General features: G+C 58.3%; 50 protein-coding genes, 1 tRNA gene and 1 pseudogene (1 of these 52 running past the window's edge). 19 read left to right on the top strand and 33 right to left on the bottom strand.

Annotated elements, in window-relative coordinates; all coding sequences use genetic code 11:
- Nucleotides 1–356 precede the first annotated feature (356 nt).
- Nucleotides 357–1022, top strand: coding sequence for an RES family NAD+ phosphorylase (locus tag BOP96_RS22445; protein ID WP_060766699.1), 666 nt, complete (start codon nt 357–359; stop codon nt 1020–1022).
- Between the two features lie 32 nt (nt 1023–1054).
- On the opposite strand, the gene BOP96_RS22450 is transcribed toward BOP96_RS22445, so the two are convergent.
- The 3 genes from BOP96_RS22450 to BOP96_RS22465 form a co-directional block, all read right to left on the bottom strand.
- Nucleotides 1055–1690: a DnaB-like helicase C-terminal domain-containing protein gene (locus BOP96_RS22450; RefSeq protein WP_060766700.1), complete on the bottom strand. Its 636-nt coding sequence runs from the start codon at nt 1688–1690 to the stop codon at nt 1055–1057.
- A 1869-nt stretch (nt 1691–3559) separates the two neighbouring features.
- The gene (locus tag BOP96_RS22460) at nt 3560–4300 is read right to left on the bottom strand and encodes an HNH endonuclease (RefSeq protein ID WP_060766702.1); all 741 of its coding nucleotides are present in this window, start codon (nt 4298–4300) and stop codon (nt 3560–3562) included.
- Nucleotides 4301–4607: 307 nt separating this feature from the next.
- On the bottom strand, nt 4608–5462 hold the full coding sequence (locus tag BOP96_RS22465) for a DNA cytosine methyltransferase (RefSeq protein WP_060766703.1): 855 nt from the start codon (nt 5460–5462) through the stop codon (nt 4608–4610).
- Between the two features lie 90 nt (nt 5463–5552).
- On the opposite strand from BOP96_RS22465, the pseudogene BOP96_RS22470 reads away from it, so the two are divergent.
- Nucleotides 5553–5828: pseudogene (locus BOP96_RS22470) on the top strand (tyrosine-type recombinase/integrase); the annotation flags it as partial.
- Nucleotides 5829–5989: 161 nt separating this feature from the next.
- Here BOP96_RS22470 and BOP96_RS22475 read toward each other — a convergent pair.
- From BOP96_RS22475 to rpsU, 5 genes are all read right to left on the bottom strand, one after another.
- Nucleotides 5990–6066 (bottom strand) — tRNA-Ile (locus BOP96_RS22475).
- A gap of 15 nt (nt 6067–6081) precedes the next feature.
- On the bottom strand, nt 6082–9825 hold the full coding sequence (locus tag BOP96_RS22480) for a bifunctional diguanylate cyclase/phosphodiesterase (protein WP_073454076.1): 3744 nt from the start codon (nt 9823–9825) through the stop codon (nt 6082–6084).
- Between the two features lie 134 nt (nt 9826–9959).
- Nucleotides 9960–11807 carry an RNA polymerase sigma factor RpoD gene (gene rpoD, locus BOP96_RS22485; protein WP_034128833.1) on the bottom strand — a complete coding sequence of 616 codons (1848 nt, stop codon included), beginning with the start codon at nt 11805–11807 and terminating at the stop codon, nt 9960–9962.
- 67 nt (nt 11808–11874) lie between these two features.
- Entirely contained in the window at nt 11875–13845 is a 1971-nt protein-coding gene (gene dnaG / locus BOP96_RS22490; RefSeq protein ID WP_038451740.1) for a DNA primase, read from the bottom strand.
- Nucleotides 13846–14287: 442 nt separating this feature from the next.
- Complete coding sequence (rpsU, locus tag BOP96_RS22495) at nt 14288–14503, bottom strand: 30S ribosomal protein S21 (protein WP_002551877.1); 216 nt, start codon at nt 14501–14503, stop codon at nt 14288–14290.
- Nucleotides 14504–14706: 203 nt separating this feature from the next.
- On the opposite strand from rpsU, the gene tsaD reads away from it, so the two are divergent.
- Complete coding sequence (gene tsaD, locus BOP96_RS22500; protein ID WP_003194748.1) at nt 14707–15732, top strand: tRNA (adenosine(37)-N6)-threonylcarbamoyltransferase complex transferase subunit TsaD; 1026 nt, start codon at nt 14707–14709, stop codon at nt 15730–15732.
- A gap of 31 nt (nt 15733–15763) precedes the next feature.
- On the opposite strand, the gene plsY is transcribed toward tsaD, so the two are convergent.
- Complete coding sequence (plsY, locus tag BOP96_RS22505; RefSeq protein WP_014720187.1) at nt 15764–16333, bottom strand: glycerol-3-phosphate 1-O-acyltransferase PlsY; 570 nt, start codon at nt 16331–16333, stop codon at nt 15764–15766.
- A 74-nt stretch (nt 16334–16407) separates the two neighbouring features.
- Between plsY and folB the strand changes: the two genes are divergently transcribed.
- Together folB and folK are read left to right on the top strand one after the other, a co-directional pair.
- Complete coding sequence (folB, locus tag BOP96_RS22510) at nt 16408–16761, top strand: dihydroneopterin aldolase (protein WP_073454079.1); 354 nt, start codon at nt 16408–16410, stop codon at nt 16759–16761.
- Entirely contained in the window at nt 16752–17270 is a 519-nt protein-coding gene (folK, locus tag BOP96_RS22515) for a 2-amino-4-hydroxy-6-hydroxymethyldihydropteridine diphosphokinase (protein ID WP_073454081.1), read from the top strand. The genes folB and folK overlap by 10 nt, the downstream gene beginning before the upstream one ends.
- A 72-nt stretch (nt 17271–17342) precedes the next feature.
- Here folK and BOP96_RS22520 read toward each other — a convergent pair whose 3' ends face one another.
- From BOP96_RS22520 to BOP96_RS30175, 13 genes are all read right to left on the bottom strand, one after another.
- A complete protein-coding gene (locus tag BOP96_RS22520; RefSeq protein WP_020302174.1) occupies nt 17343–18575 on the bottom strand; it encodes a multifunctional CCA addition/repair protein in 1233 nt (410 codons plus the stop codon).
- 63 nt (nt 18576–18638) lie between these two features.
- On the bottom strand, nt 18639–20204 hold the full coding sequence (locus BOP96_RS22525; RefSeq protein WP_003194736.1) for a SpoVR family protein: 1566 nt from the start codon (nt 20202–20204) through the stop codon (nt 18639–18641).
- On the bottom strand, nt 20201–21472 hold the full coding sequence (locus BOP96_RS22530) for a YeaH/YhbH family protein (protein ID WP_003194735.1): 1272 nt from the start codon (nt 21470–21472) through the stop codon (nt 20201–20203). The genes BOP96_RS22525 and BOP96_RS22530 overlap by 4 nt, the downstream gene beginning before the upstream one ends.
- 113 nt (nt 21473–21585) lie before the next feature.
- Complete coding sequence (locus BOP96_RS22535) at nt 21586–23508, bottom strand: PrkA family serine protein kinase (RefSeq protein WP_003194732.1); 1923 nt, start codon at nt 23506–23508, stop codon at nt 21586–21588.
- 285 nt (nt 23509–23793) lie between these two features.
- Nucleotides 23794–24123, bottom strand: coding sequence for a thiosulfate sulfurtransferase GlpE (gene glpE / locus BOP96_RS22540; RefSeq protein ID WP_014720183.1), 330 nt, complete (start codon nt 24121–24123; stop codon nt 23794–23796).
- Between the two features lie 9 nt (nt 24124–24132).
- On the bottom strand, nt 24133–24984 hold the full coding sequence (locus tag BOP96_RS22545; RefSeq protein ID WP_014720182.1) for a symmetrical bis(5'-nucleosyl)-tetraphosphatase: 852 nt from the start codon (nt 24982–24984) through the stop codon (nt 24133–24135).
- The gene (apaG, locus tag BOP96_RS22550; RefSeq protein ID WP_003194726.1) at nt 24984–25364 is read right to left on the bottom strand and encodes a Co2+/Mg2+ efflux protein ApaG; all 381 of its coding nucleotides are present in this window, start codon (nt 25362–25364) and stop codon (nt 24984–24986) included. Before apaG ends, BOP96_RS22545 begins: the two co-directional genes overlap by 1 nt.
- A 237-nt stretch (nt 25365–25601) precedes the next feature.
- Nucleotides 25602–26414: a 16S rRNA (adenine(1518)-N(6)/adenine(1519)-N(6))-dimethyltransferase RsmA gene (gene rsmA / locus BOP96_RS22555; RefSeq protein WP_020302176.1), complete on the bottom strand. Its 813-nt coding sequence runs from the start codon at nt 26412–26414 to the stop codon at nt 25602–25604.
- Nucleotides 26411–27400, bottom strand: coding sequence for a 4-hydroxythreonine-4-phosphate dehydrogenase PdxA (pdxA, locus tag BOP96_RS22560; RefSeq protein WP_014720180.1), 990 nt, complete (start codon nt 27398–27400; stop codon nt 26411–26413). Before pdxA ends, rsmA begins: the two co-directional genes overlap by 4 nt.
- The gene (locus tag BOP96_RS22565) at nt 27397–28731 is read right to left on the bottom strand and encodes a peptidylprolyl isomerase (RefSeq protein WP_137271085.1); all 1335 of its coding nucleotides are present in this window, start codon (nt 28729–28731) and stop codon (nt 27397–27399) included. Before BOP96_RS22565 ends, pdxA begins: the two co-directional genes overlap by 4 nt.
- Nucleotides 28712–31489, bottom strand: a complete 2778-nt coding sequence (locus tag BOP96_RS22570; RefSeq protein ID WP_073454083.1) for an LPS-assembly protein LptD — start codon at nt 31487–31489, stop codon at nt 28712–28714. The genes BOP96_RS22565 and BOP96_RS22570 overlap by 20 nt, the downstream gene beginning before the upstream one ends.
- A gap of 151 nt (nt 31490–31640) precedes the next feature.
- The gene (gene ltrA, locus BOP96_RS22575; RefSeq protein ID WP_047542625.1) at nt 31641–33341 is read right to left on the bottom strand and encodes a group II intron reverse transcriptase/maturase; all 1701 of its coding nucleotides are present in this window, start codon (nt 33339–33341) and stop codon (nt 31641–31643) included.
- Between the two features lie 839 nt (nt 33342–34180).
- Complete coding sequence (locus BOP96_RS30175; RefSeq protein WP_159440257.1) at nt 34181–34339, bottom strand: hypothetical protein; 159 nt, start codon at nt 34337–34339, stop codon at nt 34181–34183.
- A 305-nt stretch (nt 34340–34644) separates the two neighbouring features.
- On the opposite strand from BOP96_RS30175, the gene BOP96_RS22580 reads away from it, so the two are divergent.
- Genes BOP96_RS22580 through BOP96_RS22590 form a run of 3 tightly spaced genes read left to right on the top strand, consistent with a single transcriptional unit; the run spans nt 34645 to nt 37110 of the window.
- The gene (locus tag BOP96_RS22580; protein WP_019817796.1) at nt 34645–35670 is read left to right on the top strand and encodes an aminoglycoside phosphotransferase family protein; all 1026 of its coding nucleotides are present in this window, start codon (nt 34645–34647) and stop codon (nt 35668–35670) included.
- Entirely contained in the window at nt 35667–36341 is a 675-nt protein-coding gene (gene murU, locus BOP96_RS22585) for an N-acetylmuramate alpha-1-phosphate uridylyltransferase MurU (RefSeq protein ID WP_014720176.1), read from the top strand. Before BOP96_RS22580 ends, murU begins: the two co-directional genes overlap by 4 nt.
- A 1-nt stretch (nt 36342) precedes the next feature.
- Complete coding sequence (locus BOP96_RS22590) at nt 36343–37110, top strand: TerB family tellurite resistance protein (protein WP_014720175.1); 768 nt, start codon at nt 36343–36345, stop codon at nt 37108–37110.
- Between the two features lie 76 nt (nt 37111–37186).
- On the opposite strand, the gene BOP96_RS22595 is transcribed toward BOP96_RS22590, so the two are convergent.
- On the bottom strand, nt 37187–38161 hold the full coding sequence (locus BOP96_RS22595; RefSeq protein ID WP_073454085.1) for an alpha/beta hydrolase family protein: 975 nt from the start codon (nt 38159–38161) through the stop codon (nt 37187–37189).
- 213 nt (nt 38162–38374) lie between these two features.
- Between BOP96_RS22595 and BOP96_RS22600 the strand changes: the two genes are divergently transcribed.
- From BOP96_RS22600 to trpE, 4 genes are all read left to right on the top strand, one after another.
- Entirely contained in the window at nt 38375–39523 is a 1149-nt protein-coding gene (locus BOP96_RS22600) for an iron-containing alcohol dehydrogenase (RefSeq protein WP_014720173.1), read from the top strand.
- A gap of 84 nt (nt 39524–39607) precedes the next feature.
- Entirely contained in the window at nt 39608–40282 is a 675-nt protein-coding gene (gene rpe / locus BOP96_RS22605) for a ribulose-phosphate 3-epimerase (protein ID WP_003194703.1), read from the top strand.
- A complete protein-coding gene (locus BOP96_RS22610) occupies nt 40279–41097 on the top strand; it encodes a phosphoglycolate phosphatase (RefSeq protein WP_014720172.1) in 819 nt (272 codons plus the stop codon). Before rpe ends, BOP96_RS22610 begins: the two co-directional genes overlap by 4 nt.
- Before the next feature lie 66 nt (nt 41098–41163).
- Nucleotides 41164–42645 (top strand): anthranilate synthase component I, encoded by a 1482-nt coding sequence (gene trpE / locus BOP96_RS22615; RefSeq protein WP_019817793.1) that lies wholly within the window; start codon nt 41164–41166, stop codon nt 42643–42645.
- 122 nt (nt 42646–42767) lie between these two features.
- On the opposite strand, the gene estP is transcribed toward trpE, so the two are convergent.
- On the bottom strand, nt 42768–44690 hold the full coding sequence (estP, locus tag BOP96_RS22620; protein WP_073454086.1) for an esterase EstP: 1923 nt from the start codon (nt 44688–44690) through the stop codon (nt 42768–42770).
- A gap of 412 nt (nt 44691–45102) precedes the next feature.
- Here estP and BOP96_RS22625 point away from each other — a divergent pair, with 412 nt between their 5' ends.
- From BOP96_RS22625 to BOP96_RS22640, 4 genes are all read left to right on the top strand, one after another.
- On the top strand, nt 45103–45696 hold the full coding sequence (locus BOP96_RS22625; protein WP_014720169.1) for an aminodeoxychorismate/anthranilate synthase component II: 594 nt from the start codon (nt 45103–45105) through the stop codon (nt 45694–45696).
- Between the two features lie 9 nt (nt 45697–45705).
- Complete coding sequence (trpD, locus tag BOP96_RS22630) at nt 45706–46755, top strand: anthranilate phosphoribosyltransferase (RefSeq protein ID WP_003194694.1); 1050 nt, start codon at nt 45706–45708, stop codon at nt 46753–46755.
- A complete protein-coding gene (gene trpC, locus BOP96_RS22635; protein ID WP_014720168.1) occupies nt 46752–47588 on the top strand; it encodes an indole-3-glycerol phosphate synthase TrpC in 837 nt (278 codons plus the stop codon). The genes trpD and trpC overlap by 4 nt, the downstream gene beginning before the upstream one ends.
- A gap of 143 nt (nt 47589–47731) precedes the next feature.
- On the top strand, nt 47732–48427 hold the full coding sequence (locus BOP96_RS22640; RefSeq protein ID WP_014720167.1) for a lipoate--protein ligase family protein: 696 nt from the start codon (nt 47732–47734) through the stop codon (nt 48425–48427).
- On the opposite strand, the gene crp is transcribed toward BOP96_RS22640, so the two are convergent.
- Complete coding sequence (gene crp, locus BOP96_RS22645; RefSeq protein ID WP_014720166.1) at nt 48424–49068, bottom strand: cAMP-activated global transcriptional regulator CRP; 645 nt, start codon at nt 49066–49068, stop codon at nt 48424–48426. The two genes, BOP96_RS22640 and crp, sit on opposite strands and share 4 nt — an antisense overlap.
- A gap of 245 nt (nt 49069–49313) precedes the next feature.
- Here crp and BOP96_RS22650 point away from each other — a divergent pair, with 245 nt between their 5' ends.
- Nucleotides 49314–49736, top strand: a complete 423-nt coding sequence (locus BOP96_RS22650; RefSeq protein ID WP_003194686.1) for an OsmC family protein — start codon at nt 49314–49316, stop codon at nt 49734–49736.
- A gap of 48 nt (nt 49737–49784) precedes the next feature.
- Here the strand turns inward: BOP96_RS22650 and coq7 are convergent, their stop codons facing one another.
- From coq7 to hemJ, 6 genes are all read right to left on the bottom strand, one after another.
- Entirely contained in the window at nt 49785–50432 is a 648-nt protein-coding gene (coq7, locus tag BOP96_RS22655) for a 2-polyprenyl-3-methyl-6-methoxy-1,4-benzoquinone monooxygenase (RefSeq protein WP_014720165.1), read from the bottom strand.
- A gap of 85 nt (nt 50433–50517) precedes the next feature.
- Nucleotides 50518–50856, bottom strand: coding sequence for a histidine triad nucleotide-binding protein (locus tag BOP96_RS22660; RefSeq protein WP_003194682.1), 339 nt, complete (start codon nt 50854–50856; stop codon nt 50518–50520).
- A 45-nt stretch (nt 50857–50901) separates the two neighbouring features.
- Nucleotides 50902–51690, bottom strand: coding sequence for an SDR family NAD(P)-dependent oxidoreductase (locus tag BOP96_RS22665; RefSeq protein ID WP_003194680.1), 789 nt, complete (start codon nt 51688–51690; stop codon nt 50902–50904).
- 61 nt (nt 51691–51751) lie between these two features.
- Nucleotides 51752–52708 carry a DUF805 domain-containing protein gene (locus tag BOP96_RS22670; protein ID WP_032903899.1) on the bottom strand — a complete coding sequence of 319 codons (957 nt, stop codon included), beginning with the start codon at nt 52706–52708 and terminating at the stop codon, nt 51752–51754.
- A gap of 67 nt (nt 52709–52775) precedes the next feature.
- Nucleotides 52776–53738 (bottom strand): NAD(P)H-dependent flavin oxidoreductase, encoded by a 963-nt coding sequence (locus BOP96_RS22675; RefSeq protein WP_014720163.1) that lies wholly within the window; start codon nt 53736–53738, stop codon nt 52776–52778.
- Nucleotides 53739–53762: 24 nt separating this feature from the next.
- Nucleotides 53763–54191 (bottom strand): protoporphyrinogen oxidase HemJ, encoded by a 429-nt coding sequence (gene hemJ, locus BOP96_RS22680; protein WP_003194674.1) that lies wholly within the window; start codon nt 54189–54191, stop codon nt 53763–53765.
- Nucleotides 54192–54325: 134 nt separating this feature from the next.
- Here hemJ and argC point away from each other — a divergent pair, with 134 nt between their 5' ends.
- Both argC and erpA read left to right on the top strand, forming a co-directional pair.
- A complete protein-coding gene (gene argC / locus BOP96_RS22685) occupies nt 54326–55360 on the top strand; it encodes an N-acetyl-gamma-glutamyl-phosphate reductase (RefSeq protein WP_014720162.1) in 1035 nt (344 codons plus the stop codon).
- A 165-nt stretch (nt 55361–55525) separates the two neighbouring features.
- The gene (gene erpA / locus BOP96_RS22690) at nt 55526–55876 is read left to right on the top strand and encodes an iron-sulfur cluster insertion protein ErpA (RefSeq protein ID WP_003176443.1); all 351 of its coding nucleotides are present in this window, start codon (nt 55526–55528) and stop codon (nt 55874–55876) included.
- A 65-nt stretch (nt 55877–55941) separates the two neighbouring features.
- Here the strand turns inward: erpA and BOP96_RS22695 are convergent, their stop codons facing one another.
- Together BOP96_RS22695 and BOP96_RS22700 are read right to left on the bottom strand one after the other, a co-directional pair.
- Nucleotides 55942–57033: an anhydro-N-acetylmuramic acid kinase gene (locus tag BOP96_RS22695; protein ID WP_038451714.1), complete on the bottom strand. Its 1092-nt coding sequence runs from the start codon at nt 57031–57033 to the stop codon at nt 55942–55944.
- A 3-nt stretch (nt 57034–57036) separates the two neighbouring features.
- A protein-coding gene (locus BOP96_RS22700) for a peptidoglycan DD-metalloendopeptidase family protein (RefSeq protein WP_014720159.1) crosses the window boundary here: on the bottom strand, nt 57037–57164 show its 3' portion. It continues 1285 nt past the right edge of the window; only the last 128 of its 1413 coding nucleotides appear in the window; its start codon lies off the right edge, out of view; its stop codon occupies nt 57037–57039.

Raw genomic sequence — 57164 nt, forward strand, 5'->3', positions numbered from 1 at the left:
TTTAACGCTTTAACGCTTTAACGCTTTAACGCTTTAACGCTTTAACGCTTTAACGCTTTAACGCTTTAACGCTTTAACGCTTTAACGCTTTAACGCTTTAACGCTTTAACGCTTTAACGCTTTAACGCTTTAACGCTTTGGCTACGTAACTACGTAACTACGTAACTACGTAACTACGGTGCCCTGGTGTCCTGTCAAAAAAGTTTAAAAAATAGTGGTGTTTTTATCAGAAGTCGGTTGTAATTCTCTGGCAAGCAGGTGCTTGCACTGGCGCCCGTCGGATGTCGACGGGCATTTAAAACGCAAATGGGATTCGCTCATGAGCAAGTTGTTTGATTTTTATAGGAGTACGCGGTTTGGTAGACGAGGAAAAGAAACAAAGTCAAGATGTTGAGCAGAAAATTCAGTCGGCGCTTCTGAAACATCCGGAAGTAATTGTCGATTTTAAGAAGGGAACGCCGTTTTTTCGCGTTCAACCAACCCGGCATAAGGATCCTGTCTTCTACAACAAAAACTCTGATAGTAGATATGGGGATTTGAATAAGGAGATCGGGGTTTGTTATGTGGCTGCCAACACTGCGGTTGCTATTGCTGAGACGCTTCAGCATGGCGGTGAGGGGCCAGGCTCGCCTGTCTTGATGTCAGAGATTCAGGGGATGTCGGTGCACGAGTTAGCTGCGGATAGGGATCTCCGCTTGGTAGACGTGGCGAGGATGAGCGCTTACGTAGGGGGCCACAAGCTCAGGCATCTTGTCGAGGCGAAGGGTCAAGGTAGTGAGGGGTATTCACTTACCCAGACTGTAAGTGCCGCATGCATGAGGCATAGCAAGGAAATCGACGGTTTCCTCTATACCTCCACGGTATTCCCTGCGGCCTCAAACGACGGTTGCAACGTCGTGTTGTTTGAGGGAAGAAAAAAACAGTTAGTACCAGTGAGCTCTAAACCTTTGACAGAGGTCGAGCTTGAGAACGGTCAGACAGCGATTGAATTCTTAGCGGATTTAGACGTGACCGTAGAGTGAAAGGCTGAGCTTCCCTTACGGGAAGCTCAGCTTTACTTGCCCATTTTCAAGCGGTTCTTGAAGTCTCGCACAATTATCTGGAATGCAGGATCGACGTCCAGAAGCTTATAGCGAGGCTGCACATTTTCGGGGTCGCCAGGATTGGAATAATCCATAGTGTTGGCGAGAAGCCCAATCAAAAGATTTACCTTAGGCTCATCTTCTGGATCAATTTCCACTGCCTTAAACAGCTTTATTATTGACGTTGCAGCTTTATTGTTCTCGAACTGAAAGTCAGGGTAGTACTTGCGTCGGTTATGGGTGTAAGCAATGACTTGCCCCGATTTGGTTTTCTTACTCAAAGCCTGCTTTGAGATTCCAAGTATCTGGCATGCATCGCCCGCATCTAGAAGATCGTAAGACGATTTAACCGCCTCAAACGCTTTCGACTTCATCTGAGCGAAGGCAATTTCGTTGCGAGCTTTAATGCTTAACGGCTTCTCATTACTTTTTCCCGTCTTTTTAATAATGACGGCCAAAGCCTTGTCGTCATCGAGATTCGCAGCATTGATAACCTCGGATTCGGACACTTTGTTCATCCGGGCTATGAATTTTTGCACGAGCGAGGCTTTAGCTTCGTCAAGTGACTTGACGGCGCTTTGGGGTCTCTCAATCGCTGCGGTGTTCATAGGGTCTCCTTTCGTTGCTCGTATTTGAGCAAGTAACCAAAGCGTACGCCTCGGTTGGCTTTCTTGTCAACCTGTCAACCTGTCCACTCGTCAACAAAATGTTGCTTCCACTCTCCCGTGCAGGCATAAGTGGGTAATGCAGCTCGTTACCGTCGTTCTCACTGAGTTTTGGAGTTTTCGTATGCCCATGCCTTCAACCCCTACCTATATAGCGCGCCTTGGCGAGCTTCGGCACAAATCTCCGCGTGTCGCAAAACTAACTGCCAGGATTGCTGCGGCCATAAAGCCTGAGTGTCAATCACTTGAGTCCGAGGACCTGGAGCGAGTGCTATTTGATCACGCAAATGCTATCGCCTATCAGATCCCATCTTGCACCATACGCCTTAGCGTTTGGCTCAACCTCTTGGCCAGGGATGAAGTGAAGGTCCTAGAGCACCGGGACGTCGCTATCTTTGTCAACGAAGCGGCTACCTTGGGCGGAGCATCCGGCATGCTGACGGGGAATCCTGAGAAACCTGGCTCGTTAGACTGATTCTCTATATTGAAGGGCTGGGGGCTGTTGACAGGATGCCCGTAAGCGACAGCGACAAACTGTGGAATACAATAATTTCCAACTTGTCGGCGTGGAAAATCGTCAAAATTCGTCTAAAATTCACGATTTTAAAGAATTTAACATCTATTTTTTGTTGGTTTGAGCTTTCGTGGTTTGTTAAAAATCCATCTTCAAACTCGCCATTTTCGCGCCCGCGAAAATGGCGAGAGTAGGGCTCAACGGTTGCTATGCCACCCGGATCTTAAAGCTGCTTTAAAGCAAAGCTTCCGAAAAGATTCTGCATGCGAAACCTTCGGCGCCTGTCTTCGACTGTTCCTATTTGGGTTCGAGTGCTGATCGAACAAGCTGCGCAAATTTAGCAGCTAAATTTTGGCAAAAAAAAACCGCCTTAGGAGGGCGGTTTTTTCGTCGCGTATTCGGTAGGTCCGAATACGCTTTCTCACAGGGAATCTCTAACGGGGCTGAGTCTATAAGAGAGTAAATAACGGCGCCACTACGATTTCCGCAAAATCGAACCTAAACGATGAACGAAAGCAGCTTTATGAAAGCGCTGCGAAAATCGTTGAAGGAAATCTGCAAGCGAATCCGTCAGTTCTAGAGTGTTGAAAAGTAGCGTGGCTTTGTATGGAAATGCTGTGAAATCAGCGCATCTACGCCGAAAAGTTTCTAATTTTACGGTATACCGTGAATTTTGAAATATTACTTTTTGTGGTTTGTCAATGCCCAAAGCGCAAATTGAAAAATAAACTACAAGTTTTGGTTTTAACTCTTTTTACACTGTGCTTCGGCGGTTAACATCCGGGCCATCATCAGGATTCGTCCTATGAGAGGCCCCTCGCACACGGTGTAGGAACCGTGCCGGAAACGCATCATGCTAAGGGCCTAAAAATACCTTGCCTCACAGGGAATCTCTAACAATTCCCCTACAAATGCACGTGTTCCGGTAAGTGCATTGAGGCAAGTCCAATGTTGGAGGCTTTATGTCTCGATTTTGGCAGCTCATGTGGGGTCTGGTGCTGAATGTGTTTCGCGCTCACAGCGTGTACCGTTTCATCCGAGATTGTTGGGATGAGTTTTCCTAGCTAGTGCTGCAATCCACGCCCCGGCTTTTGCTGGGGCGTTTTTTTGTCTCCAGACTTATTTAGCACTGATTAGCCCTCGTCCAACCTACTTACATTTACGTTGCAGCAGTTTAGGTACCAAAGGCTTCTGAGGGGTAGCGGCATTCCGTCAGAGGCGGCGACCATTATTTCTCAGCCGTTCGCTGCCACTCAACTATCTGCGTGCAGGCATGTGGCTAGGGGAGAAGAGAGGAGTCAGTCATTCTCATTTTTACCTTCTCTAAGAATTTGCATTGCTGCTTGACGATGCCGCTCTTCTGGCCCCAGTTGTGATAGAAATGAAAGTACAGCTTCGGTTTTGTACCAGTATGTCGCATGGTCAAAAGCAGGGCGTAGGGCATCCAATTCGTCACTCGTAAGCGACGCAGCGAATGCACGTAATCGGATTTCCGTTTGCTCGCGACGTAAATGGCACGGGCGGCATAAGGCGCGCAATGCACTGAGTGGATATTCCCAAGGCTCGTATGCTTGGCGAATGGTGGTGTAATAACAGTGGTGGGCATCTAAGCGCTGATTGGCGCCGCAGTCTTGACAAATCTCTCCAGCTCTCTTTTTTACCAGTGCAGCTTTTTCCGTCCAGCGTGGATCCTTTAGTTTGGAAGCGTACGTACCTGTGAGTCTAGAATAGTCATAGCCCTCGACTGGATAAAAACCCATGTTCCAGGAGTGCCCGAGCTCATACCAGAATCCAAACGACTCGACCAGATCGTCAAACTCTTGAGTGTCGCCACCAAAACTCAACAATGTGTGCAAGCTGCTGCCGTCAAATGCCAACACGAGCAAAGAATCGGTTCCATAGCATTCGCCTCTCGAACGCCATTCGTCGATACCAATGAAAAAAGCGTCGCCGAGCATTTCCTCCTTGATCAACCACTCGGTCACTGCGGCACGCATCCGCTCAAGGTTTTGCATCATGTCTGTAGTAACGAGTGACATAGGTGAACTCCTATGATTCTTATACGCGACAAGGATCAACAATTATGGTGCAGGTACGCATTAGCGCCATTTCAGGTTGCGCACACAGACAAAGTAAAGGTTAGCCACGTGCAGGGTTCTAGGGCGTCGAACAGGCGCAGGAGCAGAGTGCTCAGGGTTTGAACAAGAATATCTAGGAAGAGATCAGAGAGAAGACGCAACATGGAGGGTGTCCCCAAAGAATGTAGAGGACACGCTATATATAGATCAGCTGTGGATGGCGTCAACATATTTGTTTCAGCGACGACCAATTTTACCGCCCAACTTTTTATGTGTGGGGTGGTTCCTGTGCAGTTATCAAACCCCGCCCAACCCACTCCGCCACCTGCGTAACAACGGCATTTCCGGCACCAAAAGCCTCCGCAAGGTTGGCCGCATCCAATCCGAGGCAAAACCCATCATCCTCAGCCGCTCGCTGCCGCTCAACCATCTGATCCCATCCGTTCGGCTCAGCGACGAAAGTGGTACAGCCCATAGAGATCTGCGATCCGGCTTTGTTTGCCAGTAAAGTATTGGCAGCCCAGGCATCCGCGGGCCGTGGCCAGGGCTGCGATTGAGACGCTGGAGATATTGCGTCCACTGGCGCGGCGTCAGCCAGGAGCTGGATGGGGGGCATTTTTCGATAACCGGCGACCAGGAATACGCGTCGACGTTGCTGGGGGACTCCGAAATATTGAGCATTAAGCACTCGCCAAAATCCCACATACCCGCAGTCCGCAAGGGCCCGGATGACTGTCTCAAAGTCGCGGCTATCGTTGACAGCGAGCAGGTTAACGACGTTCTCAAGGACCACCCAGCGAGGTTGTGTTTCTTTGAGGATTCGTATGACTTCCCAAAACAATCCGCTGCGTTCGCCTTGTAAGCCTCGAGGTGCATGGCTCCCCGCGATGCTGATGTCCTGGCAGGGGAACCCGGCAGTGATGACATCAACGGCGGATAGGTTGTGAGCGCCGCATTCGCGCACGTCTTCAAACTGGCGTGCATGGGGAAATCGATCGGCAAGCACAGCCCGGTTGATGGGGTTGAGTTCGACTTGCCAGGCGGTGCGGTATCCGGCGTTTTCAAATCCGACATCAAAGCCTCCGATGCCTGCAAACAGGCTTCCAATGGTGGGTTGGTGCATTCATTCACTCGGTGATGGGTTTAAGTTGCGCAGAAAGCGCGGTGGCAGAGGTCGCGTGTGTGGTGAATTCGGCGGCGTTTTCCGGCGGCGGTGTCGGCCCATGCTTGTGAGCGGCGATCCAGCAAGAATCGAACAGTCCCAATCTCTGACGCCATCTACAGCCGCTTGAAGAAGGCTCTACCGTTCAAGCCTTCCTACGATGCTTTCAGGCGTGCCGTTGATGCGGTCGGGCTTGATCTGCCGCCTGGACAGTTAACGCATGTGCTGCGCCATACCTTCGCTAGCCATTACATGATGAAAGGCGGGGATATCCTCACGCTGCAAAAAGTATTGGGTCACGCGACGTTGGCAATGACGCAAAAGTACGCCCATTTCAGTCCCGGACACATGAAAGACGTCGAGAATCTCAATCCGATGGCAAATCGAAATGGACACTTTTTGGACACTTTGGCGTTTTCGGCAAAAACTCAGACTGAAAAACCAGGGTCCAAAAACGACGAAAGCCGCGCAGTGCGCGGCTTTGAGTATGGTGGGCCCAGTAGGACTCGAACCTACGACCAAGGGATTATGAGTCCCCTGCTCTAACCAACTGAGCTATAGGCCCTCAGTAGGTCGCGGATTATAGCGATGGTTTGTTCACTGTGCCATCCGAAAAATCCTTGTGCCGTGTACGAAGGAAGCTGGCGGCAAAAAGCTCCGGCGGCAGGGGCAGGCTGACGATGTAGCCTTGCATCTGTTCACACCCCTCGCTTGCGAGGAATGCTTGTTGCGCCGGAGTCTCCACGCCTTCGGCGATGATGGTGAATTGCATGCTGTGGCCGAGGGCGATGATGGCGCGCACGATGGCTGCATCGTGAGGGTCGTCGGGCAAGCCGCGGACGAAGGATTGGTCGATTTTGAGGAAGTCCAGGGGCAGGCGTTTGAGGTAGCTGAGGGACGAGTAGCCGGTGCCGAAATCATCGATCGCCAATTGGACGCCCAGGCGCTTGAGTTGGTGCAACACCGCGAGCGCTTCTTCGGCTTGGCTCATGATGAAGTTTTCGGTGATTTCCAGTTGCAGGCAGCCGGGTTCGAGGCGGTAATCGTGCAGCAGTTGTTCGATGCGTGACAGCAGGTTGGGGTGACGCAGTTGCGCGCCTGCGAGGTTGACCGACAGGGGGCCGAAATCCTCGAAAGCCGCTTGCCAGGCGTGCAACTGCCGGCAGGCCTGTTCCAGTACCCAGTCGCCGATTTGCAGGATCATGCCGTTCTCTTCGGCCAAGGCGATAAAGTGTTCGGGCGGGACGTCGCCCAGAGTCGGGTGGTGCCAGCGGATCAAGGCTTCGGCGCCGATCAGTTGTTGGGTGACCAGGTTGCGCTTGGGTTGGTAATACAGGCTCAATTCTTCACGTTCGATGGCGCGGCGCAGTTCGTGCTCCAGCGCTACGCGTTCATTGGCTTGGGCAGTCAGGTCGCGGGTATAGCGCTCGACCCGGTTACGCCCCTTGGCCTTGGAGCGATACATTGCGGCGTCGGCATTTTTGACCAGGGTGGCGACGTCGGTACCGTCTTGCGGATACAGGCTGGTGCCGATACTGGCGCTGATAAAGAACTCATGCTCGCCGGCTTGGAATGGCGGGGTAAAACAGTCGAGCAGTTTGTTCGCCAAGTGCTGGGCGTCGCTGGCCTGTTGCAAGCCGGGCAACAGGATAATGAATTCGTCGCCGCCCAAGCGAGCAACGGTGTCCACGTCCCGCAACTGCTCCTTGAGGCGTACGGCGATGTCTTTGAGCAGCAGGTCGCCGACCGGGTGGCCGAGGCTGTCGTTGATGTGTTTGAAGCGATCAAGGTCGAGAAACAGCACCGCGCCCTGTTTACCACTTTCCTGCTGGCCGTTGAGGGCGGCCTGCAGCCGGTTTTCAAACAGGGTGCGGTTGGGCAGGCCGGTCAATGGGTCGTGGTGGGCCTGATAATCCAGGCGTGCCTGGGCCAGCTTGAGGCTGGAGATGTCGGCGAACACGGCAACGAAGTGGGTGACCAATTGCTCGCGGTTACGCACGGCGCTGATGGTCAGCCAGCTCGGATACACCTCGCCGTTCTTGCGGCGGTTGGAGATCTCTCCTTGCCAATGACCCTGGGCCGTCAACTGGTGCCACATCGCCGCATAGAACGCGCTGTCATGCAGGCCGGAGGCGAGCAGGCGCGGGGTATGGCCAAGGGCCTCAACCTCGCTGTAGCCGGTTATCTCAGTGAAGGCGCGGTTGACGGCGCTGATGTTCTGCCGTGTGTCGGTGATCAAGACGCCTTCGGCGGTGCTTTCGAACACCGTGGCGGCCTGCTGCAGTTTTTCCTGCATCAACTGGCGTTCGGTGATGTCCCGGGCGATGGTCAGCATGCAATCTTCGTCGCCAATCGGCAGTGGGCGGCTGGACACTTCGCACAGGCGAATCTGGCCGTCGGCACGACGGATATGACAGATGAAATCGCGGACAAAGCCGTCGCGCTGCATCAACTCCAGCATGTGCTTGCGTTCGTTGAGGTCGACCCAGATGCCTAGGTCCAGGGTTGATTGGTCAAGTGAGGAGGCGCTGGTGAAACCGGTCAGGTGGCTGAAACCTTCGTTCACTTCAATCAGCAGGCCATCTCTTTGGCGACTCAGTAGTAAACCGTCGGGGGAAGCATGGAATGCCTTGGCGAATTTCTCTTCGGAGGTTTGCAGCTGCTGTTGGGTTTCCTTGAGCTCGGTGATATCGCGCACCACCACCACCAGGGCTTCAGTGGTATCGAGTTGGAACGGCTCAGCTGAGATCAGCCCGGTAAATGCCTGACCATTGCTGCGCAGAAAGGACATTTCCAGGTTACGGATACTGGTGGTCTGTACCCGCTGCAGCAAATCCGGACCGACGCCCTGAATGCCCCATATATTCAGATCTGAGGCGGTTTTGCCTACCACCTCGTCGGCGCGCAGCCCAATCTGGTCCTCGAATGCCTTGTTGACCTCCAGCAGGCAGCCATCAGACAACTGGGCAATCACCAGGATGTCTGGGCACTGCTGAAACACCGAGGCAAATTTCTGCTCGGACAGTTGCAGGGCTTCCTCGGTGCGCTTGGCTTCGCTGATGTCGATCATCAGGCCGCGCAGTACTGGCTCGTGGCCGTGTTCGATCAGGCTGACAATGTCACGTACCCACAGGCAGCGGCCATCAGCGGTGATGACCCGGTAATCAATGCTGTGATCACGGTTAGCACGAGTTTCCCGATAGCAATAGGCCTCGGCGCGGGTCAGGTCGGCGGGGTGGATGATGTTGCGCCAGAAGCCTGGAATCAACCAGTGGGCGCGGGGATAGCCGAGCAGGTCTTCGGCATGGGGCGACACGTAGCTGTAGGTGAAATCGCTGATGCTTGCTTCCCAGGCGATGGCGGACAAGCTCTCCACCAAGCCGCGATAGTGGTACTCGCTGCTTCGCAGTTCTTGTTCAAGGGCGACCCGGCGAGAAATTTCCGAACTGAGCCGGCGATTGATCCGAATAACGATGGCCAGCACCGTACTCAATAGCAGCACCGCTGGCAGGCCGTACGTGAGCAAGTCAGCCCAGAAGGTGCGGTGATCGGTGAAGCTGCCGACCCAATGTTGCTGGATTGCATCCGTTTCGGCTGAGCTGAGGTCGGCGAGGACTTTGTCCAGGATGCCCACCAGGATTTTTTCATCCCGCGGGACACCCATCGCCAGTTGGTAGCGGTAGGGCGTTTCGCCGCTGACGTATAAACCGTCGAGCTTGAGTTGGCGCAGGCTCCAGACGCTGGAGGCGAGGTCGCCGACCACGGCATCCACTTCATCGGTGGCCAGGGCTTGCAGCGTCGAACTGACGTTGGGCAGGGCGACCAGATTCAGGTCCGGATGGTGGGTGCGGAGCAATTCATGGGGCGCGTAGTTTTCCACCACGGCAATTTTAAGCCCGTACAGATCCTTGAGGCTGCGTGGTTTCGCGCCGCCTTCATGGGCCAGGATGACGATGGGAAAGTCGAGATAGGGGCGTGTGAACGCCAGGAAGTTTTGGCGTTCGGGGGTGGACATGATGCCAGGCAGCAGGTCGAGCTGATTATTGCGGGCTTGTTCAAGCACCGCAGTCCAGTTAACCGGTTCGATCAGTTTGATACGCACACCCAGGCGGTCCTGGAGCAGGCGTACGTAATCGGCTGCCAAGCCCTGATATCGGCCATTTTCATCGCGATATTCAAAAGGTGGCCAAGACGCATCCACGCCTAGGCGCAGCTCCTGATGGTCCGCCAACCAGCTACGCTCATCATCCGTAAGAGTCAACGCGCCAGCCGTTGCGGTCCAGGTCAGCAGCGACAGCAGTATCACGGTCGGCAATCTGGGCATAACGGTCTCGTTATGGCACGGGGAATGTCTCGAGTGTAGACGGGCATTGCGAGGGCGGGGTGTGCGAGGCAGTTAATCTGTGCAAAGCAATCGGTAGAAAGCAAAACCCCCGGCCTGGGCCGGGGGTTCTGGTATCACTCGTCGAGGAAGGAGCGCAGATGCTCGCTTCGCGTCGGGTGGCGCAACTTGCGCAGCGCCTTGGCTTCGATCTGACGGATCCGCTCACGGGTCACGTCAAACTGCTTACCGACTTCCTCAAGGGTGTGGTCGGTATTCATGTCGATGCCGAAACGCATGCGCAGTACCTTGGCTTCACGGGCAGTGAGGCCGGACAGTACGTCGCGAGTCGCTTCTTTCAAGCTCTCAACAGTGGCGACATCGATTGGCGACTGCATGGTCGAGTCTTCGATGAAGTCACCCAGATGGGAGTCTTCGTCATCACCAATCGGCGTTTCCATGGAGATCGGCTCTTTAGCGATCTTCAATACCTTGCGGATTTTATCCTCAGGCATTTCCATGCGTTCGCCCAGCTCTTCCGGGGTCGGTTCGCGGCCCATTTCCTGCAACATCTGCCGGGAAATGCGGTTGAGCTTGTTGATGGTCTCGATCATGTGCACCGGAATACGGATGGTGCGGGCCTGGTCGGCGATCGAGCGAGTGATCGCCTGACGGATCCACCAGGTGGCATAAGTCGAGAACTTGTAGCCGCGACGGTATTCGAACTTGTCCACCGCTTTCATCAAGCCGATGTTGCCTTCCTGGATCAGATCAAGGAATTGCAGGCCACGGTTGGTGTACTTCTTGGCGATGGAGATCACCAGACGCAAGTTCGCTTCAACCATCTCTTTCTTCGCGCGGCGGGCCTTGGCCTCACCGATCGACATGCGACGGTTGATGTCTTTGATTTCTGCAATGGTCAGGCCGGTTTCGGTCTCAAGCGCTGTCAGCTTCTGCTGGCAACGGATGATATCGGGCTGCAGGCGACCGATGGCTTCGGCGTATTTCGCCTTGCCCTTGGCCAGTGCGTCGCTCCAGCTTTCGTCAACTTCGTTGCCCGGGAACTGGCGCAGGAAATCGGTACGCGGCATGCGCGCATCACGCACACAGAGCTGCATGATCGCACGCTCTTGTGCACGCAGACGCTCAAGGGCGCTGCGAACACGCTCAACCAGGCCTTCGAATTGCTTGGGCACCAGCTTGATTGGCATGAACAGCTCAGCCAGGGCCACCAGCTCGGCAATCGCCTGCTTGTTGCCACGACCGTGCTTCTTCAGGGCCTTGCGGGTGATTTCCATTTGATCGGAAACCGCACCGAAGCGCTGGGCAGCGATGACCGGGTCTGGACCGCTTTCGGCTTCTTCTTCGTCGTCGCTGCTTTCAGCTTCGTCGTCGTCGGAGTCGTCGTCCGCTTTTGCGGCTTTCGCATCAACAGGCGGCGGTACTTCGGCGGCAGGCGGCGCAATGCCGTCGTCCGGGTCGATATAACCGCTCAGGACGTCAGACAGGCGGCCACCTTCGGTGGTGACGCGAGTGTACTCGGAGAGAATGTGGTCAACCGTGCCAGGGAAGTGCGCAATGGCGCCCATCACTTCACGGATGCCCTCTTCGATACGCTTGGCGATTTCGATCTCGCCTTCGCGTGTCAGCAGCTCGACGGTACCCATTTCGCGCATATACATGCGCACAGGGTCTGTCGTGCGGCCGATATCGGTCTCTACTGCAGCCAGCGCGGCAGCAGCTTCCTCAGCGGCGGCCTCGTCGGTATCAGCGTCGGCCAGCATAAGGGAATCCTTATCTGGCGCGACTTCGAATACGTTGATCCCCATGTCGTTAATCATGCGGATGATGTCTTCCACCTGCTCAGGATCTGAAATATCCTCAGGCAGGTGGTCGTTGACCTCCGCGTAAGTCAGGTAACCCTGCTCACGACCAAGAAGTATCAACTCTTTGATACGAGACTGCTGTTGCGCTTTTCCGGACATAACACCCTATCCACTGAAGGTCTTGGCGGGCAAAAAACAAGCCGAGGATTATACCCGAGCTATGACCTCACACGCCAGCTGAGGTCGGGTTTGATGCGTAAACATTCTGTTTTAAGAGGTCGCGCATCTGTTTTGCTATCTGAATTTGCTCTTCAGCCGATAATCCCGGCTGCCTTGCTCTCTTGATAAGTTCGTCGAGGGTCTGAGTGTGTTGACCCGCGGATAACCTATTAATGGTGTCTAAAAACTGTTGTTCAAGGTTGTCGCCGTCAATTAGCCACTCCTTTTCCGCCAGTGCCCGCAATAAACGGCCCTGTTCCGTGCCATGCCAGCGAGCCATCAACTGGATTGAGTTTAGCTTAGGGTTTTTCTGCACGGCTTCGATCAGTGCAATAAGCACCTGAGCATAGGTATTGCTCTCGTTGGCAAAGTGGTCGGCACTTTCAACCTTGCCGGCCAATTGCGGGTGGTGAATCAGTGTGCGCAGTGCAATCAGTGTGGGGGCTTCCACCGCTACGGGCGTGCGTGGCGCGTAGGCTTCATCGCGATCACCGCGCTTGCCGTTTTTGCTCCACGGCTTTTTATCCCACTTCTTGCCACCTGCGCCGGGCTTCTTTGGCGTCCATTCCTGCTGGGGCGCGAAGGCCTCCTGAGGTTGGTGAAAGTCAGCGTAGTCCGGCATGGCGTCGTAATCCATGCCGGGGTCGTAGGCTGGCGGCGCCTCTTGCGGGGCGCTGTGCACCAGCTGGCTGACGGCTTCACCGCTCAAACCGGTGATCTCCAGCAGGCGCTGGCGCATCAGTGTGCGCAAATTGGCGCCGGGGACTTTGTCGATCAGCGGCGCCGCAAGGGTGGCCATATGGGCCTTGCCCTCCAGGGAGCGCGGGTCGGCTTCTTCGGTCAGTTGCTGGAAAAAATAATCCGCCAGCGGCTGTGCATGTTGATTGATGCGTGCACGGAACGCATCGGTACCTTCCGAGCGCACCAGCGTGTCCGGGTCTTCGCCTTCGGGCAGGAACAGGAAGCGTGCGCGACGCCCATCCTGCAGGCTCGACAGCGTGGCTTCGAGCGCGCGCCAGGCGGCGTTGCGGCCAGCCTGGTCGCCGTCGAAGCAAAACAGCACGCTGGGCACGACACGGAACAGGCGCTTCAGATGTTCTTCGCTGGTGGCGGTGCCGAGGGTCGCGACCGCGTTGCGCAGGCCTTGTTGGGCCAGGGCGATCACGTCCATATAACCCTCAACCACGATGATTTCGTCGAGGTTGCGGTTGTTCTTGCGCGCTTCGAACAGGCCGTAGAGTTCCTGGCCTTTGTGAAACACCGGGGTCTCCGGGGAGTTCAGGTACTTGGGTTTGTCATCACCAAGCACGCGGCCGCCAAAGGCGATGATGCGGCCACGGCTGTCGCGGATCGGGAACATCACGCGGTCGCGGAAGCGGTCATAGCGCTTGCCGGTCTCGGCGTTTTCCACCAGCAGGCCGGCGTCGATCATGGCCTTTTGCTGGAGGGTGTCGTTGCTAAGGTGTTTATACAGATTGTCCCAGCCCGGCGGAGCGAAGCCGAGACCGAAGTCCCGAGCGATTTCGCCGGTGAGGCCGCGGCCTTTGAGGTAGTCGACAGCGGCCTTGCGCTGCGGATGGCTCTTGAGTGCCTGGCGGTAAAAGTCGGCGGCAGCGGTAAGCAGCGGGTACAGCGGCGAATCGGTGGGTTGCCGGGGTTTGTGCGGGCGGCCACTTTCTTCGCGGGGCACTTCCATTCCTGCGGCTTTAGCCAAGTCCTCGACAGCCTGGGGGAAGTCCAGGTTGTCGTGGTCCATCAGGAAACCCAGGGCATTCCCGCCCGCCCCGCAACCGAAGCAGTAATAGAACTGCTTGTCGGGGCTGACGCTGAAGGATGGGGTTTTTTCTTTATGGAACGGGCAGCAGGCGGTGTAGTTTTTGCCGGCTTTTTTCAGCTGTACGCGTGAGCTGACAACATCGACGATGTCGGTGCGGTTCAGAAGGTCGTCAATAAAGCTCTGGGGAATCAGCCCGGCCATGGCGTTCTCGTCATCACTGCGTGTAAATGAGGACCCGTGAGGTGTTCAAGCGCACGTATAGGGGGCTTGATCATCATCGTCTGCATGGGTCATCAGGAAGTGTATCTGCCGAATATTCACTGAGGGTAGTTTCTGATCAGTCTTCGGCATGGAAATGTTGCCCGGGCGTCCGGTCTTGGCCAATGGCAGCCTCGGAAACGCATCGATGGGCACAGCCGACACGGTTGATCGTCTGTTTGAAGAATAGGTGTGCTCGTCAGTAGCCTTGTTAGGCTCGTCAGAAGAGACGTGCACCGCTGGCAAAAGAGCCAGCCCTGACGTGTGAAGCAGTGTCTCGGTCGCGTGTGCGGCGTCGACGGTGAAGCATCAAGCGATATCCGCAAATGCCAACAGCCCGGCTGAGGGCCGGGCTTGGCAGAAGCTTGCTACGAACGTCTGTGTATTAGTACAGACGAACGGCGCGGCGCTGTTCGCGCTGAACTTTCTTAGCGTGACGCTTAACAGCGGCTGCTGCTTTGCGCTTACGCTCAGAAGTTGGCTTCTCATAAAATTCGCGGCTACGAACTTCAGCCAGAACACCGGCTTTTTCGCAGGAGCGCTTGAAACGACGCAGAGCTACGTCGAAGGGTTCGTTCTCTTTTACTTTGACGGCTGGCATCCAGAGCTACCTTCTTTCATTACCGGGAATCAACGTTCTCGTCGCAAAAAATTCGCGGCTGAGGTCGTCGGTTTTTAAGGGTTGCGGATGTTAACCCCTCATTGCCCGGAATGCAAAGCCTCTGATCGAAAACCGCTAGTCGGGAGGGGGAGTGGCGACTATTATGCGCGCCTTCGAATTCAGCCTCTACAAGGCGCAAACCCATGCTAGTACTGGGACTTGAAACCTCCTGCGACGAAACCGGAGTCGCACTATACGACAGTGAACGCGGGCTTTTGGCCGATGCACTGTTCAGTCAGATCGACCTGCATCGCGCCTATGGCGGCGTGGTGCCGGAGCTTGCCAGCCGCGATCACGTCAAGCGCATGCTGCCATTGATCCGCCAGGTGCTGGATGAGGCCGGTTGTGTGGCAACCGAGATCGATGCCATTGCCTATACGGCAGGGCCCGGATTGGTCGGAGCCCTGCTGGTTGGGGCCTCTTGCGCCCAGGCGCTGGCCTTTGCCTGGGGTATTCCTGCTCTTGGTGTGCACCATATGGAAGGCCACTTATTGGCGCCCATGCTGGAAAAAACACCGCCGGAGTTCCCGTTCGTCGCTTTGTTGGTTTCGGGCGGGCATACGCAGCTGGTTCAGGTGGATGGGATCGGTCAATACACACTGTTGGGCGAGTCGCTGGACGATGCCGCCGGTGAAGCGTTCGACAAAACCGCGAAGATGATGGGGCTTAATTATCCGGGGGGGCCGGAAATCGCCCGTCTTGCCGAGAACGGCGTTGCCGGTCGCTACACCTTCCCGCGGCCGATGTGTGATCGTCCTGGCTTGATGTTCAGTTTCAGCGGTTTGAAAACCTCTGCCTTGAACACCTGGCAGCAGAGCGTCAGCGCCGGGGACGACGGCCAGCAAGCCCGTTGCGACATCGCGCTGGCGTTCCAGCAGGCTGTGGTGGAGACTTTGACCATCAAGTGCAAGCGCGCCCTGAAACAGGCGGGCATGAAGCGGCTGGTGATCGCAGGCGGCGTCAGCGCCAACAAGGCGTTGCGCAGTTCCCTGGAAAAAATGCTCGGCGACATGAATGGCAACGTGTTTTACGCACGCCCTGAGTTCTGCACTGACAACGGCGCGATGATTGCCTACGCCGGTTGCCAGCGCTTGCAGGCCGGGCAGCACGAAAGTCTGGCGATCAGCGTGCAGGCGCGCTGGCCGATGGAGCAATTGCCGCCGTTGTAAGGTTCAAGGGCACCGGGTCCAGGCGGGGTATTTAAAAATGCCGTTCGCGCCCGGCAAACAGGTCGCGTAGATTGCCGCGGTGGCGCCAGACGATCAGCAGTGTCAGCACGCTCATCGGTAGCAGCGCTTCTGGTTCCTGCCAGGCCAGCAGCGGCAGGGTCAGCGGCGTGGCAATCAGCGCGGCCAGCGAGCTGGTGCGGGTCAGGTAGAACGTCAGCAGCCAGGCGAGCATGGCCAGTAACGCCGCAGGGGGGTAAATGCCCAGCAGCATGCCGGCCGCCGTGGCGACGCCCTTGCCGCCGCGAAAGCGGAAGTACAACGGGAACAGGTGGCCCAGGACGGCACACAGGCCCACCCAGGCTTGCTGTTGCAAGCTAAGGCCGACGAGGCTGGCGATGAGCACGGGCAGCAGGCCCTTGCAGACGTCGCCCAGCAAGGTCAGGACGGCGAGTTTCTTGCCGGCCAGGCGCAACATATTGGTGGCGCCGGCATTGCCTGAGCCACTCATTCGCGGATCGGGATTTCCCGTCAAGCGGCTGAGCAAAATGGCGAAGGACAGCGAGCCGAGCAGGTAGGCGAAAATCGCCAGTGACCAAAACATGCTAACTATTCCGGGCGAGGACGCCCTGATTCTAACGGGGCATCGCGCCCTTGTCGTGCTGCGGAGAAAAGTGCTTGGACAGAGTGTTTATCGAAGGCCTGGAAGTCGACACCGTGATCGGGGCTTACGACTGGGAGCGCGGAATCCGGCAATGCCTGCGCCTGGACCTGAGCTTCGCCTGGGATAATCGCCCAGCTGCGGCAAGTGACGACCTGACCCTGGCACTGGATTACGCCAGGGTGTCTGCGCGTATCCAGGCCTTTGCCGAGCATTCCCAGTACCAACTGGTGGAAACCTTTGCCGAGCGTTTGGCCGAAGTGCTGATGAGTGAGTTCCAGATTCCCTGGCTGCACCTCAAGTTGACCAAGCCCGGCGCGGTACCGGCTGCCAAGGGCGTGGGCGTGGAGATCGAGCGCGGATGTCGTTGACTCAGGTTTACCTCGGGCTTGGCAGCAATATCGACCGCGAGGCTCGTCTATGCGCCGGCTTGGATGCGTTGGCGGGCTTCTTGACGGATATGCGCTGTTCGGCGGTGTTCGAAAGCCAGCCGGTGGGGATCAAAAGTGGGCCGTTTTTCAATCTGGTGGTGTCGGCTTATACCGACCTGCCGTTGATGGAACTCGATCGCCGGTTGAAATCCATCGAGGCAGACAACGGCCGCTACGCGCCCGACCGCAAAGGCCTGCCGCTGGATATCGATGTGTTGTTATATGGCGATTGGGTGGGCAATTTCGATGGCTTGATCTTGCCGCGAGCCGAAATCCTGAAAAACGCCTTTGTGTTGTGGCCGCTGTCGATGATGGCGCCGGACCGTCTGCACCCGGAGGCGGGCAAGACAATGGCCGAGTTATGGCGAGACGCGCAGATTGATCAGGTATTGGCGCCTGTGGCGTTCGAGTGGCAGGGTCAGCCACTCACGCCACAAGCTCTTTTGTAGGAGCCGAGCGTGCTCGCGAAAAACCTGAGGGCGCTGCGTCATCGTTGAGGTTCTTCGCGAGCAAGCTCGCTCCTACAAGGGCTTTTGCTGTTCTTTGTAGGCTTTAAGCGCCTTGAGCCGTTCGCGCTTGAGCGCCTCGCCCAGTTCGGGGCCTTTGAAACCCTTTTCTAGCAGCGGCGCGACCGGCACTTCGCGTGCCACCTTTGCCGCTCCGCGCAAATAATCGGCCTGTGGATAACTGCGTTGCTCAAAACCCTCGCGGCCACGAGCGTCCATTTCGCAGGCCGCCACGAACTCTTCAAAGCGTTGCGGCCGACGGTACACGTCGAAGCTTTGCAGCAACTCCAGCAACGTCGAGGCCTTGAGTTCAAGCGCGCGATGCCCGTGAGTATGATATTGCCCCACCAGCAAGGCCAACTCCTGGCAATCCCTGGGCACCTTGAAACGCTCGTTCACCGCTTTGATCAGCTTCAAGCCGCGATGTTCGTGGGCAATGTGCTGCGGCAACTTATCCACAGGCGTCAGGCCTTTGCCCAGGTCGTGCAGCAGGCAGGCCCAGCGCACGCTCAGCGGTTGCTTGTGCAGGGCTGCTTGCTGCAGCACGCTCAAGGTATGCACGCCGGTGTCTATTTCCGGGTGGTGAGCTGCGGGCTGCGGCACGCCGAACAGCGCATCCACCTCCGGCATCAAGGTTTTCAGTGCGTCGCAGTCACGCAGTACTTGAATAAATACCTGGGGTTGATCTTCCATCAGCGCCCGTGAGATTTCCTTCCAACTGCGCTCGGGGGTAAGGGCCTCCAACTCGCCGGACTCACTGAGTTGGCGCATTAATTCGAGGGTCTCAGGGGCGACTGTGAAGCCGAGAGGCGCATAGCGCGCGGCGAAACGCGCAACGCGTAGTACGCGGAGGGGATCTTCGGCGAACGCGGGAGAAACATGCCGTAAAAGTCGCGCTTCAAGATCACGTTGTCCCTGATAAGGATCAGTCAGGTTACCCTCGTCATCCTCCGCCATGGCATTGATGGTCAGGTCACGCCGGATCAGGTCTTCTTCCAGCGTAACGTCGGGGCTCGCATGGAATATAAAGCCACCGTAACCCCGGCCATTCTTGCGTTCGGTGCGAGCGAGGGCGTATTCGTCACCGTTTTTCGGATCGAGAAACACCGGAAAATCGGCGCCCACCGGTTTATAACCCTTGGCGAGCATCTCTTCAGCCGTCGCGCCAACGACGACGCGGTCTATATCGGTGACCTCGATGCCCAGAAGGCGATCACGCACGGCGCCGCCGACTTTGTAGATTTTCATGAAAAAGCCTCCATTAGCGGCACAGGATAACGCCTGAGCCTGGCCAATGGAGGCTTTGCTGTTTCAGAGATGCACGACGGCCATGTCCAGGCGGCCATAGTCGTTGTCGTTATGATCGCTGCGCGGTGGTACATGGTGGGTCTTCATCACTTGGTCGCCCTGCAGGGTTTCCAAATGAATATCAAAACCCCAGAGCCGATGCAGGTGCTTGAGCACTTCCTCAGTGGATTCGCCCAAGGGTTTGCGGTCGTGTTGCTGGTGACGCAGGGTCAGCGAACGGTCGCCACGCACATCAATGCTGTAGATCTGAACGTTAGGCTCGCGGTTACCCAGGTTGTATTGCGCGGCCAGGGTTTCGCGAATGATGCGGTAGCCGGGTTCGTCGTGGATGGCAGGCACCACCAGGTCATCCTTGAGGTCGTCGTCCAGGATGCTGAACAACTTAAGGTCGCGGATCACCTGGGGCGACAGGTACTGCAGGATAAAACTCTCATCCTTGAAGCTGCTCATGGCGAACTTGATGGTCGATAGCCAGTCGCTGCCGGCGATTTCCGGGAACCAGCGGCGGTCTTCCTCCGTGGGGTGCTCGCACATGCGGCGGATATCGCGGTACATGGCAAAACCCAGTGCATAGGGGTTGATGCCGTTGTAGTACGGGCTGTCGAAGCCTGGCTGGAAGACCACGCTCGTATGGGACGTGAGGAACTCCATCATGAAGCCGTCAGTGACCAGGCCTTCGTCGTACAGGTCGTTCATCAGGGTGTAATGCCAGAAGGTTGCCCAGCCTTCGTTCATTACTTGGGTTTGGCGCTGGGGATAAAAATATTGCGCGATCTTGCGCACGATACGCACGATTTCGCGCTGCCAGGGCTCCAGCAGCGGTGCGTGCTTTTCGAGGAAATACAGGATGTTTTCCTGCGGTTCGGCGGGGAAGCGGGCATTGTCCTTGTCGCTGTTCTTGTCGGCGCGCTTGGGGATGGTGCGCCACAGGTCGTTGATCTGTTTCTGCAGGTGCTCCTCGCGCTCCTTCTGGCGCAGGCGTTCCTCTTCGGCGGAAATAGGATAGGGACGCTTATAGCGATCGACCCCATAATTCATCAGCGCATGGCAGGAGTCCAACAGGTCTTCCACCGCATCGATACCGTGGCGCTCCTCGCACTGCATGATGTATTGCTTGGCGAACACCAGGTAATCAATGATCGAACTGGCATCGGTCCAGGTGCGAAACAGGTAGTTGCCCTTGAAGAAACTGTTATGCCCATAGCAGGCATGGGCCACTACCAGCGCCTGCATGCAGATGGTGTTTTCTTCCATCAGGTACGCGATGCACGGGTCGGAGTTGATCACGATCTCGTAGGCCAGGCCCATCTGGCCGCGTGTGTAGGACTTCTCGGTACTGAGGAAGTGTTTCCCGTAGGACCAATGGTGATAGCCCAGGGGCATGCCCACCGAGGCATAGGCATCCATCATCTGTTCAGCGGTGATGACTTCTATCTGATTGGGATAGGTGTCCAAGGCATAACCCGCCGCGATACGGCTGATTTCCCGGTCATAGGCCTGGATCAGTTCGAAGGTCCACTCGGAACCGGTGGAAATGGGTTGGCGCTTGTTCTCTTTTTTGGCGGTCATGTCACTAACCTGCGCTGGAAGAGTTCACGGAAGACCGGGTAGATATCGCCGGCCGAGACCAGTTGCTGCTGGGCGAACGTGTCGGCAAAGGCTTCGCCGATGCGCTCGTATTCGAACCACAGGGCCTGGTGCTCACGGGGGGTGATTTCGACGTAAGTGTAGTACTGCACGAACGGCATGATCTGGTTGATCAAAATGTCCCGGCAGATCGGCGAGTCGTCGTTCCAGTTGTCGCCGTCAGAGGCTTGGGCGGCGTAGATGTTCCACTCGTTGGCGGGGTAGCGCTCGGCCATGATCTCCTGCATCAGCTTCAGTGCGCTGGAAACAATGGTGCCGCCAGTTTCCCGCGAGTAGAAAAACTCCTCTTCGTCCACCTCTCGCGCGCTGGTGTGATGGCGGATGAACACTACGTCAATCTTGTCGTAGTTCCGTTTCAGGAACAGGTACAGCAGGATAAAGAAGCGCTTGGCGATGTCCTTGGTGGCCTGGGTCATGGAGCCGGAAACGTCCATCAGGCAGAACATCACCGCCTTGGAGCTGGGGTTGGGTTGCTTGACCAGCAGGTTGTATTTCAAGTCAAAGGTATCGAGGAACGGCACGCGGTGGATGCGCGCGCTGAGTTTTTCGATTTCCGCCTCGATTTCCTGGATATCGCCGAAGTTATCCGGTTCTTCGCGCTTCAAGCGTGCCAACTCTTCCTTGGCCTGCTTGAGTTTGGCGCGGCTGCTGCCGGAGAGGGCGATACGCCGTGCGTGGGCTGAACGCAGGGTGCGGATGATGTTGATGCGCGACGGGTTGCCCTCGTTGCTGATCCCTGCACGTACGGTCTTGAAGGTATCGGTGCCGGTCAGGTTGCGTTTGACTAGGTTGGGCAGTTCGAGGTCTTCGAACATGAATTCGAGGAATTCTTCCTGAGTGATCTGGAATACGAATTCATCCATGCCTTCGCCAGAGTTGCCGGCTTTGCCCGGGCCTTTGCCGCCGCCACCGCCTTGTGGGCGCTGGATATGTTCGCCAGTGGTGAATTCCTTGTTACCCGGGTGCACCACGGTCTGTTTGCCGCCGCGGCCATGGTGAAGTACCGGTTCGTCGATGTCCCGTCCGGGAATGCTGATTTGTTCGCCATGCTCCATGTCGGTGATGGAACGGCGGCTGACGGCCTCTTCTACCGCCTTTTTGATGTGGTCACGGTAACGCCGCAGGAAACGCTGGCGGTTTACCGTGCTCTTGTTCTTGCCATTGAGGCGTCGGTCGATCACATAGCTCATGGGGAGCCCTCCGGGCAGCTTCACGTTACAAGCTTCAAGCCGCGGGCTGGAAGCTTAGAGACAAGCGGTCAACTGCCAGGCCGGATGCCTGGCAGTGCGCGCTTGCCGCTGCCTTACTGCGATTTGCGAACCCGCAGGTACCACTCGGAGAGCAGTCGTACCTGTTTGTCGGTGTAGCCTCGCTCGACCATGCGTGTGACGAAGTCGTTGTGTTTTTGCTGATCCTCCTTGCTGGCCTTGGCGTTGAAGCTGATGACGGGCAGCAGGTCCTCGGTGTTGGAGAACATTTTCTTCTCGATGACCACCCGCAGCTTCTCGTAGCTGAGCCAAGTGGGGTTCTTGCCGTTGTTGTTGGCACGGGCGCGCAGTACGAAATTGACGATTTCGTTGCGGAAGTCCTTCGGATTGCTGATGCCGGCGGGTTTCTCGATTTTTTCCAATTCTTCGTTGAGGGCCACGCGATTGAGGATTTCGCCGGTTTCCGGGTCGCGGTATTCCTGATCCTGGATCCAGAAATCGGCGTACAGGACGTAGCGGTCGAAAATGTTCTGGCCGTATTCGCTGTAGGACTCCAGGTAAGCGGTCTGGATTTCCTTGCCGATGAACTCGATGTAGCGCGGCGCCAGGTATTCCTTGAGGAAGCGCAGGTAGCGCTCACGAGTTTCGGCCTGGAATTGCTCCTGTTCAATCTGTTGTTCCAGCACATAGAGCAAGTGCACCGGGTTGGCGGCAATCTCGTGGGGATCGAAGTTGAAGACCTTGGACAAGATCTTGAACGCAAAGCGCGTCGACAGACCGTTCATGCCCTCGTCCACACCGGCTGTATCACGGTATTCCTGGATCGACTTAGCCTTGGGATCGGTGTCCTTGAGGTTTTCGCCGTCGTAGACGCGCATCTTCGAATAGATATTGGAGTTCTCCGGCTCCTTGAGGCGCGACAGCACGGTGAACTGGGCAAGCATTTTCAGGGTGTCGGGGGCGCAATGGGCCTTGGCCAGGGAGCTGTTGAACAGCAGTTTGTCGTAAATCTTGATTTCGTCACTGACCCGCAGGCAGTACGGCACCTTGACGATATAGATCCGGTCGATGAAGGCTTCGTTGTTCTTGTTATTGCGGAAGGTATGCCATTCCGATTCGTTGGAGTGAGCCAGCAAGATCCCGGTAAATGGAATCGCCCCCAGGCCTTCGGTACTGTTGTAGTTACCTTCCTGGGTAGCGGTGAGCAGTGGGTGCAGCACCTTGATCGGTGCCTTGAACATCTCCACGAACTCCATCAGGCCCTGGTTGGCCCGGCACAATGCGCCCGAATAGCTGTAGGCATCGGCATCGTTCTGCGGAAACTCTTCCAGTTTTCGGATATCGACCTTGCCCACCAGTGCCGAAATGTCCTGATTGTTTTCATCGCCGGGTTCGGTCTTGGCCACGCCGATCTGGTTGAGGATCGACGGGTAGAGTTTCACCACCCGGAACTGGCTGATGTCACCGCCGAACTCGGCCAGGCGCTTGGTGGCCCAGGGCGACATGATGGTGTTGAGGTAGCGCCGCGGGATACCGAAGTCTTCCTCGAGGATCGCGCCATCTTCCGTGGCGTTGAACAGGCCCAAGGGGGACTCGAAGACGGGCGAGCCCTTGATCGCATAGAAGGGCACCTTCTCGATCAATTGCTTGAGCTTTTCCGCCAGGGACGATTTGCCGCCGCCGACCGGGCCGAGCAAATAGAGGATCTGCTTCTTCTCTTCCAGGCCTTGGGCGGCATGGCGGAAGTAGGAAACGATCTGGTCGATGCATTCTTCCATCCCATGGAAGTCTTCAAAGGCCGGATAGCGGCGGATCACCTTGTTGGAAAATATCCGCGACAGGCGCGAATTATTGGCGGTTTCCACCAGTTCTGGCTCGCCAATCGCCAATAGCAAGCGTTCGGCGGCAGAAGCGTAGGTGCTGCGGTCCTGTTTGCACAGCTCGAGATACTCCTGAAGCGTGAGTTCTTCCTGCTGTGTGGACGCGAAGCGTTGTTGGAAGTGGCTAAAGATACTCATGACGTCGTCACCTCGCTCGATACGTGGAGCCGACGCCGGATCAATCAGTCGATGCTGGCAGTCATTGACGCACGCCAATGGCTGTTTTCCCCCCAGAACACCCTGAAACGCTACCGATGACCCGTACGCCGGTGTACCGGCTCTCCCCTGATTCGGATGGCCTGCGCTTAAGGATAGTTCGGAATCCGGGAGGTCAAGGCGCGATGCGCAATTAGTTTAGCCGCGCCGTTCGTCAGAAACGGCGCAAGCCCAAGCGTCACGCGGGGTAGCGGGGTGTGAAAAAAATTATTGCGAATCGCCCGAGGAAATTTCCGCGGGATAGGTCGTACGCCACAGCTCAAACCCGCCGTCCAGGCTGTAGACGTCAGAGAAACCCTGGCTGATCAGATACGCGGCTGCACTCTGGCTGGAATTGCCGTGGTAGCAGGCGACGATCAGCGGTGCATCGAGGTCGGCGGCGCGGATGAAGTCGGCGATGTTGACGTTGTCCAAGTGCTGGGCGCCGGTGATGTGAGCGGCGGCATAAGTAGGCTGGTCGCGGATGTCGACGACTACGGCACCTTGCTCGCGCAGGGTCTGTGCTTCTTGGGGAGGGATACGTTTGAATTCGGTCATGGCGGGCTCCTATTGCTTGGCGGTGGCCGGCAGGGTAATGGAAAGGGGCGATTCGCACTGGCAGTCGAGGCGCTTGCCCGTGTCGATGTTCATCAGGGTCATGGCACCGCCCCACACGCAACCGGTGTCGAGGGCGAACACGCCGGGTTCATCGCACTTGCCTTCCAGCGCGGCCCAGTGGCCAAAGATGATCTTTGTGTCTCGGGTCTTGCGTTCCTTGTAGGCGAACCAGGGCTTGTAGCCGGGCAGGGCGGTGTCGGCGCCTTCCTTGCTTTTGAGGTCCAGTTTGCCTTCGGCCGTGCAGAAGCGCATCCGCGTGAAGTAGTTGGTGATGACTCGCAGGCGGGCCACGCCGGTGAGGTCGTTGTCCCACTTCACTGGGTCGTTGCCGTACATGCCGTCGAGGTAAGCGGTGTACAGGTTGTCATCAGCCAATGCACTTTCAACTTCGGCGGCGCACTTGAGGGCTTTTTTCAGCGTCCACTGCGGCGGGATACCGGCATGCACCAAGGCCATGTTGCGATCCTCGTCGTAGTGCATGAGTTTTTGCCGGCGCAGCCAGTCGAGCAGTTGAGCGCGGTCTGGGGCTTCGAGAATTTCCCGCAGGGTGTCGCCTTTTTTGAGGCGCTCGATATTGTTGCCGGCCGCAAGCAGATGCAGGTCATGGTTGCCCAGCACGCATACCAAGGAATCACGCAGGCCATAGAGGTAGCGCAGGGTTTCCAGGGACTGTGGGCCCCGGTTAACCAAGTCTCCCACCAACCACAAGCGATCATTTGCCGGGTCGAAGGCTACGCGCTCCAGCAGGCGCTTGAGAGGGTCCAGGCAACCTTGCAGGTCGCCGACCGCGTACGTCGCCATCAGTGCAGGGCTCCTGGCACAGCCAGGCGGAAGGGCTTGATGATTGCATCGAACAGTTGGCCGTCGGTGGCCTTCATTTGATACGAGCCTTGCATGGTGCCGACCTTGGAGGTCATTACCGTGCCGCTGCTATAAGTGTGGCTGGCGCCGCTGTCGATCAACGGTTGCTGGCCGACAACGCCTGCCCCGCGCACTTCCTCGACCTGGCCGTCGCCATCGGTGATGACCCAGTGGCGCGACAGCAGTTTGGCCGGCACCAGCCCGTTGTTCTTCACTGTAATGGTGTAGGCAAAGGCGAAGCGGTTATGTTCGGGTTGCGACTGGTCCGCCAGGAAGCGGGTGACGACGCTGACGTCTATCTGATAGCGAGGATCGGACATGCAAGAGGCCTTAAAAGCGAAGGGCAGCAGATGCGGGTCAGTCTAGGCCAAGAGGTGGGCACTAGGCCAGACATGCTGTCTGGGCTCTTGAACTTGATGAAACGACTCTATCAACGTAACGCGGTTGAACCTGTGGGAGCGGGCTTGCTCGCGAATGCGGTGCGTCAGTCAACTGATCTATAACTGATCCACCGCATTCGCGAGCAAGCCCGCTCCCACATTGGAGGGTGTTGAACCCTATTGCGCTGTTGGCGCTGGCTGGATGGCAAGCTGGTCAGCCAGGCGCACGAACGCGGCCAGGTCCAGTTGCTCGGGGCGCAGGCCGCCGTCGACGCCGGCGGCTTCGATTTCAGCATTGCTCAGCAGGGCTTTGAGTGTGTTACGCAAGGTCTTGCGGCGTTGGTTGAACGCTTCGCGTACCACACGTTCCAGCAGTTTGTGATCCTTGGCCGGGTGCGGCAGTACGGCATGCGGCACCAGGCGCACGATGGCTGAATCGACCTTCGGTGGCGGGTTGAACGCGCCCGGGCCGACGTTGAACAGGTGCTCTACGCGGCAGTGATACTGGACCATGATCGACAAGCGGCCCCAGTCACCACCGCCAGGGCCTGCGGCCAGGCGCTCCACCACTTCCTTTTGCAGCATGAAGTGCATGTCGCGGATGATCCCGGCGTTGTTCAGCAGGTGAAAAATCAGCGGCGTGGAGATGTTGTACGGCAGGTTACCCACCACCCGCAGGCTGTTGGGCGCAGCGCCAAGGCTGTTGAAGTCGAACTTCAGCGCGTCGCCCTGGTGCAGGTTGAAGTTGGTTTTGCCGGCGAACTGCTGGTTGAGGATCGGGATCAGGTCCTTGTCCAGTTCCACGACGTCCAGTTGCCCGCCGCTGGCCAGCAGGCCCTGGGTCAGCGCGCCCTGACCTGGGCCGATTTCCAGCAGGCGGTCTTCTGGCTTGGCATGGATGGAGCGCAGGATGCGATCGATTACGCCAGCGTCATGCAGGAAGTTCTGCCCGAAGCGCTTGCGCGCGCGGTGTTGGTAATGCTCAGTCATATACGGGTCTCGGCCATCTGGTAGGCGGTTTCCAGGGCCACGTGCAGGCTGCCGGTATCGATCTTGCCGCTGCCTGCGAGGTCCAGGGCGGTGCCATGGTCGACGGAAGTGCGGATGATCGGCAGGCCCAGTGTCACGTTGACTGCGGCGCCGAAGCCTTTGTACTTCAGCACGGGCAGCCCCTGGTCGTGGTACATCGCCAGCACTGCGTCGCAGTGCTCCAGATATTTGGGGGTGAACAGAGTGTCTGCAGGCAATGGGCCGCGTAGGTCCATGCCTTCTTGGCGCAGGCGCTCTAATGTCGGTTCAATGATGTCGATTTCTTCATGGCCCAAGTGGCCGCCTTCACCGGCGTGGGGGTTAAGCCCACAGACCAGGATACGCGGTTGGGCAATGCCGAATTTGTGTTGCAGGTCGTTGTGCAGGATGCGCGTGACACGCTCCACACGCTCGGCAGTGATGGCATCGGCGATTTCACGCAGCGGCAAGTGGGTGGTCACCAGCGCCACACGCAGGCCGCGGGTGGCGAGCATCATCACCACTTGAGCGGTATGGGTCAGTTCCGCGAGGAATTCGGTATGGCCGGAAAAGGCGATACCGGATTCGTTGATCACACCTTTGTGCACCGGCGCGGTAATCATGCCGGCGAAGTCGCCGTCGATGCAGCCTTGGCCCGCACGGGTCAACGTCTCCAGCACAAATGCCGCGTTGGCCGTATTCAACTGCCCTGCAACCACTTTGGCTTGCAGCGGGGTGTCCCACACATACAGGCTGCCGGCGGGGGCCGGCAGGTCGGGCCAGTTGCCCGGCGCCACGTCCAGCAGGTTGACGGCCACACCCAGTTGCGCGGCCCGCTCAAGGAGCAGGTCGCGGCTGGTAATGGCAATCAGGGGGTGTGGCTGGGGTTGCGAGGCGAGCAGCAGGCACAGGTCTGGACCAATGCCGGCTGGCTCGCCGGGTGTCACCGCGAAACGCTGGGGTTTCACTGGGGTGCCTGGTCGGTGCCTGTTTGCTCGGCGCCTGGCAGCTTGTTCTCTACATACGCTTCGTCACGGATCTGACGCAGCCAGGTTTGCAGCTCTTCGTCGTATTTGCGGTTACGCAGTACGCTCAGGGCTTGCTGCTCGCGGGCCTGGGTGGTGTTGTCCGTGGCGCGACGGCCAAGCACTTCCAGCACATGCCAGCCGTACTGAGTCTTGAACGGCTTGGACAATACGCCTTGCGGTGTCTCGGCCATAACCTGCTGGAACTCAGGCACCAGAGCTTTCGGGTCGATCCAGTTCAGATCGCCGCCGTTAAGGGCAGAACCTGGGTCTTCCGAGAAGCTTTTAGCCAGGGTGGCGAAGTCTTCACCGCTTTCAATGCGGTCGTAGATCTTCTGGGCCAGTTCCTTGGTTTGTGCCTCGGTGCGGATTTCGCTCGGTTTGACCAGGATGTGACGAACATGGACTTCGTCTTTCAGCGAAGTCTCGCCACCGCGACGTTCCAGCAGCTTCAGGATGATGAAGCCACCCGGGGTGCGGGCTGGCTGGGTAATGCCACCGACTTCCATGGCGCTCAATTCGCGATCAAACGGAGGTGGCAATTGAGCGGCTTTACGCCAGCCCATGTCACCGCCTTCGAGGGCGTTGTCGCTGCCGGACTGAGCAATGGCCATCTGGGCAAAATCTGCACCCGCTTTCAGGCGCTCATAGATCGCCTGGGTTTTAGCGGCGGCGGCATTAAGCTGCTCAGAGTTGGCTCCGTCCGGGGTTGGGATCAGGATATTGGCCAAGTGCAACTCTTCGGAGAGCTGCATCTTGCCCAGGTCCGAGGCCAGGAAGTTCTTCACTTCCTGCTCGGACACCTGAACCCGCTCGGCCACACGGCGCTGGCGCACACGGCTGATGATCATTTCGCGCTTGATCTGGTCACGGGCGTCCTCGTAGGACAAACCATCGCGAGCCAGGGCGGCGCGGAACTGATCAATGCTCATGTTGTTACGCTGGGCGATGGTGCCAACGGCCTGGTTCAATTCTTCGTCTGAAATACGGATGCCAGAACGGTCGCCAATCTGCAATTGCAGGTTCTCGACGATCAGACGCTCCAGCACCTGGGGTTCCAGGACGCTGCTCGGTGGCACACCACCGCCACGCTTGGCGATGGTTTGCTGAACTTCCTTGACCCGTTGGTCCAGCTGGCTCTGCATGATCACGTCGTTGTCGACGATGGCCGCTACTTTATCCAGCTGTTGAACTGCGGCGTGTGCCGAAACAGTACCCAGGAACAGCGCGCCCAGCACTAGCGGGCGCAAACACTCAGAAAGCTTTGTCTTCACGTTCACGATAACCTTGAATGCCTTTGTCGAGGAAGCTCTCTACCTTGGCGCCGGTCAGGCCGCCGAGTCCTTTAAGGACGATCTGGAAGAAGAGCCCGTGGTCACCCTTTTCGTTCTGAGGGGCGATCTGCGTGTATTCGTCGTTGGAAACCCAGTAACGGTTGATGACGCGCAGTTTCCAGCAGCAGTTGTCGTACTCGAAACCACCAAAGGCTTCCAGGGTACGGTTGCGAGCATAGTCATACTGCCAGCGCGTGATCAGGTTCCACTGGGGAATGATCGGCCACATCATCGAGAAGTCGTGTTGTTGGATTTTGTAGTAATCCTTCACGTAGTTCTCTTGGCCCGGGCTGCCGAAGTCTCCGCCGAACTGCCATTTACCGGTCAGTTGGTTGTAGACAACCTGGTCGTTGCGATAGCGGTAGCCCAGGTTGACGACCTTGTTCGGGTTGTCTTCCGGCTGGTAGTGGAACATCGCGCTGCCGGAGCGAGGGCTATGGCTCTCGGTGTCCCAGTTGTAGTCGGCTGTGGCGCGCCAGTCGCGGTTGAAGCGGAACTCGTACTCCAGTGCAACAGGAGATACGTTCGAGTGGGCGTCATCACGTGTCTTGGCGTCGATGCCAGGCAATTGAACTTCACGATCCTTGAAGTACACCGCTTGGCCGATGGAAGCGCGTTGACGTTCGAAACCGTTCTCTTCAATCCAGCGGCTGGTGAGACCAAAGGACAGCTTGTTTTCGTCGCCGATGCGGTCGGAACCGCTGAAGCGGTTATCCCGGAACAACGAGGAGTAGCTGAACGAGTTCTCGCTGGTGTCGAAGACAGGGATCTCGGTCTGGTCTTTATTCGGTACGTAGAGGTAGAACGCACGAGGTTCGAGGGTCTGGTTGTAGTCTTTGCCGAACCAATTGGTTTTACGGTCGAAGTACAGGCCGCTGTCGATGCTTGCAATAGGTACTGAGCGGTCCTGTGAGCTATTGAAGGTTTGACCTCCTGCAGCCATTTGGCTCTTGCCTGTACCGTCAAGGTCAAGATCGTACTTGGTATAAACGTACTTCAACTTCGGCGTCAAAAAGCCGTAGGACCAGTTCATCGGATAAGAGACAGCTGGCGCAAGGTTCAGACGAGTGCCGTTTGCACGGGTCAGGCCGGTAACGTTGGTATCCAGACGACGCGAAACCAAGCCATTTTCGTCCGTAAAGTTACCGTTCTCCAAGTCTCGATCAAAGCGTACGGCTTCGGTTTCATAACTGAAATCCAGCCCGCCCGGATGAAATGGCAGTTGGCCATTCAGTGTGAGTTGCGGCAACCGGTCATACGGTGTGATCTGAGTGATTGTCGCCAGTTGATAGGCTTGGACATTCAAACGGGCCTGATAAGAATCGCCCCGATATGTCAAAGATCCCTGCTGGTTCAGAGCGTCTTGGCTCTCAACCCCTTCCTCAAACGACTTCAAATCCTGGAAGTAGTAAGGATCGCTGATCCGGGTGTAATCCACCTGTGACGTCAGACGTGAATCCAACCCACCTTTATGCTGCCAATTGAGCATATAGCGGGTCTTTTCGTAATCGGTCTGGTTCTTGCGCTCATCGTTATCGTCGTTGAGATACGCCCCACCAAACTGCCCTTCACTCGACTTGGTCAGATAGCGGAATTCGCCCTCCATCAACAAGCCGCGCTTGGTCATGTACTGCGGGTACAACGTGGCATCGTAGTTCGGCGCCAGGTTGAAGTAGTACGGTGTTACCAGCGTAAAGCCAGTTTCCCCACCGGTGCTGAAGCTCGGCGGCAGGAAGCCGGATTGGCGACGGTCGTCGATCGGGAAGTAGATGTACGGGGTGTACAGGATCGGGATGTTCTTGACGCGCAACGTCGCGTTGGTCGCCGTACCGAAACCGGTGGCCGGGTTCAACGTGATGTTGTTGCCCTTGAGCTGCCAGGCGTTGCTGTCCGGCTCGCAGGTGGTGTACGTACCGTCCTTGAGACGGATGATCGCATTCTCTGCACGCTTGGCGTACAGCGCGTTACCGCGGATGCGTGACTTGTGCATCACGTATTCGGCGTTATCGATCTGGGCGGCACCGGTGTCGAGCTGGACCTGGGCATGGTCACCCACGATCAGGGCGCCGTTATCGCGCAGGCGCACCTTGCCATTCAGTTCGCCACGGTTCTCCGCCTGGTACAGGCTGGCTTCGTCTGACTCCAGCTGCATGCTGCCCTGGCGCATGACCACGTCACCGGCCAGGGTAGCGACCTGCTGCTCCTGCTCGTAACGAGAAGCCTTGGCGCCGATGAAGGTCGGCGCATCGCTCTTGTTCGTCTTGTCGTTCATGCCAGGACGAGTCGGCTCGATGTAGGCGCCGCCGCAGTAAGGGCCGGTTTCGGCCAACTGTGCTGCGGTCAGCTTGTCGCGAGGTACCCAGTCAAGGTGGCTGTAGTCGGCACTGCGCGAACGCAGGCCACGGCCCTTGGCTTCGGTGACCAGCATGGTCTTGGGTTCGGCGTCGACGCTGCCGCCAGCTTTGCCTTGCGGCGTGCTGTTGGCCGAGCTGACGGCAGCACCGTCATGCACCGGGCGCGGTGGCAATGGGGCGGCGGCGGTCTTCGGCGCGCAATCCCAGGCACCCGAAGCAGAGACTGAGCAGTCATACTGTTCCGCGGCGACCACGAATGAGGTGGCGAAAGGTTGCAAGGCCAGCAGACTGCCGGTTACCAGCAACGGAAATTTTCTACGAAACGCGGGGGATTTCAATGCCATCTTATTAGTCCGGGCTTCCTGCGTGCCATCTGCCCGCGGTTTGGGCCGCACGCCTCTCGATGGTCTGAAAGTTGGGTAGGAACAGACCATTTCTGGTCTGCTCCCCCCTAAAAACCGTACGTGCGCCTTTCAGCGCATACGGCTCAAGTCTTTACGAAGCCCCCCTTGGGGGAGCCGGTTTGTACACTGTTAGTCCACGAGCGTGAAGCTGCTGGTGGCAAATGGGATGCAATAGTACCCGGTTGTCCAGCGAGTCACCACCGCCTTGTGAGCGATAAATGATGTGGTGGTCGTGCCACCCAGTCTCCCTAGATATTGGGCTTTTGCATAGTACGCACAGTCCTTTTTGGGATTGAAATAGATGAAGAATTTGTTTGCGGTACTTCAATTTCCCGAGCATCCGGGACATCCGCAATGCCTCTCCCATTTCCTCCATAGAGGGATCAAACGGATTAAAATCCCCGCTGATCTTCCTGTGCCTCTCAATCGGCGTGGCCTCTAGGGCGTATAACCGAATTGCCTCTTTGCCTCCTGACTCCGTTATGACCGTGGTGGCGAACACCCAGCTTCGACTTTCATAGGTTTGGAAATACTTCTCCCTTACCCAGTCGAGACTTTTGTTTGGATGCCGCCTTTTCGCCCAACGCCAAAGCGCTTGGAATATTTGGTGGTCCATGCGGCTGTACGCCTTCTTGGCGACCACAGGCTGGTGATACAGCGCCCAGCCTCGCAGTATCGGATTAAGCAGGCGGATCAACTCCTCCTGTTTCACCGCTTTGTTAGTACTGATGACTTCTTTTACCTTCCTATAGAACGCTTTCACGTTCTTTTTGGCAGGTTTGATCAGGAGTTTCCCTCCGTATTTGCGGAAATTCCAACCAAGGAAGTCGAAACCTTCATCTATGTGGACGACGTGGGTTTTCTCAAGCGACAGCTGCAACCCTCGCACCGCGAGAAACCGCTCAACCCAAGGTTTGATCTCATTTTCGAGCATCTCTTTCGAGCTACCGGTAATCACAAAATCATCCGCATATCGCACCACGTTAATTTTCAGCTTCTTCGCCTTCGTCACGCCCAGGTGTTGCTTGAGCTGTGATTCCAGTCCATCCAGCACCAAATTCGCCAAGGTGGGCGAGATAATCCCGCCCTGTGGTGTACCGGCATTCGTTGCCTGTAGCTGGCCTTTGTGAATCACTCCAGCTTTCAACCATTTTCGGAGGATTTCTTTGTCCGTTGGGACATTTTCGATCAGCCAGTCATGGTTGATGTGGTCAAAGCAGCCTTTAATGTCCGCTTCCAAGACCCATTGGGCCGAAGCCTTCTTGGATAGACAAACGAACAACTGTCCCATCGCATCAGCCGTGGAGCGCTCGATCCGAAAGCCGTAGCTGTTTGGATCGCCGGTGGTTTCAGCGATAGGCGCCAGGGCTAGCAGGTATAGCGCCTGCATGGCTCTGTCAGTCATGGTTGGAATGCCCAGAGGGCGTTCCTTTCCATTCGACTTCGGGATAAACACACGCCGTAATGGCCGTGGTTTATACCCGTGGCGCTTCAACCCATTTGCCGCCTTCCACTTGGCATCGGGTGTATCCCAGAGCACGCGGTCGACTCCCGCCGTGCGCTTGCCCTGGTTTTCAGTGACTCTCCGTATGGCCAAATATCTGGCCGAACGAGAGCGGGTCAGCATCCGTTGCAGGGCTTTCACCCGGCGCCAATTGCCTTCCCGACAAGCCTTCGCAATCCGAATCTGCATCGCCCGTACGTTCTGCTGCACACGACACCAATCGATGTCATGCCAATGCTGCGGAACGCCAGAAGGCGCAGACCCGGCCAGTTGGCTAGGTACTAACATGCTGCCTTCCTCTCAAGTTTCCCCGAGCAGAAGACGTACGCATCCCCTGACGGGAATGGACGCTCCCGTCAGGAGTGGATGAATAAGAAGCCCATTACTGCCGGACTTCGAAGATGATTGAGACAGGTTTACTCAGCGTTCATGCGATAAAAGACCACGCAGAAGTCTGCCCGGTTTCCCGTGGGGTAATGTTCCAACCCCTATCCGCGCCATTACAGCCCGGCGTTCGCTTTTTCTGCGATCCCATACCCGCACAGCCAATAGATCCCCTTGCGGTTCACCTGCCCGAAGGCAGCCATACGGGCTTACCACGTTCCCTGCCTGTCACACGATTGGTTTAGGGTCTGCCTTTTCACCGGAGGCCTTGTAGCGACGTATTCCCACATCCCACAGGAATATCTGGCCCCATACCTTTTGGTCCATGCCTAACAGCAGTTTTGGCATGTTTATCATTACGGCGTTTATCAGCAGTTCACTTACGTTACCCATGCCAACCAGCCTAGCGTCTCGACCCGGTACTGCTCCGAGCGTCTGTACTTTGCCTCACGGCAAAAGCACACCCTGATGGGGACTACATTGTCGGAAAAGCTTCACACCCCACCGTTACCAGTGACGCATGTTTTCCTAGGCTATCGTTGGTCGCACAACGAGTCCGCTGCTATCTCAGAGCAAGATAGTTGGACAATGACAGACAGAGTTTTCGCTCGTGTCTCCGGTTTGATATGAGCGGGGGACTGCAAGGCAGCACGCTCAAAGAGTATTTCCTCCTGTTTAAGGCAGGAGGAATCCCTGCGGGGATTCTTCCCGCATGGGTAGGTCGTGAGACCTATGTGGATGCACTATCTGATTAGGAACATGGCAGTAACCATGACGATGGTTGAAACCAGCGTCATCAAGCCGAAGTTCCAGGTCATTCTGTTCAGAGTATCTGAAATGAATTTCCGCATTTCTACCTGAACTGCAGATACATCTGCTTTTTGAGCCAGACGTTTATGCATAACGACCTCATCAGTAGTGAAGTAGGCACTCCCAGTCCGAAAATCGGACCATAGCCGCGCTTCTGAGTGCTAAGCGGCTTTGGGGTTCGCTATTGTCGCCGCAGCGACAACGAGTCCTTCTAAGCAGTGGGACCCCTGGGCTGTTTTGTTTCCCGGATTGGCTACCGGGCTATCGGTTTCCTTGCGGAAAACCCTTGACGATGACGTCTCACCGCCAACCTGGAGACACGCTACGCGTGTCGCACAAGATGCGTGATAATAAAGCATGCCCCGCTTGACGGCTAGCGCCGTCGGAGACCCTTGTAATGCCCGAGCAAGATCTACGTTTACAACAGCTGGAAGTCTGGCTGGATGAGCAGTTGCCGATCCTCTTCAACGCTCAGGACTGGGGCCCCGTGCCCCCGGCCACATTGACCGCGGCCAGCAGCGACGCGAGTTTCAGGCGTTATTTTCGATGGGAGGGCGGTGCCCATACGTTCGTCGTCATGGACGCGCCACCCCCCCAGGAAAACTGCAAACCTTTCGTCGATATTGCGCATTTGCTCGCGAAATCGGGAATAAATGTGCCAAAAATTTATGCAGAAGATTTGCCCCGTGGCTTTCTTTTGCTCAATGACCTGGGCAGAAAAACCTATCTGGACGTGATTGACGGTGAAAATGCTGATCAATTATTTGCCGATGCCATCGAAGCGCTGCTGGCTTTCCAGCAATTGCCGATGGATGCGCCGTTGCCCAGCTATGACGTGGCCTTATTGCGTCGCGAGCTGGAACTGTTCCCGGAATGGTACGTGCGCCGTCACCTGGGCATCGACCTCGACCCTGAGCAACAAGCCCTCTGGCAACGTGCCAGCCAGCAGTTGATCGACAGCGCCCTGGCGCAGCCCAAGGTGCTGGTGCACCGCGACTACATGCCGCGCAACCTGATGATCAGTGAGCCAAGCCCTGGCGTGCTGGATTTCCAGGACGCGGTCTACGGCCCGGTGACCTATGACATCACCTGCCTGTTCAAGGACGCCTTCCTCAGTTGGCCCCAGGCCCGCGTGCGCGAATGGCAGCGTGGCTATTGGCAGCGTGCCGGACAGTTGGGGATTCCAGTACAGGACGACTTTGAGGAGTTCCTGCGTGCCAGCGACCTGATGGGCGTGCAGCGTCACCTCAAGGTTATCGGCATCTTTTCGCGTATCTGCCACCGCGACGGCAAACCACGCTACCTAGCCGACGTGCCGCGTTTCTTTGCTTATATAGAAGCGGTGCTGGCCGACCGACCCGAGTTGAGTGACCTGGGCGAGTTACTCGCCAGCCTGCGCGAACCTGCCGAGGCCAGCGTATGAAGGCGATGATCCTGGCGGCGGGCAAGGGCGAGCGCATGCGTCCGCTCACCCTGCATACGCCCAAGCCGCTGGTGCAAGCCGGCGGCAAGCGGCTGATCGAGTATCACCTTGAAGCCTTGGCGAAGGCCGGCTTTACCGAGATCGTGATCAACCACGCCTGGCTCGGCGAGCAGATCGAAAGCTACCTGGGCGACGGTGCCCAATTCGGTCTGCGCATCCGCTACTCGCCGGAGGGTGAACCGCTGGAAACGGGGGGGGGGATATTCCAGGCGTTGCCGCTGCTGGGCGACGAACCGTTTCTGGTGGTCAATGGCGATATATGGACCGACTACGATTTCATCCAGCTCAAGCAGCCGATCCGGGGCCTAGCGCACTTGGTGATGGTCGACAACCCAGCACACCACCCCTCGGGCGGGGATTTCTACCTGGATCACGGTGTGCTTCATGATGCCGCGCCCGGTGCCGATAACCTGACCTTCAGTGGCATTTCAGTGCTCGACCCTAAATTGTTCGCGGGTTGCAGCGCCGGTGCCTTCAAGCTGGCCCCGCTGTTGCGCGAGGCCATGGCCAAAGGTTTGGTAACGGGGGAGCACATGGCAGGACGCTGGGTGGATGTAGGGACGCTGGAGCGATTGGCGCAGGTCGAAACCTTGCTGACAGCGGGGCAGTAGGATGTTGTGGCCAGGGACGCTGATCGGCGCCGGGGCTGGCTTTGCCATTGCCAGTATTCCGGGGGCTCTGTTGGGGGCATTGCTGGGGCAGGCGCTGGATCGCCGTCTGCAACTGCACAGTTGGGCGCAGTTGCGTGAACGCCTGGGTGGGCGCCCGGCTTTGCGCAACGATGAACTGCTGTTTGTGCTGCTGGGACGCCTAGCCAAGAGTAATGGCCGGGTTGTCGATGGGCATATCCAGCAAGCGCGCCAGGAGATGCGCGCACTGGACATGAGTGAGCCGGCCCAGCGCCGCGCGATCAGCGCCTTCAACCGTGGCAAGTCCGGCAGCGACCGGGTTCGCCGTTACCTGCGGGTGCTCAAGACGCAGCCCCATGCGGCGGAAGGCGTGCTGCGCGCCTGTTGGCGCATGGCGTGGGCGGACGGTCGAGCGGATGCTGCCGAGCGCGACCTGATCGACCAGTGGGGCAAGTGGTTGGGCTGGACGCCACAGCAGCTTCAGGCATTGGCGACCGATTACGCGCCGGAGCGCAAGCCATTGGCCAATCGTGGCGGTGCCTATCAGGAGGCGTTGCGTATCCTGGGGGTGACGGCAACCACTGAGCCTTCGGTGATCAAGCGCGCCTACCGCCGCCTGCTCAGCCGTCACCATCCGGACAAGATCGCCGGCACGGGTGCCAGCCCCGCGCAAGTGCGGGAGGCGACCGAACGAACCCGAGAGTTGCATAACGCCTATGCGCTGATTCGCGAGCGGCGGGATTTTCGTTGAGACTATCGCCACTCAACGCCATGTGGGAGGGGGCTTGCCCCTGCCACTTCGTTGTGCGACATGGTCGACTATGTGATCAGTCTGCGCTGCCCTGCGGGCTCAGCCACCCGCGAACCCTGCGGTACAACTGCTCTTGCTCCGCCGCGCTATTGTCGGGTAACGCCGTGAGCGACACCTGCTTATAGCTGTCATTCTTCGAGCGCTTGGCCGCCTGGAGTCGCTCCAGGGCGTTCTTGCGATCCTGGGCGCCCTCTTGATAGAACACGTCCGCCGTGGGTACCTTCAAGGCCGGCGCCAGTTGCTGCAGGTCCGGTTGGCGAGCCGCAGGCGTCTTGCCGGCCACCATCACCAACCTCTGCACCTGGGAGGGTTGTTTCTCGCTGAGGTAGCGTGCCGCCCACCAGGCCCCGGTGCCATGGCCGAGCAACACCACACTGCGGGCGCTTTGGGTCTGGGCGAAGGCGACGGCGGCGTCGATACGGTCGAAGATGCGCTTGGCGTCGGTCTTGTCCTGCTCATCCGCCCCCGGCACCACCGCCGGGTCAGTGCCTTCGGCCTCGGCACTGGCGGCCTGTTCGACCGGCTTGGCAGCGGTGCTGCCTTCCTTGCTGCTGGTATCGACCGCCGCTTTCGGCGGTTCGATGAGCCGTGGCGGCAGGGTGTCCACACTGACGTCAGGCAATGACAGGCTGAGGGTGCCCCAGGCGGCGTCCGGTAACTTGCGCCGCAGAGGCGCGATGGCCTGCGGCCAGTCCGCGTTCTCCCCGGCACCTGGTATGAGAATCACCACACCCTCGGCTTCGGCGCTGTTGGCGGGTTTCCATAGCGCCAGGAACGAATCGCTACCAGCTTGCAATTGCTGTTGCTCCTGCTGCGGCACCTGCCGTTCGAGCGCACTGGCTTCTTGCTGGCTACGCTCGGGCAAGGCCTGGCGTTCAGCCGGTTTTTCGACGGCAGGCGAGGGTGCATCCTCGGCCTGAACAGGCAAGACGCTGGTAAACAGCAGTGACAGGCACAATGCTGGCAGTGCCGAACGGTGAAGAAAAAGCATCGTTGATTCCCGGCCAGAAGTGATTCCAGCAGCCTAATGGGTTGGTCGGTATTTGTCAGGGGTATGAGGCGCGGTTCTCGCTATCGACAGGCTATCGGCGGTTTGTTAGCTGTCTTGATGGTCGCGGCGCGGCCATTCAACCAATGAATGGCAGACAACACGCCAGGGGCAGCTATTCTTGTGCCAGCCCATCATTCATAAGAGGCCGCGCACATGAGTACTTCCTCATTCAAGATCGCCCACAAACTGCTGACCGGTGCAGGTGCCATCGAACAACTGGCTGCCGAACTCACGCGCCTGGATGTGGATAACCCACTGATCGTCACTGACGCCGCGCTGGTCCAGTCCGGTACCGTGGCGCTGGCCTTGGAGCATCTGGGTGATCGAGCCTACGAAATCTTCGACCGCGTGCTGCCCGATCCGGAAATTGCCATCGTCGAAGACTGCATGCGTGCGTACCGCGAAGGGGGGCATGACGGCCTGATCGGTGTGGGCGGCGGCAGTGCCATCGACATCGCCAAAAGCGTGGCGGCCTATGCCGGTTATCACGGCGCGCTGGCGGACTTGTTTGGCGTCGATCAGGTGCCGCGCAAAGGCCCGCCGTTGATCGCCATCCCCACCACGGCCGGTACCGGCTCGGAGGTGACCAATGTGGCGATACTGTCCGACAAGGCTGCACAGCTGAAAAAAGGCATCGTCAGCGATTACTTGCTGCCGGATGTCGCGCTGATCAGCCCGCAAATGACCTTGACCTGCCCGCGAGGTGTCACGGCCGCCAGTGGCGTGGACGCCTTGGTGCATGCCATCGAGTCCTACCTGTCGCTGCATGCCTCGCCGATTACCGACGCCCTGGCCATCGGTGCGATCAGATTGATTGCCAGCGCGTTGCCCAAGGCTTACGCCAACCCGGCCAACCTGCAGGCCCGTGACGACATGGCCACCGCCAGCCTGATGGCCGGCATGGCCTTTGGCAACGCGGGCGTCGGTGCCGTGCATGCGCTGGCGTACCCGTTGGGTGGGCGCTTCAATATTGCCCATGGCGTCAGTAATGCGCTGTTGCTGCCGTATGTCATGCACTGGAACAAATTGGCCTGCGTCGAGCGTATGCAGGACATCGCCCAGGCCATGGGCGTCAATATCGCCGGGCTGAGTGTGAATGACGCTGCCGACCAGGCTGTAGAGGCGATGACGCGGTTATGTGCGGCAGTGGAGATCCCGTCCGGCCTGCGCAGTTTCGGCGTGCCCGAGGACGCCATCCCGGCCATGGCCAGCGAAGCTGCAGGCATTGAACGCTTGATGCGTAACAACCCGCGCAAGCTCAGCGCCGCCGATATCGAAAAAATCTACCGGGCAGCTTACTAACCGTTGAGATAGGTCACGGTGCGCGCAGCAAAGCATGAGGTATACAATGCGCGCCATCGTGATTTAGCTCAAAAAAGGTGCGTCATGCAGCCCTTCGTCATTGCTCCATCGATTCTCTCTGCCGACTTCGCCCGCCTGGGTGAGGAAGTGGACAAGGTGTTGGCCGCCGGTGCCGACTTCGTGCACTTCGATGTCATGGACAACCACTACGTACCCAACCTGACCATCGGCCCGATGGTGTGCGCCGCGTTGCGCAAGTACGGCATCACCGCGCCGATTGATGCGCACCTGATGGTCAGTCCGGTAGACCGTATCGTCGGTGACTTCATCGAGGCGGGTGCGACTTACATCACCTTCCACCCGGAAGCTACATTGCACGTTGACCGCACCTTGCAACTGATCCGCGAAGGCGGCTGCAAGGCGGGCCTGGTATTCAACCCGGCCACTCCGCTGAGCGTGCTTGAGTACGTGATGGACAAGGTCGACATGGTCTTGCTGATGAGCGTCAACCCAGGCTTCGGCGGGCAGAAGTTCATCCCTGGCACCTTGAACAAGCTGCGTGAGGCCCGTGCGCTGATTGATGCGTCGGGGCGTGACATTCGCCTGGAGATTGACGGCGGCGTTAACGTCAACAATATCCGTGAGATCGCCGCAGCGGGTGCCGATACCTTCGTGGCCGGCTCGGCGATTTTCAATGCCCCGGACTACCAGGCCGTCATTGACAAGATGCGTGCCGAACTGGCGCTGGCGCGTCCATGAGCGGTTTTGAGCAGTTGTTCCCCGGCAAATTGCCACGGCTGGTGATGTTCGATCTGGACGGTACCTTGATCGACTCGGTGCCCGACCTGGCGGCCGCGGTGGACCAGATGCTGCTCAAGCTGGGGCGCAAACCGGCAGGCATCGAGTCAGTGCGCAAGTGGGTCGGCAATGGCGCGCCGATGTTGGTGCGCCGGGCCCTGGCCAACGACATCGATGCCACGGGCGTGGATGAGGTCGAGGCAGAACATGCCTTGGAGCTGTTCAATGCCGCTTACGAAAGCAGCCACGAACTGACCGTGGTTTACCCCGGCGTGCGTGACACCCTCAAGTGGTTGAGCAAGCAGGGCGTGGAAATGGCCCTGATCACCAACAAGCCGGAGCGCTTCGTTGCGCCGTTGTTGGACCAGATGAAAATCGGGCGCTACTTCCGCTGGATCATCGGCGGCGATACCTTGCCGCAGAAAAAACCAGACCCTGCGGCCCTGTTTTTCGTAATGAAAATGGCCAATATTCCGGCGTCTCAGTCGCTGTTTGTCGGCGATTCGCGCAGTGATGTGTTGGCGGCTAAAGCGGCGGGCGTGCAGTGCGTGGCCTTGAGTTATGGTTACAACCATGGCCGGCCGATTGCGGAGGAGTCCCCCGCTCTGGTCATTGATGACCTGCGACTGCTAATCCCCGGTTGCTTGGGCGCGGGCGCTGAGATAACGTTGCCCGACATTGATTCGTCCCCTTCTGGAAATTCCATCGTGGTGGTCACTCGCAAACTCTGGATGAAAGTCATCAAGGCCCTGGCCCGCTGGCGTTGGCGCGCCTGACTGATCCAGGCCGCGTGTGCGGCACGTTTGCCTACCTGACTTGACCCTCACACCACGAGGCACCTCATGACCCGCGAAGAATTCCTGCGTTTGGCCGCTGCCGGCTACAACCGTATCCCCATGGCTTGCGAAACCCTGGCCGACTTCGATACGCCGCTGTCGATCTACCTGAAGCTGGCCGATGAGCCCAACTCTTACCTGCTTGAGTCGGTACAAGGCGGCGAGAAGTGGGGCCGTTACTCGATCATTGGCCTGCCATGCCGCACGGTGCTGCGGGTGCACGACCATCATGTGAGCATCACCCATGACGGCGTGGAGATCGAAAGCCATGACGTAGAAGACCCGCTGGCCTTTGTCGAAACCTTCAAGGCGCGCTACAACGTGCCGACCATTGCTGGCCTGCCGCGCTTCAATGGCGGTCTGGTGGGGTACTTCGGCTATGACTGCGTGCGCTATGTGGAAAAACGCCTGGGCAAATGCCCGAACCCGGACCCGCTGGGGGTGCCGGACATTTTGCTGATGGTGTCCGACGCGGTGGTGGTGTTCGACAACCTCGCCGGCAAGATGCATGCGATTGTCCTCGCCGACCCCGCCCAGGCTGATGCCTTCGAACAAGGCCAGGCCAACCTGGAAGCGTTGCTGGAAAAACTTCGCCAGCCGATCACCCCGCGTCGCGGCCTGGACCTCAGCCGCCCCCCGGCGGCCGACCCGGTGTTCCGCTCCAGCTTTACCCAGGATGACTACGAGCGCGCCGTCGATACCATCAAGGAATACATCCTTGCCGGTGACTGCATGCAAGTGGTGCCGTCGCAACGCATGTCCATCGACTTCAAGGCGGCGCCGATTGACCTGTACCGCGCACTGCGTTGCTTCAACCCGACGCCGTATATGTACTTCTTCAACTTCGGCGACTTCCACGTCGTGGGCAGTTCGCCGGAAGTGCTGGTGCGGGTTGAAGACAACCTGATCACCGTGCGCCCGATTGCCGGCACGCGCCCCCGTGGGGCGACCGAAGAAGCCGACGTGGCGCTGGAAGAAGACCTGCTCAGCGACGAAAAGGAAATTGCCGAACACCTGATGCTGATCGACCTGGGGCGCAACGACACCGGGCGTGTCTCGGAAATCGGCTCGGTGAAACTGACCGAGAAGATGGTCATCGAACGGTATTCCAATGTGATGCATATCGTGTCCAACGTCACCGGCGAGCTGAAGGCCGGGCTGACGGCGATGGACGCCCTGCGAGCGATTTTGCCGGCGGGCACATTGTCGGGGGCGCCGAAGATCCGTGCGATGGAAATTATCGACGAACTGGAGCCGGTCAAGCGTGGTGTCTACGGCGGCGCCGTCGGGTATTTTGCCTGGAACGGCAATATGGACACCGCCATTGCGATCCGCACGGCCGTGATCAAGGACGGCGAACTGCATGTGCAGGCGGGCGGCGGGATTGTGGCGGACTCGGTGCCGGCCCTTGAATGGGAAGAAACCCTCAACAAGCGTCGGGCGATGTTCCGTGCCGTGGCATTGGCAGAGCAAACTCCACAAGACTGAAGCTGGAATAAAAAATGTGGGAGCGGGCTTGCCCGCGACGACGGTGTGTCACTTGAGATATTCAGTGACTGATCCACCGCCATCGCAGGCAAGCCAGCTCCCACATTTATTTTGCGCAGTATTTAGAAATCCAGACTGACTCCGACATTGATGCCTTGCTGGGTCAAGTTGTCATCCTTTCTCACGTTATACGCCGCCCGCAACGCCAGGTCCTGAGTCAGCTTGTGGCTGACACCCAGGCTCAAGCGGTCAGAATTACTGCGAGGCGTATACCCGTCGAGCTTGAAGTCGATCCCCTGCACGCTGTTGAGCGAAATGTTCACCTTCTGGGTGTCATTTTCAAACTCATGCTCGTGGGCCACTTCGCCAAAAACCTGGGTTTGCGGCGTGATGCGGTAGCTGCCTTGCAGGCCGACGCCCAGGCGTTTGGAGTCGCGTTGTTGATCGTCAAAGGTCAGGGCGGTGGAGCGGCTGCTTTTCTCCGAGTAACCATTGACTTCAACCCGCGCGTAATCGGCGCTGATGAACGGCGAGAGGTGCCAGTCGCTGCCCGGCGCGGCGATGTCATACCCCACGCGGCCGCTCAGGGCCCAGAGCCAGCCATCGGTGTCACCTTTCTCCGAGCCTTCGCTGACACCCAGGGCAAACTTGCGTTTGAGGCTGTCAAAGTCCAGCTTGCCGCCGGTCAATGCTGCATCGGCCCACCAGTGGTTCTGCTGATACTGAGCGAATGCCGTGCCCATATAGCTGTTGAGCTTGTAGTCCGAATCATTGGCGCCGGCTTCGAGTGTCTGCCGATACAGGCCGGCGGCAACGCCCACGCGCCAGTTTTCATCGAGCCGGTAGCTGCCACCGATATTCAGGTTATAGCCGCTGCCGTCGCCACTGGCCGAGCTGCTCTGATCATCGAAATCCAGGCGTTGGCCGCCGCCGGCCACTATGGCGCGCCATTGGCCGACGGCTTGCCAGCTGCCGTTGTCTGCTTGCCATTGGTTACGCAACTCGTCCTGGTGGGCGCGCAATGTGCCTTGGGCCATTTCCGGCAGCAAGGTCAGTTCCCACGGCGCGGCGAGTAGCGAATAGGCGTAGTCGGCAATCAAGCGTTGCCCGGCCACGGTAGGGTGGACCGAGTCGTTGTAGATCAGCTTGGTTGGGTCCGGGTTGGTGCCGCCGATGCCATAGGTTGGGTTGGCGGTGCAACTGTTACCGCTGAAGCAGGTGCCCGTCAGGTTCTGCTCGGTGGCTAGGCCGAAGCGCGCTGGATCGGCGAAGGCCTCGTTCAACAGCAGCGGGATGTTCAGCGGGATAACCTGCGCATCCACTTGTGACAGACGCTGTACCAGGGACTGGTTGAAAATAGTGCTCAGGGCCGAAGTCGCTGCTTGCTGTGGGGTGCCGTTGATGGCCGGCGTCAGGCCCAGGTCGGGTAGCATCCACACCATAATGTAACGCGCGCCGGCTTGTTGCAGGGCCTGGGCGCTGTCCGCCAGCCTGCCGCCGGCGGCGACCGCTTGAGCGGGGCTGAGTACCCGGCCTTGCAGGAAGTCATTGCCGCCACCGGAAAGGAAGTAAAGTGCGTTCGGGTCGGCTCTCCCACCATTAGCCGGCAGATAGCCCTGCCGACTGCGCAACACAGTGCCGCCCCCGGGGTTGCCTGGGGGAATCGCAGCATTGGAGACTGAGGTAATGGACTCGAGGATATTGTCGGTACGGTAGCCACCCACTGCCCAGTTGTTGCCGTCTGGCAAACCCTGGGCTGCGCGAACCGGTGAGGTGGAAGCATTCAGGTCGTTGGGAGCGACGCCCAGTTTCGTGCCCAGCAGGGTCGATGAGACCAGGCCGTATTCACCCTGGAAGGTCGGCCCGGTTCGGTTGGTAAAGCGCAATGTGGCGCCGGCCGAACCGTCGGGAAACTGGCCTGCATCCGCCAGGCTGTCGCCGAAAACCACCATGGTTGAATAAGGTGACGGGGCTGCGAACGCCTGGGCGCAGGCCAATGACAGGAGGCAGCCGGCAAGGGGCGCGAAAAACGCTGGTCTGAGCATGCAAGATTCCATTGGGTTGTTTTTATGTCGGAAGTGAAACACTAGCAAAATTTCTGGCATTTTCTGTAGGGAAATCCGGAATCCACCTACGTTGCGTCCCCGTATTTGCGGCTCCATATTGCACCGCTGGCGAGCCTACGTTACTGTGCCTGAACGTATGAATGAGACCCTCCCCGTGTTGATCATCAGCAAACTCTTGATGCGAGTAGTCAAGGCACACGCCCGTTGGCGTTGGCGCGCCTGACATTTTTCTCTGCCGGCCTGGCCGGACCTGTACCGATTTGCCTTCTTCACCCGTTGTCTGACGCCCCTTGCCAACTCACCCTGGCAACCGGAACGTGCGTCTGGCAGCGGGTCACACGCTTGGAAGGCGGTCATTTGAAATCAGTGAATTCAAGAGGTTTGAACCCACATGTTGCTGATGATTGATAACTACGACTCCTTTACCTACAACGTTGTGCAGTACCTGGGCGAACTGGGTGCCGAGGTCAAGGTGGTGCGCAACGATGAACTTACCGTTGCTGAAATCGCTGCGCTGAACCCCGAGCGCATCGTGGTTTCGCCTGGCCCGTGCACGCCGACCGAGGCGGGCATCTCTCTGGAAGCTATCCAGTATTTCGCCGGCAAGCTGCCGATCCTGGGCGTCTGCCTGGGCCATCAGTCCATCGGCCAGGCGTTTGGCGGTGATGTGGTGCGCGCGCGCGAGGTCATGCACGGCAAGACCAGCCCGGTGTTCCATCGGGATTTGGGTGTATTCCATGGCTTGAACCTGCCGGTGACCGTGACCCGTTACCACTCTCTGGTGGTCAAGCGTGAAACCTTGCCCGAATGCCTGGAACTGACCGCCTGGACCCAGTTGGAAGACGGCTCGGTCGACGAGATCATGGGCCTGCGCCACAAGACACTGAACGTCGAAGGGGTGCAATTTCACCCTGAATCAATCCTGACCGAGCAGGGCTACGAGCTGTTCGCCAACTTTCTCAAGCAGAGCGGCGGCACGCGCTAAGGACTTTTCATGGATATCAAGACTGCCCTGAGCCGTATCGTCGGCCATCTGGACCTGAGCACCGCGGAAATGAGCGATGTGATGCGCGAGATCATGACCGGTCAATGCACCGATGCTCAGATCGGCGCTTTTATGATGGCGATGCGCATGAAGAGCGAAAGCATCGACGAAATCGTCGGTGCGGTGTCGGTGATGCGTGAGCTGGCGGATAAGGTCGAACTCAAGACCCTCGACGGCGTCGTCGATGTAGTGGGCACCGGCGGTGACGGTGCGAATATTTTCAACGTGTCGACCGCCTCATCCTTCGTGGTGGCCGCCGCTGGTTGCACCGTCGCCAAGCACGGGAACCGCGCGGTGTCTGGCAAGAGCGGCAGTGCCGACTTGCTGGAAGCTGCCGGTATTTACCTGAACCTCACGCCGGTGCAAGTAGCGCGCTGCATCGACAGCGTTGGCATTGGCTTCATGTTTGCTCAGTCCCATCACGGCGCGATGAAGCACGCTGCCGGCCCGCGCAAGGACCTTGGCCTGCGTACCCTGTTCAACATGCTCGGCCCGCTTACGAATCCGGCCGGTGTGAAGCATCAGGTGGTGGGCGTGTTCAGCCAGGCGCTGTGCCGGCCGCTGGCCGAAGTATTACAACGCTTGGGCAGCAAGCACGTGCTGGTGGTGCACTCCAAGGATGGCCTCGACGAATTCAGCCTGGCGGCGCCGACCTTCGTGGCGGAGCTGAAGAACGACGAGGTCACCGAATATTGGGTCGAGCCCGAAGACCTGGGTATGAAAAGCCAGAGCTTGCACGGCCTGGCGGTGGAAAGCCCGGCGGCTTCGTTGGAGTTGATTCGTGATGCTCTGGGGCGTCGCAAGACCGAAAACGGTCAGAAAGCTGCGGAAATGATTGTGCTCAACGCTGGCGCAGCACTTTACGCCGCCGACCATGCCTATAGTCTCAAGGAAGGTGTCGCCTTGGCCCACGATGCGCTGCACACCGGCCTGGCTCGTGAGAAGCTCGAAGAGCTGGGAGCATTCACCGCCGTATTCAAGATGGAGAATGAAGGATGAGTGTGCCAACCGTTCTGGAAAAGATCCTGGCCCGCAAGGCTGAAGAAGTGGCCGAGCGCCGCGCCCGCGTGGGCCTGGCCGAGTTGGAAGCCCAGGCGAAAAGCGCCGATGCGCCACGCGGCTTTGCCAATGCCTTGATCGCCCAGGCCAAGCTCAAGCAGCCGGCCGTGATCGCCGAGGTCAAGAAAGCCTCGCCGAGCAAGGGGGTGATTCGCGAGAACTTTGTACCCGCCGAGATCGCCGCCAGTTATGAGAAGGGTGGGGCGACTTGCCTGTCCGTACTGACGGATATCGACTACTTCCAAGGTTCAGACCTGTTTCTGCAACAGGCGCGCGCCGCGTGCAAGTTGCCGGTGATCCGCAAGGATTTCATGGTGGATCCGTACCAGATCGTTGAAGCCCGAGCCTTGGGTGCCGACTGCGTGTTGCTGATTGTCTCCGCATTGGATGACGTGAAGATGGCCGAGCTGGCGGCCGTGGCCAAAAGCGTCGGCCTGGACGTGCTGGTCGAAGTACACGACGGCGACGAACTGGAGCGCGCATTGAAGACCCTCGATACTCCGCTGGTGGGCGTCAACAACCGTAACCTGCATACCTTCGACGTCAGCCTGGAAACCACCCTCGACCTGCTGCCGCGTATCCCGCGTGATCGTCTGGTGATTACCGAGAGTGGCATCGTCAACCGCGCCGATGTGGAACTGATGGAAATCAGTGGCGTGTACTCGTTCCTGGTGGGCGAGACGTTTATGCGCGCAGAGAACCCGGGGGCGGAGCTGCAGCGCTTGTTCTTCCCGGAGCGCGGTACGACGATCAGCGGTTCGACACTAGACTGATTTGAAATACGCTCGGAACTGTAGGAGCTGGCTTGCCTGCGATAGCGGCGGGTCAGCCAACCTCTGTGTAGCTGACACACCGCTATCGCAGGCAAGCCAGCTCCCACATTGGTTTTGTGTTTATTCAGGTAGGTAGGTGTTCGATGCTCCAGCCCGTGATCATGACTGTCGAAGCAGGCCTTGCCGCCGAGCAAGACCTATTGGCAGCCGTTTGCGCGGGTGAGCAGGCATTCGGATTGCTGTTCTGGCAGCCCAGTGACCAAGCACTGGTCATGCCGCGCCGTTTGAGCCGGCTGCCGGCATTCGCGGTGGCGAGCCAGGTTTCGGCCGATGCGGGTTGGCCGGTATTGCTGCGTGAAACCGGTGGTGAGCCGGTGCCGCAGTCCGGCGCCACGGTCAATATCGCCCTGGTCTATGCCCCACCGCGCAGTGAAAGCGACCAGGGGCGCATCGAAACCGGCTATCAGCGCTTGTGCCAACCGATTTGTGATCTGTTGATCGAGTTGGGTGGCGATGCGTCCGTCGGCGAAATTGACGGTGCCTTTTGCGACGGCCGTTACAACGTCAACCTCAATGGCCGCAAAATGGTGGGCACTGCCCAGCGTTGGCGACAAAGCGGTGGCCGCCCGGTCGGGTTGGTGCACGGGGCGATGTTGCTGGAGAATGATCGTGAGCAATTGATTGCGGCGGTCAACCGCTTCAATCAAGCCTGCGGTTTGGAGCAGCGGGTTCGCGCCGATAGCCATATCGCACTGCACGAAGCGTTTACGGCGCCGGATGCGATCCGTCGGCTCGACACGTTGTACCGTCAGATGCTGGCTGGCTTCCTGCCGGTTTAACGGGTACCGAACACCACCATCGTCTTGCCTTTGACGTGCACCAAGTTGCGTTCTTCCAAGTCCTTGAGCACGCGGCCGACCATTTCTCGTGAACACCCGACAATACGTCCGATCTCCTGGCGCGTGACTTTGATCTGCATGCCGTCGGGATGGGTCATGGCATCGGGTTGCTTGCATAGGTCCAACAGGCAGCGAGCGACGCGGCCGGTGACATCAAAGAACGCCAGGTCGCCGACTTTGCGGGTGGTGTCGCGCAGGCGCTGGGCGATCTGACCGCTCAGGGCGTACAAGATGTCCGGATCATGCTGGGCCAATTCGCGAAATTTTGCATAGCTGATTTCGGCCACTTCGCACTCAACTTTGGCTCGTACCCAAGCACTGCGTTCCTGCTCTTTGCCTGCTTGTTCAAACAAACCCAGCTCCCCGAAGAAGTCTCCGGCGTTGAGATAGGCAATGATCATCTCACGGCCATCCTCATCCTCGATCAGGATGGTGACTGAGCCCTTGATGATGAAAAACAGGGTTTCTGAGCGCTCGCCGGCGCAGATGATGTTGTGCTTGGCCGGATGACGTCGGCGCTGGCAATGCAGCAACAGCTTGTCGAGGTTCTTGATCTTGGGTGTGGGAGTAAGAGCAACCATGGTTGTATCCCGAAAAGACTGCGCGGTGTAGTTGGCGTTGTTTTTATCCAGCGGCATCTCATTGATATACGCTGTACAAGTCATGGCAATGCGCCATTCATTTGGCGCCAGCTTACCAGACACCTTCTGTCGCGATTAGCCAATTTAGCGGCAAACGCTGTCATTTATCGAATTTATGCAGAGCGCTGTTGTTTCAAGGCCCTGTGCTAAGCTGGCGACCCTTTTTTAGCAGTGGAGTCTGGGCGATGAAGGCACGCATCCAATGGGCGGGCGAAGCCATGTTCCTCGGTGAGTCGGGCAGCGGCCATGTGGTGGTCATGGACGGTCCGCCGGAAGCCGGCGGTCGTAACCTGGGTGTACGCCCCATGGAAATGTTGCTGCTGGGTGTGGGCGGTTGCAGCAATTTTGACGTGGTCAGCATCTTGAAGAAGTCCCGCCAGGCCGTAGAAAGCTGCGAAGCCTTCCTGGAAGCTGAACGCGCCACTGAAGACCCCAAGGTTTTTACCAAGATCCATATGCATTTCGTGGTCAAGGGCCGGGCGCTAAAAGAAGCCCAGGTCAAGCGTGCCATCGAGCTGTCGGCAGAGAAGTACTGCTCAGCATCGATCATGCTGGGGGCTGCGGGCGTGGTCATTACCCACGACTACGAAATCATCGAGCTGGGTTGATTGCAGCAGGCAAAAGAAAAGGGCGCTTCGGGCGCCCTTTTTTTCGGTTCAGATTCGATAAGTGCTTTTGGTCATGACCTTGGCCAACAGGCTCATGCCGAACCGTACCGGGGCTGGAAAGCGGAAGCCGCCCGCGTCCAGCGCGCTTTCTGCATGGTGCTCTTCGTCAATGCGCATCTGCTCAAGAATGGCCCGTGACTTTTCGTCTTCGGCCGGCAGTTGCTCCAGGTGTTCATCCAGGTGCTTGCACACCTGATGTTCTGTCGCGGCCACAAACCCCAGGCTGACTTTGTCACTGATCAGCCCGGCAGCCGCGCCGATACCAAACGACAAGCCATAAAACAGTGGGTTGAGCACGCTGGGATGGCTGCCCAACTGGCGGATGCGTTGTTCGCACCAGGCCAGGTGGTCGATCTCTTCCTCGGCCGCATGCTCCATCGCCACGCGCACTTGCGGCAACTTGGCGGTCAGCGCCTGGCCCTGGTACAGCGCCTGGGCACAGACTTCACCGGTATGGTTGATGCGCATCAGGCCTGCGACGTGACGGGTGTCGGTCTCGCTCAACTGTACATCCGGCTGCACGATGGCGGGCGATGGGCGGTAGGGCTGGCCACTGAACGGCAGCAGGGTGCGCATGGCCATGTCGGCTTGCAGCAACAGACGGTCAATCGGCGAGTAGTGACGTTGGGTAGTCATGCTGACCTCCGGGAAGAATCTCGGCGGCCAGTTTACCGCAAGAGAGCGTCCAGCGTTTGTGCTGAGTCAATTTGCCCTTGTGCACTCAGCCCGGTGGCCAGTTCATCTGGCGCTGACCCAGCACGTGCATATGGATGTGGTAAACGGTTTGCCCGCCGTCTTCATTGCAATTCATCACCACACGAAAGCCTTTTTCGCAGCCTTGTTCCACGGCCAGGCGTTGGGCGGTGAACAGGATATGGCCGGCCAGCGCCTTATCGTCCTCGGTCAGGTCGTTGAGGGTACGAATGGGTTTTTTCGGGATAACCAGGAAATGCACTGGTGCCTGGGGGGCGATATCGTGAAAAGCCAGGACTTGGTCATCTTCATAGATGATCTTCGCCGGTATTTCCCTGTTGATGATCTTGGTGAACAGAGTATCCACAGCTGTATCTCCATCGTGAAAAGTGAGGTAAGTGTACGTAGGCCGTCAGCGCGGGCAATAGGCCTTGTTGATGGCACCGGCAATTTTGCGGGTCAGCCAGCGGGGGCTCAGGCGTGGGCTGAACGTCAGCCAACGATTGCGGCGCCCGGGAATGATGATGGCCTTGTTCTTTTCCAGCGCCCGCACGGTGTAGAGCGCGACTTCTTCCGGGCTCATCAGTTGCTGGCTGCGGTCGAGTTTCGCCGTATCCATCTGCGCGGTGCCGAAGAATGCGGTGCGCGTAGGGCCAGGGCACAGCACTGAAACCTTGATGCCGCAGGTCTTCAATTCCTCGCGCAACCCTTCGGAGAAGTGCAGCACGTAGGCTTTGCTGGCGTAGTAGCTGCTCATCCACGGCCCAGGCTGGAAGGCCGCGACCGAAGCCACATTGAGGATTTGCCCGCCGCCATGCAGGGCCATGGCATTGCCCAGTGCGTGGCACATGCGGGTCAAGGCCAGGATGTTGACTTCGATGAGGTCCTGCTCGGTCATCCAGTCCTGGGCCAGGAACGGCCCGCTGGTGCCGATGCCGGCGCAGTTGACCAACAGGTCGATCTGTCGCTCACCCTCTTCGAGCTCCAGCAAAAAGCCGGACAAGCGCAGCGGCTCGCCCAAATCACAGGCGCGAAACAGTACCTCGACGCCGAAGCGTTGGGTCAATTCCAATGCAATGCTTTCCAACTGATCACGCTGGCGGGCCACCAGAATCAAGCTACGGCCACGCCGTGCCAAGGCTTCGGCCAATGCCAGGCCGATGCCACTGGAGGCGCCGGTGATCAGAGCGTAACGGGTCATGCCTTTCTCCATCGCAACGCCGCCGGCCCATGACAGTGCGTCACAGGCGGCGGGCGTTTCTTCACTGTTCTGGAGAGTCTACAGGTTCGGCTGCATCGTCAGCACTTTGCGCTGCGGCTTCGTCAACGATAGCGCTTTGATCGGCGTCTGCATCGGAGGTGATGGAGCTGCTTTCGTAGCTGCTGTCCATGTTGGCTTCAAGCTGGTCCAGGTAGCCGTTCATGCCCAGGGTGACGACGATGATGAGCATCAAGGGAATGAACGCCAGCCACAGCGAGGCCAGGATTTTCACCGCAGTGGAGTTGCGTGGTGGTGGCGCGCCGTATTGGTTGGCGCCCGTGTTGCCTGGCAATACCAGCAACAGCAGCGGGAAAACACTGTTAACCAGCGGAACCAGGTTGAGCAGGTACAGCCAGCCAGACCAGCCCAGGTCATGCAGGCGCTGCACGCCGATTTGCACGCTCACCACTACCAGTGCCACAAACAGCGCGAAACCCAGCAGTGAGCCAATAATGATGGCGATGGTTGGCGAGGCTGTCGCCACCGCGAAGCCCACCGTACTGATGATGCCCGCTGCCACCAACATCGCGACGGTCAGTGCCAGCGTCCAGGCCAGGTAGCGCAGGCGCCCGATGCGCCCGTGGATGGTGAAGACCTTGAGGGTTGCGAACTCCGGCAGGTCGTCGCCAACGGCAGCGCGTGGGGGAGCATAAGGTGAGGCGGCGGCGCGGTCAGCGGTTGACGAGCTTGTTTCGTGGGTTTCTGCCAGGCTGAATGCCACAGGTTGTTCGGCCTCGATGCGAGCGTCGACCCCGGCGTTGTGCAGTGCCGTGAGGTAAGTTTGCGCGTCGGGGTGGGACAGGTCGCGCTTGAGCGCGACGGGGCGGCCGGTGAAGAGCTTTTCGATCGCTTCAACATCGCTTTTGAATAACTCGGCGAGGTTCAGCTTGGCGGTGGTGCTTTCGACACCTGGGCGCAAGGCTCCGTCAAACACAATCTTGAAACGGCTGTCGCTCATGCGGGCATCCTTGTCACTTAATCAGGGAGAGTATGCAGGCCTTCCAATCGGCAGGCCTGCCAGTGGGTCAGCGTGGCCAGCGCAGTTGCGCGGCGTGCTCGCGTGCTTTGCGGTATTCGGCATCCAGGCGGGCAACGAGGTCATCCACACTGGGTACATCATTGATCTCACCGACGCCTTGGCCAGCAGACCATACAGTTTTCCACGCTTTGGCCTCATCGCTCAATGGCTTGAGCTTGGAACCGAAGTTGACTTCACCTTTGCCTTGAAGCGCAGCGAGGTCAAACCCGGCATTTTCCAGGCTCTGGCGCATGAAGCTGGCAGGTACGCCGGAGACCGCTGGAGTGTGCACGATGTCGGCGGCGCGCGATGTGAGCAGCATCTCCTTATACGCATCCGGTGCCTGGCTTTCGGTGGTGCCGATAAAGCGCGTGCCGAAATATGCCAGGTCTGCCCCCAGCACCTGGGCGGCGAGGATTTCGTGCCCATGGTTAAGGCAGCCCGCCAGCAGTAGGGTTTTGTCGAAGAACTGGCGAATTTCGGCAATCAGTGAAAAGGGGCTCCAGGTGCCAGCGTGGCCACCCGCACCAGCGGCGACGGCAATGAGGCCATCAACACCCGCTTCAGCGGCTTTCTCGGCATGGCGCCGGGTAGTGACGTCATGAAATACCAGGCCGCCGTAGCTATGAACCGCGTCCACCAACTCCTTTACCGCACCGAGACTGGTTATGACGATGGGCACCTTGTGCTCGACGCAGATCGCCAGGTCTGCCTCCAGGCGCGGGTTGCTGTTGTGCACGATCAGGTTCACGGCATAGGGCGCAGGGTTGTCCAACTGAGCCAGGCCCGCTTCGATTTCTTCCAGCCAGGCCTTGAAGCCACTGCTTTCGCGTTGGTTGAGCGCCGGGAAACTCCCAACTACCCCGTTGCGACAGCAGGCCAGGACCAGTTGCGGATTAGAGATCAGAAACATCGGCGCGGCCACCACGGGCAGGCGCAGACGTTGTTCCAGCAGAGCGGGCAGCGACATTGGAGGTTCCCCGAGTAATTGACGTTAGAACGGTTTGACCACGACCAAAATTACGATAGCCAGCAATATCAGAACCGGGACTTCATTGAACCAGCGATAAAAGACATGGCTGCGGGTGTTTTCGCCACGGGCGAAGCGCTTTACCTGTGCGCCGCACATGTGATGGTAGCCAATCAGCAGGACGACCAGGGTCAACTTGGCGTGGATCCAGGCGCCCGACTGGAAAATGCCGGGGTTGAGGGCCAGCATCCAGATGCCGAAGACCAGTGTGGCAACCATCGCAGGGCCCATGATGCCCCGGTACAACTTGCGCTCCATGATGCTGAAGCGTTCCTTGCTGACGGTGTCTTCGCTTTGGGCGTGGTAGACGAACAGGCGCGGCAGGTAGAACAGCCCGGCAAACCAGCAAACGATGCTGACGATATGGAAGGCTTTGACCCATAGATAGAGCATTTTAGTTATTCCCAGGTTCACGGTAGCGAAGATAGTAGTGGCTCATGCGCCCGTACGTCACGTTGACGGTTGTCGCAGGACGATACGGCCCCTATTATCGACGGCTTTCCAGTGGGTTCGTTGAGGGCAGGTTTATGGTCAAGGTCGGTATCGTCGGCGGCACGGGTTACACCGGTGTCGAATTGCTGCGTCTGTTGGCTCAGCATCCGCAAGCTGAGGTGGTGGTCATCACTTCCCGATCCGAAGCCGGGCTGGCCGTGGCTGATATGTACCCGAACCTGCGAGGCCACTATGACGGTCTGGCGTTCAGTGTGCCGGACACCAAAACCCTGGGTGCCTGCGACGTGGTGTTCTTCGCCACGCCTCACGGTGTCGCCCATGCTCTGGCCGGTGAGTTGCTGGCGGCCGGTACCAAGGTTATCGACTTGTCGGCAGACTTCCGCCTGCAAGACGCCGATGAGTGGGCCAAGTGGTACGGCCAGCCCCATGGTGCGCCGCAGCTGTTGGAAGAGGCGGTTTACGGCCTGCCGGAAGTCAATCGCGAGCAGATCAAGCAAGCACGCCTGATTGCGGTGCCGGGTTGCTATCCGACGGCGACGCAATTGGGCTTCCTGCCACTGCTGGAAGCTGGCCTGGCGGATGCGTCGCGGCTGATCGCCGACTGTAAGTCGGGCGTCAGTGGTGCGGGCCGTGGCGCAGCGGTCGGTTCTCTATACTCCGAAACGTCGGAAAGCATGAAAGCCTATGCGGTAAAAGGTCATCGTCACTTGCCGGAAATTCGCCAGGGCCTGCGCCGCGCTGCCGGCCAGGATGTGGGTCTGACCTTCGTGCCGCACCTGACGCCGATGATCCGCGGGATTCACTCCACGCTGTATGCGACTGTCACTGATCGCTCGGTAGACCTGCAGGCGTTGTTTGAAAAACGTTATGCCAATGAGCCGTTCGTCGATGTGATGCCGGCCGGCAGCCATCCGGAAACGCGCAGCGTGCGTGGTGCCAATGTGTGCCGTATTGCGGTGCATCGTCCGCAGGATGGCGACCTGGTGGTGGTGTTGTCGGTGATCGACAATTTGGTCAAGGGCGCTTCGGGCCAGGCGGTGCAGAACATGAATATCCTGTTCGGCCTGGACGAGAAGTTGGGCCTGTCCCACGCGGGGATGTTGCCTTAACGCGGGATCACCGTTGCGCAAAAGGCCCTTTGATCGGGCCTTTTGCATTTTTAATGGTCGCTGGGCGGATTGATATACCGTAACAATAGTTGACCGCTTTTCTAGGAGAAGCGGATAATACCCGCCATTACGCATATGGCGGCGCTACGCCGGGAGATTATCAGCATGAGCGTTGAGTCCTTCACCCCCACGGCTTTGCAATTCACCCACGGTGCTGCGCACAAGGTGAAGAGCCTGGTCGATGAAGAGGGTAATGATCGCTTGAAGCTGCGCGTATTCGTTACGGGCGGCGGTTGTTCAGGGTTTCAGTACGGTTTTACCTTCGATGAAGATGTGGCCGATGACGACACTATCGTTGAGCGCGAGGGTGTAAGCCTGGTCGTGGATCCGATGAGCTTCCAATACCTGGCAGGTGCCGAGGTGGATTATCAGGAAGGTCTGGAAGGCTCGCGTTTCGTGATCAAGAACCCTAATGCCACCACGACGTGTGGTTGCGGGTCTTCGTTCTCGATCTGATCGGTAGCAGATACAAAAACGCCGCTTGGCTTTTACGGGCCAAGCGGCGTTTTGCTGTCTGGGGTTCAGGCGGGGTAGATCGCGCCAAGCACTCGAAGCCCACGTGCGCCAGTGACGCTGGGACGATTGGCGGCAATGCCTTCAAGGCAGCAATGGGCCAGCCAGGCGAAGGCCATTGCCTCTACCCAGTCAGGGTCTACGCCATAGGCCGCTGTAGTGCTGACATGGGTAGAAGGCAGCAACGTTGTCAGCCTGCCCATCAGTGCCCCGTTATGGGCGCCGCCGCCGCAGATCAGCAAGGTTGTTGTGTCAGTCTGGGCGCTTTGCAGGGACTCGACGATGGTCAGGGCCGTCAGCTCCAGCAGGGTGGCCTGTACGTCTTGGGGTTCAAAGGTGGGCAAACGGCCAAGGTGCTGCTGCAGCCAGGCCAGGTTGAACACCTCTCGGCCCGTGCTTTTCGGGCCTTTGGTCATGAAGAACGGATCGCTGAGCAGCGTATTGAGCAGCTGGGGCTGGACCTTGCCGCTGGCCGCCCATTGCCCGTCCCGATCAAAGTGTTCTCCGCGCTGCAGGTGAATCCAGGCATCGAGCAGCACGTTCCCCGGGCCGCAGTCGAAACCGGCGACAGGCTTGCCCGTCTCGATCAGGCTGAGGTTGCTGAACCCGCCGACATTCAATACCGCGCGATTGCCCGTCTGCTCGCCGAACAAGGCTTCATGAAAGGCTGGAACCAAAGGAGCGCCTTGGCCGCCGGCAGCGACATCGCGGCTGCGGAAGTCGCTGACGACAGTGATGCCTGTCAGTTCGGTGAGTAGGGCAGGGTTGCCGATCTGAACGGTGAAGCCTCGGGCGGGTTCATGGCGAATCGTCTGGCCATGACTACCAATCGCCCGAATGTCCTGAGGCTTGAGGTTATGTTGCTCCAGCAAGGCGATGATCCCTTGTGCAGCGAGCGTCACCCATTGCTGCTGGGCAATTGCCGAACGGGCGATTTCATCCGGGCCGCTGGCGCATAGGCTCAGCAGTTCTGTGCGCAAGGCGTCGGGCATTGGGATATAGCGAGTGGCGATCAGATTGATCGCCGCGCTTTGTTCGATAAGGGCGATATCCAGGCCGTCGAGGCTGGTCCCGGACATCACACCGATATAGAGCGGCATACCTTAACGCTTCGCCGAAGCCAGCAAGGTGGAGCGCTCTTGATCCATCCGTGCCATCAGCGGCTGGCTCTGCTGCATGAAGCGCGCGCGTTCGGCCTTGGCAATCGGGTCAGCCATTGGGAGCTTCTGGC

It is taken from the genome of Pseudomonas sp. FSL W5-0203, from assembly GCF_001896155.1.
Lineage (GTDB): Bacteria > Pseudomonadota > Gammaproteobacteria > Pseudomonadales > Pseudomonadaceae > Aquipseudomonas > Aquipseudomonas paracarnis.

Excerpts from the sequence above, each read along its gene's own strand:
- BOP96_RS22450 (WP_060766700.1), bottom strand. The coding sequence starts at position 1,690 with ATGAACACCGCAGCGATTGAGAGACCCCAAAGCGCCGTCAAGTCACTT.
- BOP96_RS22460 (WP_060766702.1), bottom strand. The coding sequence starts at position 4,300 with ATGTCACTCGTTACTACAGACATGATGCAAAACCTTGAGCGGATGCGT.
- BOP96_RS22465 (WP_060766703.1), bottom strand. The coding sequence starts at position 5,462 with ATGCACCAACCCACCATTGGAAGCCTGTTTGCAGGCATCGGAGGCTTT.
- BOP96_RS22480 (WP_073454076.1), bottom strand. The coding sequence starts at position 9,825 with ATGCCCAGATTGCCGACCGTGATACTGCTGTCGCTGCTGACCTGGACC.
- rpoD (WP_034128833.1), bottom strand. The coding sequence starts at position 11,807 with ATGTCCGGAAAAGCGCAACAGCAGTCTCGTATCAAAGAGTTGATACTT.
- dnaG (WP_038451740.1), bottom strand. The coding sequence starts at position 13,845 with ATGGCCGGGCTGATTCCCCAGAGCTTTATTGACGACCTTCTGAACCGC.
- rpsU (WP_002551877.1), bottom strand. The coding sequence starts at position 14,503 with ATGCCAGCCGTCAAAGTAAAAGAGAACGAACCCTTCGACGTAGCTCTG.
- tsaD (WP_003194748.1), top strand. The coding sequence starts at position 14,707 with ATGCTAGTACTGGGACTTGAAACCTCCTGCGACGAAACCGGAGTCGCA.
- plsY (WP_014720187.1), bottom strand. The coding sequence starts at position 16,333 with ATGTTTTGGTCACTGGCGATTTTCGCCTACCTGCTCGGCTCGCTGTCC.
- folK (WP_073454081.1), top strand. The coding sequence starts at position 16,752 with ATGTCGTTGACTCAGGTTTACCTCGGGCTTGGCAGCAATATCGACCGC.
- BOP96_RS22520 (WP_020302174.1), bottom strand. The coding sequence starts at position 18,575 with ATGAAAATCTACAAAGTCGGCGGCGCCGTGCGTGATCGCCTTCTGGGC.
- BOP96_RS22525 (WP_003194736.1), bottom strand. The coding sequence starts at position 20,204 with ATGACCGCCAAAAAAGAGAACAAGCGCCAACCCATTTCCACCGGTTCC.
- BOP96_RS22530 (WP_003194735.1), bottom strand. The coding sequence starts at position 21,472 with ATGAGCTATGTGATCGACCGACGCCTCAATGGCAAGAACAAGAGCACG.
- BOP96_RS22535 (WP_003194732.1), bottom strand. The coding sequence starts at position 23,508 with ATGAGTATCTTTAGCCACTTCCAACAACGCTTCGCGTCCACACAGCAG.
- glpE (WP_014720183.1), bottom strand. The coding sequence starts at position 24,123 with ATGACCGAATTCAAACGTATCCCTCCCCAAGAAGCACAGACCCTGCGC.
- BOP96_RS22545 (WP_014720182.1), bottom strand. The coding sequence starts at position 24,984 with ATGGCGACGTACGCGGTCGGCGACCTGCAAGGTTGCCTGGACCCTCTC.
- apaG (WP_003194726.1), bottom strand. The coding sequence starts at position 25,364 with ATGTCCGATCCTCGCTATCAGATAGACGTCAGCGTCGTCACCCGCTTC.
- rsmA (WP_020302176.1), bottom strand. The coding sequence starts at position 26,414 with ATGACTGAGCATTACCAACACCGCGCGCGCAAGCGCTTCGGGCAGAAC.
- BOP96_RS22570 (WP_073454083.1), bottom strand. The coding sequence starts at position 31,489 with ATGGCATTGAAATCCCCCGCGTTTCGTAGAAAATTTCCGTTGCTGGTA.
- ltrA (WP_047542625.1), bottom strand. The coding sequence starts at position 33,341 with ATGTTAGTACCTAGCCAACTGGCCGGGTCTGCGCCTTCTGGCGTTCCG.
- BOP96_RS30175 (WP_159440257.1), bottom strand. The coding sequence starts at position 34,339 with ATGCATAAACGTCTGGCTCAAAAAGCAGATGTATCTGCAGTTCAGGTA.
- BOP96_RS22580 (WP_019817796.1), top strand. The coding sequence starts at position 34,645 with ATGCCCGAGCAAGATCTACGTTTACAACAGCTGGAAGTCTGGCTGGAT.
- murU (WP_014720176.1), top strand. The coding sequence starts at position 35,667 with ATGAAGGCGATGATCCTGGCGGCGGGCAAGGGCGAGCGCATGCGTCCG.
- BOP96_RS22590 (WP_014720175.1), top strand. The coding sequence starts at position 36,343 with ATGTTGTGGCCAGGGACGCTGATCGGCGCCGGGGCTGGCTTTGCCATT.
- BOP96_RS22595 (WP_073454085.1), bottom strand. The coding sequence starts at position 38,161 with ATGCTTTTTCTTCACCGTTCGGCACTGCCAGCATTGTGCCTGTCACTG.
- BOP96_RS22600 (WP_014720173.1), top strand. The coding sequence starts at position 38,375 with ATGAGTACTTCCTCATTCAAGATCGCCCACAAACTGCTGACCGGTGCA.
- rpe (WP_003194703.1), top strand. The coding sequence starts at position 39,608 with ATGCAGCCCTTCGTCATTGCTCCATCGATTCTCTCTGCCGACTTCGCC.
- BOP96_RS22610 (WP_014720172.1), top strand. The coding sequence starts at position 40,279 with ATGAGCGGTTTTGAGCAGTTGTTCCCCGGCAAATTGCCACGGCTGGTG.
- trpE (WP_019817793.1), top strand. The coding sequence starts at position 41,164 with ATGACCCGCGAAGAATTCCTGCGTTTGGCCGCTGCCGGCTACAACCGT.
- estP (WP_073454086.1), bottom strand. The coding sequence starts at position 44,690 with ATGCTCAGACCAGCGTTTTTCGCGCCCCTTGCCGGCTGCCTCCTGTCA.
- BOP96_RS22625 (WP_014720169.1), top strand. The coding sequence starts at position 45,103 with ATGTTGCTGATGATTGATAACTACGACTCCTTTACCTACAACGTTGTG.
- trpD (WP_003194694.1), top strand. The coding sequence starts at position 45,706 with ATGGATATCAAGACTGCCCTGAGCCGTATCGTCGGCCATCTGGACCTG.
- trpC (WP_014720168.1), top strand. The coding sequence starts at position 46,752 with ATGAGTGTGCCAACCGTTCTGGAAAAGATCCTGGCCCGCAAGGCTGAA.
- BOP96_RS22640 (WP_014720167.1), top strand. The coding sequence starts at position 47,732 with ATGCTCCAGCCCGTGATCATGACTGTCGAAGCAGGCCTTGCCGCCGAG.
- crp (WP_014720166.1), bottom strand. The coding sequence starts at position 49,068 with ATGGTTGCTCTTACTCCCACACCCAAGATCAAGAACCTCGACAAGCTG.
- BOP96_RS22650 (WP_003194686.1), top strand. The coding sequence starts at position 49,314 with ATGAAGGCACGCATCCAATGGGCGGGCGAAGCCATGTTCCTCGGTGAG.
- coq7 (WP_014720165.1), bottom strand. The coding sequence starts at position 50,432 with ATGACTACCCAACGTCACTACTCGCCGATTGACCGTCTGTTGCTGCAA.
- BOP96_RS22665 (WP_003194680.1), bottom strand. The coding sequence starts at position 51,690 with ATGACCCGTTACGCTCTGATCACCGGCGCCTCCAGTGGCATCGGCCTG.
- BOP96_RS22670 (WP_032903899.1), bottom strand. The coding sequence starts at position 52,708 with ATGAGCGACAGCCGTTTCAAGATTGTGTTTGACGGAGCCTTGCGCCCA.
- BOP96_RS22675 (WP_014720163.1), bottom strand. The coding sequence starts at position 53,738 with ATGTCGCTGCCCGCTCTGCTGGAACAACGTCTGCGCCTGCCCGTGGTG.
- hemJ (WP_003194674.1), bottom strand. The coding sequence starts at position 54,191 with ATGCTCTATCTATGGGTCAAAGCCTTCCATATCGTCAGCATCGTTTGC.
- argC (WP_014720162.1), top strand. The coding sequence starts at position 54,326 with ATGGTCAAGGTCGGTATCGTCGGCGGCACGGGTTACACCGGTGTCGAA.
- erpA (WP_003176443.1), top strand. The coding sequence starts at position 55,526 with ATGAGCGTTGAGTCCTTCACCCCCACGGCTTTGCAATTCACCCACGGT.
- BOP96_RS22695 (WP_038451714.1), bottom strand. The coding sequence starts at position 57,033 with ATGCCGCTCTATATCGGTGTGATGTCCGGGACCAGCCTCGACGGCCTG.